Source organism: Cumulibacter soli (assembly GCF_004382795.1).
Taxonomy (GTDB): Bacteria; Actinomycetota; Actinomycetes; order Mycobacteriales; family Antricoccaceae; genus Cumulibacter; species Cumulibacter soli.
In genome coordinates, this window is record NZ_SMSG01000008.1 from 57,672 (window position 1) to 115,342 (window position 57,671).

Here is a 57,671-nt window from a genome sequence, read left to right on the forward strand (position 1 = left end):
GCCCGTTGTTGCCCCGGTATGGCGATCGCTCCCTTGCCGAAGTGATGCCCGCGGTGCTCAGTGCGCTCGGAGTCCCGGTTCGGGAAGGGAAATCGGCAATCGTCGTACCGCCGTCGCGCGCGATCGCCGTCCTGCTCGTTGATGGTCTCGGAGCGCAGTTATTGCGGGAGAACGCCGCCGACGCGCCGTTCCTGAGTTCGCTGCGCGATATCGGCCCGCTCACGGTTGGATTCCCATCGAGTACGTCGATCGGGCTCACCACGCTTGGCACTGGTCGCACACCCGGCACGCACGGAGTCGTCGGGATCGCGATGCGCGCCGATGACGGCACGATGCTGGACACGCTCACGTGGAGTCGGCATGGCGAGAAGGGCCATGTGGATCTGCGGGAGCAACTCGTTCCCGAAGCCGTACAGTGCGAACAAACGATGTGGCAATACGCTAGTGAGCACGGCATTGAGACGTACGCGGTGGCGCCGCGAACGTTCGCAGGGTCGGGCTTGACCCGCGCCGCATTGCGTGGCACCACCTATCGCGGCACCCTGGCCATCGGTGACGTCGTCGCCGACGTGCACGCCGCGCTTCACGGCACGGGCCGTCGTCTGTGCTACGCGTACCACGCCGATCTCGACCTGATGGGTCACGTGCATGGCCCGGGATCGGCCCCATGGCGCGCGCAGTTGCGGATGGTTGATCTGCTCGCCGAACAGATCGCGACATCGTTGCCGACCGATGCGCAGCTGCTCATTACCGGCGACCACGGAATGGTCACTATCGACGATCGCCTCGATGCGGATGTCCTCCCTGAATTGCGCGCTGGGGTGAGCGCTCTCGGCGGAGATCCTCGCTCACGGCACGTGTACGCCGAGCCCGGTGCCGCTGTGGATGTTCTCGCCGCGTGGCGCGCCACTCTGGGTGAACGTGCGTGGGTGCTCTCGCGCCAGGAGGCGTTGGCTGAAGGTTGGTTCGGTCCATCTACACCGGCGGTGCGGGGCCGCATCGGTGATGTCGTCGTGGCGATGCGCGGAACGTCGGCGGTTGTGCGTTCGCGCGCCGAACCGCTACTGGCGAAACTCGACGGACAGCATGGCTCCTTGACCGAGGCCGAGCAGTTGGTCCCTTTGTTGCATGCGTTGCCCGAATGAGGGCGCTGCTACGTAAGGCCGGCGACGCGGTGCTGCGTTTTGAGCAGTCCAGTTTCGGGGGACTGTCGACCGGCGGGATCATCGCCGCGCTCCTAGGCCTGTTCGCGTCGCTCTCGCCGTCGATCCTGCCGAGGCCCTGGGTTATGCAGGGCATCATCAGCGGATTGGTGCTGACGTTGTTCTATCCGCTCGGCGTCCTCGTCGAATGGATCGTGCGACGTATCGCCGGCGCCATCGACTTTCAGTACTCGATTTCGCCCGGAGCCAAGCGAGTGCTGTCCATCGGCTGGTTTCTGCTCACGGCCGCGGTGTACCTGAGCGCCCAAGCGATTAGCCTCGGTTGGCAACGCGAGAGTGCCGCGCTGGTCGGCGCTCCGGAGCCGGGCGCTGATTACGTGCTCGGCAGTTTGCTGATGACGTCGCTCGTGTTCCTGGTGATCATGACGATTTATCGCGGGATTCACTGGGCCGTGCTGCGCGCTGACACGCTCGGGCGCCGACTGCTCCCTGCGGCGGTATCCCGGAGTTTGGCAACGCTTGTCGTTCTGGTGCTCGCCGTTGTGCTGGTCGACCGGTTGGTGCTGGTGAACATCATCCAGGTAGCCGAACAGCGCGACGGATCACCTCCGGAGGGCGTCAGCGCCCCCACCTCTTCGTTGCGTAGCGGTGGGCCGGGCTCCAACGAGTCGTGGGCGTCGCTGGGCACCGAAGGCGCGCAATTCGTTTCCCGCGGGCCGACGGCAGCCGAGATCTCGGAGGTTACTGGCGAACCTGCGATCGAGCCGATCCGCGCGTACGCCGGACTGGGGGATTACGACTCGGATCAATCAGTTGATGCCGACCTGCTCTCCGCGGTCGCGGACGACGTCGTTGGTGAGCTCGAGCGGACGGGGGCGTTCGATCGCGCCGCGATTCTGGTCTACACGACCACGGGAACGGGGTGGGTCAACGAATGGCATGCGGCCGCCTTCGAGTATTTGGAAGGAGGGGATACGGCGATCGCCGCGATGCAGTATTCGCGCTTCCCGTCGGCATTAGCGTTGCTGACAGATACACAGACGCCGCAGTTAGCTGGGCAGTTGTTGTATTCGGCCGTCGCCGACAAGTTGGATGACCTCCCCGAGGATTCGCGTCCGAAGTTGTATCTCGGTGGGGAGTCGTTGGGCGCCTTTGGTGGTCAATCAACATTCTCCACGCCGCAGGCTCAGCTCGCCGGAGTGGACGGCGCAGTGTGGTCAGGTACGCCGGGGTTCACGCCGCTGCATTCCGCGCTCACCGCCGAACGGATGCCTGGGTCGACAGAGGTCAACCCAGTCATCGATAACGGCCGACACTTTCGGTTCGCGGCCCGGCAAGCTGAACTCGTTGCCGACCAGTACGGACGCCCGTTGGGGCCGTGGCTGGAGCCGCGTGTGCTGTACCTGCAGCATCCATCAGATCCGGTGGTGTGGTGGAGCATGGATCTCCTGTTCAATTCTCCGGACTGGATCGATGAGCCTCCGGGCGCCGATGTCACGGGCCAAGTCTCGTTCACTCCGATAGCGACCTTGCTGCAGATCAGCGCCGATATGGCGGTCGCTACGAACGTCGATTCAGGTCATGGGCACGTTTATCACGAGGAACTGGTTCCGGCGTGGGCCGCGGTCCTGGGTCAGGATCCGACTGAGGATTATTCGAAGGTGGAGATGGCGGTGTGTGCGGAGATACGACCGCTGGATCCTGCGTTGTGTGATCCAGCGCAGATAGGCGACTAGCGCCCCTGCAACGATGGCGGTTTCAGGAGCCTAGAACGGTGGGTGGGTCGCGATGCGGGTCGCGATCGCGGCGAGCCCATTGAGCGCCCAGTGCATACCCATCGGCGCCAGCAGCGATCCGGTACGTCGGCGCAACCAGATGAACCCGAGGCCGGCAACCGAGGTGGCGGCGACGACACCGAGGATGCTGACGACCTGCGCCAGCGGACCGGTCCCGAGCAGGGTGGCGAGCCCGGTGTTGCCAGAGGTCATCGCGCCCGTGGTGAGCACGTGCCACGCACCGAACGCGAGCGCCCCGACGATGTAGGCGCCGCGCTCACCAAGGTGCTCGGTCAGGGCGCCGTCGAGGACTCCGCGGAAGGCGAGTTCCTCGGGGATCACCGTGGTGAGCGGGATCAGGATGAGAGCCGCCATCGCGACGTCCGAGGCATCGGCGTACCTGTTGTCATGGAAGAACTGGGCAGTTTGCGGGATCAGCAGCGCGATCGCTAGGACCGCTGCGGTGATTCCGGCGCACCACAGTGCTACCCGCAAACCGTGCCGTGCGTGGTCGCGATGTACGCCGAGCGCTCGACTACGTAGCCCGCTGGCCCAGGCGGCGGCAGCCAGCAGTGCCGCGCCGAGCGGAATCACGATCTTCGCGTCCAGGTCGAACAGGTGCGCCGTGATGTTGAGTGCGGCCAACGCCACAAGCACCATGCCCGTACGGGCAGCGGCCCGCGATCGCGCCCATTTCGGTAGCCGTTGCTTGAGCGCCCAGCCGCCTGTAGCGACTCGATGCGCGAGGCGGCTGGCGCGGCGCGACAACGGGTGTGTGTCGGTAGGCGTGGTGGTCAGCGATGACTCAGTCAACAAGGCTCCAGCGGGCGTGGATAGGCAGCATGAACGGCTGAACGGAACTGTAATCCGTGCCGTGTGAGGCCCGTATCTGACTTCGGACATCGGGAGTATGGCGCGCGACACGGGTGCTGCTCCCGTTCGGCGCCGTGCCGCACTACGCAGCTGTGTGGTCGGCGAGTGTGGGGTCGGCGTTGCTGTACGCGGCGTTGGTGTAGTCGTCGAGCAGTCTGGTGGTGCGCGTGAAGGCTGCGCGTTCGTGAGGGTTGGGTATGTGGGCTGCGAGCAGGGCGATGAGTTCGTCGGCGGGGTCTAGTCCTTCGGCCTCGTCGTTGTTTGTTGCCGGGGGTGTGGTGCTGAGCGCGGCGCGCGATTGCGTGGTCGCGTGTTCGATCTGATGGTGATCGGGTATTGCGATCCGCGTGTTGAGGACGGGGCGTTGGTGGGGATCGATCCATGGTGGTGGGATCCACCAGGGTAGGCCGTTGATGATGTGTGCGCGCCATCCGGATTCTTCGAAGTGTCGGTGATGGTGTCGGCACATGAGGGTGAGGTTGTTGAGGTCTGTGGTGCCGCCGTTCCACCAGGGTTTTATGTGGTGTCGTTCGCAGCGGTCGGGGGTGGCTTGGCAGGTCGGGAATGAGCAGCCGTGGTCTCGGGCGATGAGTGCGTGAGTCTGATTCTCGGTCGCGATGCGACGGGTGCGCCCGAACGCTACGATGCCACCGGTGTCGGTGATCCACGTGGGGATCAGCATTGCTTCGTGCGCGAGGTGTGTGAGGTCGTTGATGGTGATCCGGTCGCCGCCGGAGATGGTGCCGATCGCTGCCCAGTCGTGTGTGTCGTGGCTGGGGTCGTTGTTCGCGTGGAGGGCGGTGAGTAGGTCGTTGAGGTTGACGGTCAGGTGCACGGTGGCGGGAGTGCCTCCGGTGGCCGGTACACCGCCGGCGGTGGCCAGTAGGTATTGCAGGGCTTCGTTGAGTCCGTCGTGGGTGCGTTGTTCATAGCTGCGGGTGTCGCGGGTGCGGTCTTCGGCGGGGTGTGGTGCGCTATAGGGGCCGATGGCTGCCTCGAAGCGGGCTTTTAACTCTCGGGTGAGAAAGCCGTGAATGCGGTACGTGCCGTCGGCGCGTTCGGTGCTGATGTTGATTGCGCGTCGCGCGTGCGCGAGGTGACCTCGGGGGAGGCGCCCGTCGGGGGCGAGGACGTCGTCGATTTTTTGTGCGACGCGGTGTAGGTCGTTGGTGCCCATGCCGTGGGCGTGGTGCACGAGTGTCTGTTCTGCTGTGGTGCGGTCGGCAGGTTCGAGGTCGGCGTTGGTGCGTAGGCGGCGCATGGCGGTGCTGATGATGTCGACTTGGTCGCGAGAGAGTTCTCCGGCGCGTACTGCTGCCGCGAGCGTGGGCAGGTTGGGTGAGCCTTCGCCGGCGCTGAAGGAGTTGGTGGGAAGTATGTGGTCGGCGCGGCGGGCGCGTGCGCGCGCTTCTGCGGGCCGGATCCGCAGCAGTTGTGCGAAGGCGTGCGCGGTGCTGGATGTGCACGTGTACTTGCCGAGTTCTTCGAGTAGCCCGGCTTCGTACAGGTGGCTTTCGATGATGATGCATCGGGCCTGCTGAGACTCGAGCTCCCGAGCGAGCGCGATCAGTCCCTCGGGGCCAAGGGCGCCGAAGTCGCCGCGGTCGCCGACCGCGATCAACGCATCAACAGCCGCCGCCATCTGGTCGAGTGCCGAACCGATTTCCGAAGCGAGCGATTCAGCCGCACCAGCCAGGGGTGAAGACCGATCGTGGCTGGCGCTGATGGCCAGCACGTCCGCGGAGACGTACCGCGCGTGATGCGACTCCAACACGACCAACCTCCCTCAGCGAATCCACGGTTCAAAGTACTGATCTCATCGTACACATGTTCGAATCATGATGCATTAGTTGTAACTCCCGTCCTGGAGTACACCTCCGGTGATCGCCGTCGAGCGGTTCGAAACTATGTGGACAGCAGAGGTTCGAGTCGCGCGAGATAACTCTTGATGAGCGCCAGCGCGTCACGCTCAGATAGCTGTCGCGCCATCAATAGCGACGCGACCCCATGCGCTAGTCCCATCACCTCAAGTGCGAGTCGGCGCGCGATGGTTGCGGTGAGATCGGGCCGCAGGATGTCGGCAAGTTCATCTGCGAGCCCGCTCAGGTGGGACTGATATGCCTGGCCGGCGACCCCTGGATCCGAGATCGACAGTGCCTCTAGGGAAACTCCTAGGCGATGGAAGTCCTCGCTGACTGTATCGGTCGGCAACGCCTCGTCGAAAAACAGCTTGATCACGTCAAGTGGCGCCTTGCTGCCCTCGTGTTGGACGCGAGCCCGCCACCGTTGGACGCTCTTCTCGGCCAGGCGCTCGAGAGTCGCGCTGAGAAGTTCGTCTTTCGTGTTGCCGTAGTACTGGACGAGTCTGAGTGACACGTCTGCTTCCGCGGCCACGGCTCTCATGGTGACGGCGTTGATCCCGCCGCGGGCTAGAAGCCGCTCTACGGCTTCCATGATCTGCGCTCTGCGTTCCTGTTCCGACATACGACCCCCCTCGCCGTAACGATGATACATTCGTATCAACTGATACGTGCGTATCAAGGAGGGGTATGCCATCTCCGTCGCAACGACTCGCTTTGTGTGCGTCGTGTCTGGCCCAGCTGATCGTCGTGCTGGATGTGTCCGTGGTAAACGTGGCCTTGCCCTCGATCCAAGTAGACCTCGGGCTAGGGCGGGTCTCTGCGTCGTGGGTGGCGATGGCCTACAGCCTCGGATTTGCCGGATTGCTCCTCGTGGGAGCGCGCCTGGCGGACGTTGTGGGGGTCGCCAGGTTGCTCGCCTGGAGCGTCTTCGCCTTCGCCTTGGCGAGCCTGGTCGGGGGCCTGGCGACGGAGGGGTGGGTACTCATCTCGGCCCGTGCTGCGCAGGGCATCGCGGCCGCTGCGGTGTCTCCGGCGACGTTTACCCTGTTGACGATTACCTACTCCCAGGGGACCGAGCGTACGCGGGCCATCGCAATCTGGACCGCAGTGAGCCTGGCTGGTGGCGGGCTGGGCAACATCGCCAGCGGGATTCTCACCGAGTTCATTTCGTGGCGTGCCACGCTACTGATCAACCTGCCCATCGGTGCCGGCGTCATCATCTCCGCGTTTGTGCTTCATCGGCGAGCAGTCGATCGACGTGCCTCGGGTCGCATCGACTTGATCGGCGCAATATTGACGTCCGCTGCGTTCGCGTGTGCCACTTATGCGCTGTCCGTGGCCGGTGAACCCACCCTGAGTGCGGCTGCGATTGCGGCAGGATCGGTGGCGGTCGTGCTGTTCGTCCTGTTGGTCATGCAGCAGCGCCGAACGCTCGAAAAACTTGTACCGGATGATCTCGTCGGCGATCGGGTCATCGTCCTGGGAAACATCGCGACGGCGTTGACTGGCGCATGCTTCCAGATCGCTCTGTGGTACTTCCTGACCTATCGGTTTCAGACCCGATTCGACTTCTCGCCGACGCAAGCCGGTGTCGCCTTCGTCCCACTGACAGTGATCATGCTGGTTGTGAACTTGTGGGTCACGCCGCGCCTGATGAAGCGGCGCGCACCCCGATCGCTAGTTGCGGCAGGTGCGGCGATTGCGGTCCCGGGCTTGATCTGGCTCGCAGCCTTCGACGAGGGAGCCTTGGCCATCACCGTCCTGGTGCCTACCGTCGTTGTCGGCATCGGCGGTGGCTTGGTGAACACACCATTGGCCACGCTCGTCACCGCAGGGGTCCGACCCGAGCACGCTGGTGCGGCGTCCGGCCTGATGAATACCGCAAAGCAGTTCGGCGGTGCGATCGGTGTCGCTGTGGCAAGCGCGGGCACGGTCATCACGGGTGCCGACAGAATCGCGTTCCTCGTCATGGCGGTGGCTGTCCTCGCCGTTCTTGCCATGGCGGCCGCGATCAAAGTGGACCGCGACGGATTTCCGCGTGAAACGACGCCGCCGGCTAAGACTTAACCACCCCACGGTCCTTGCGTCGCGATTGGGCAAGCGATGCTGTGACAGTTATATGCAGATCGCATACAGTTGCGATCGTGGATAACGCATTGGAAGAGGCCATCAACGAGTGGCACGAGGCCGTGAACTCCGGTGATCTGCAATGGTCGGCGACGTCAGTTTCAGACCCGGTTGTCGTACTCGGACCGAAAGGTGCAGGGCCGATTTCGGCGAGTCAGTTCGCTGAGTGGGTTCAGCGATCAGGTATTCAACTGATACCCCGGTCGTGGCATCCGATCAGTGACCGACTGATGGTCGTTGAACAAGACGCCGCTTGGCCGCAGAACCAAGCGCCGACGCGCGTCGCGACGGTGTTTCGGGTGACAGGTGCGAAGGTCACGGCCGCCCTACGGTTGCCGGATCTGCGCTCAGCGCTGGAGTTGGCGTACGTCTGCCGCGAGATGGCCGCGACAGAATGAACGCTCCGGGTCCCGGTGAGGTCTTGTTCGGCTTCGTTCGGTACTGGTCGCGGCGCGCCAGGTCGGGCGATCGGTCTGTCGCCGAACAGGGACGGTTGGTCCTCGCGACCGAGTCGGTGGCGGGGCTGCTCAGCCGTGGCGAGCGTGCGAGCGTGAACGCCGTCGCCGATGAGATCGGCGTTGACCAGAGCGTGGCCTCTCGTTTGATGAGAAACGCAGCCGATGCGGGCTACGTGACGATGACCAAGGCGCCGTCAGATGGGCGCGGACGCGAGGCGACGGTCACACCAAAGGGGCGCACCGTCATCCGTCAGGCGCACGAATGGCAGGAACGAGTGTTCGACGAACTGACGGTTGGTTGGAGTCAGCAGCGACGTGACGATTTCCAGGCCGCATTAGCCGAGCTGATCGAGCGGTCGCGCGCGATCGATACGCGAGTCACACACATGACGCGATGAGGGGGTGTGCGCCGGAGTCGGCGTACACCCCCTCATGGGCGGAACAGGGCGTTACTTGGCGCCTTGACCGTCGTCGATCTTCACGATGGTCCCAGTGACAGCCTCCGAAGCAGGGGAGACCAGGAACAGCAAGGTGCTGTCCATCTGCGGCGGCTGGGCGATCCGCTTGCGCGGTGTCGCGGCCGCCAGGTCGCCCTGGCGCTCGAGCATGCCGTCCATCATCTCGCTGGCGAACATGCCGGGTGCGATGCCGTTCACGTTGATGTTGAACTTCGCCCACTCGGCCGACAGTGCTTCGGTCATCCGAACGATGCCGGCCTTGGTGATCGAATACAGCGCCGCGCCGTTGCCGTTGTAGCGGAACGCGCCCATCGAGGAGATGTTCACGATGCGTCCGCCGCGCTTCTCCGCGATCAGCCGGCGAGCGAACTCGGCGGCCAGAATGAACGGCGCGCGCAGGTTCGTGTCAAAGACGGCGTCGATGAGTTCGACCGGCATCTTCGTGACGTACTGCGCGTCCGGAATACCTGCGTTGTTGACCAGAATGGTCGGCGTGCCGACGGCGTCGACCGCGGCCTGATACGCGGCGAAAATCGAGTCGGTGTTGGTGGCATCCATCTCGATTGCGACAGCGTTGCCGCCGGCGCCCTTAATGTCAGCGACCAATTCGTCGAGGCGATCCTTGCGGCGCGCTGTCGCGACGACGGTCGCGCCGGCGGCAGCCAGCGTCTGGGCGAACCGACGGCCTAGTCCGGAACTCGCACCGGTGACGAAGGCGACGTCGCCGGTGAGGTCCGCGCTGTTGTTGGGCAGCGGGAAGTTGCTCATACCAATACTCCAATGAAAGTGTTGATCGCCGGTTGCCGGACTACTTCGGGGGCATCCGGATCGCGCCGTCGAGTCGGACGACCTGACCATTGAAGTAGACGTTGCGGTTGAGCTCGAGAACGAAGGATGCGAACTCCTTCGGGTTGCCCAAACGCTTCGGGAACGGCACCGACTTCTCCAGGTTGGCGAAGACCTCGGGTGCGCGATCGCCGACGGCGAGCATCGGCGGGGTGGCGAAGATGCCCGGCAGGATCGTGTTGGCGCGGATGCCGAAGTTCATCAGGTCGCGAGCCAGCGGCAACGCCAGACCAGCGACGCCCGCCTTGTTCGAGCCGTAAGCGATCTGGCCGATCTGAGCATCCTGAGCAGCGACCGAACCGGTCAGCGTGATGCAGCCGCGCTCGCCGTCCTCAAGCGGCTCCAGCGACGCCATGCCGAGCGCGGCAAGCGAGGCCAGTCGGTATGACGCGACCAAGATCCCGTTGGCCGAGTAGGCGTAGTCCTCGGTGGAGAAGCGGGTGAGCTCGCCGGTCTCGCGGTTCTTGGAGAGGGTCTTGCCGCCGCGGGAGGTCTGTGCGCAGTGCACCAGAATGCGCTCCTGGCCGTTCGCTGCGCGCGCTTCCTCAAAGCCATCGATGACGCTCTGCTCATCGGTGACGTTCACCTTGTGGAAGGTTGCGCCGATCTCGGCTGCGACGGCTTTGCCGCCTTCCTCGTTCATGTCGAAAATCGCGACCTTGACGCCCTGTTCCGCGAGTGCGGTGGCGCTGGCCCGTGCGAGACCGGACGCGCCGCCGGTGACGACCGCCGAAACGCTGCTGTCGAGCTTCATGAATCCTCCGTTGTTCCTTAGTTCGCAGTGCTATGAATCCAGTACCTGCAGGTTAGACTGAGTGCTCGCTCAATGTCATCCCGGATCGGATCTACGGATGGGCGACACCCGAAGCCGTTGGACCTCTCGGTACAGAAACGCGATAAAGTCGCCGTATGCTTGAATCGCTCGGTCTCGCCGATGACGTTACGGACCAGCCCGCAGCATTGCCTACGACGGCCCGCGGGCGTCGGCGTCGCGAGGCGATTGTCGATGCAGCGACCGAAGTGATGCACGCGAACGGAATCTTTCAGTCCAGTCTCGACGAAGTGCTTGACCGCGGCGGAGCTGGGAAGTCCCAGCTGTACCACTACTTCGGGGGCAAGCAGGAGCTCATTCGTGCGGTCATCGAGCGCCAGCTCGAGAACGTGCTGGCCACCGAGCCGACGTTCGATTCGGTACGGACGTGGCGCGGCCTCGAGCAGTGGCGTGACGCGTTCCTCGCGCGGCACGCCACAGAATCTGGGCCGCTGGGATGTCGACTGGGCAAGTTCGCCGGCGAGTTGGACAACGATGAGGCATTACGCCCGGTATTGGTGGCGGCGTTCGAGGAATGGCGCTCGCATATGACCGCCGCGTTCGCTCGGATACAGGCGCGCGGAGAACTGCGCGTGGACGTCGATCCCGAGACGATGTCGAAGTCACTGATGGCGGCGATCCAGGGCGGACTTTTGCTGGGTCGGCTGCGGCGTGACGTCGATGCGTTGACTCACTCGATCGAGATGGCTTTTGGGTATCTCGGTACGTTCCGGGTCTAGGCGCTGCATGGAGTCGGTCACAACCGGCGGTCAGACTGGTTCAAATCTGTACCGCTTGGTACGCTTTGATGGTTAATCACGGCAACACGGTTGCCCCGTTGCAGAAGGGTGTTGAGTCATGACGAAGTCTTCGTACGCTCCGCCCATGCCCAAGCAGCCCGCGTTGACCGTGCGTCGCACGATCGACTTCATGCGCACCTGCACCTGCACCTGTTGCCGCTAGTATCCAGGCCCTGTTGAGGGGCTGGATGCGACGATGGAGTCCTGACCTCCGCGATTGATTCGTGCGGATCTGAGACTCATTCCGTCGCCACCGCAGTTAAACCCGCCGCCGCGCAACCGCGGCTCGCGATCTGTTACTTCTGCGCGCTGTCCCACTTTCCTGGTCAGCCTAAAGTTCTCAAGGAATACCTAGCGAATGAATCGCTTCAAACTCAAAGTGCTCGCGCTTGTCACTGCCGTCGTGGCATTGGTGAGCGCCTGTGGTGTCGCTGGTGCGACAAGCTCGACGCCGGGACACCTGAACTGGGGGTGGGTTCTGCCCACGTCCTGGGATCCGGTCTCGTCCACCGCGGGTACCGACGTACACGCGCTGTCGATGGTGTACTCGGGTCTGACCAAGCTCGACCCAGCGGGTAAAGCCGTTCCTGACGCTGCCGAATCGTGGGAATACAACGATGACGGCACAGCCGTAACGTTCACTTTGCGGCCGGATCAAACCTTCCAGGACGGAACTGTTCTCGACGCCGCTGCGGTCAAGGCGAGCTTGGAACGGGGCCGGGACGCTGAGTACTCAACCAAACGAGCCCAGCTAGAAGTGATCGAGAGCATCGACGTGCTGTCGCCGACGGAGGTTCAGCTGAACCTGAGCCGACCGGACTATCAGATCCCGGACCTACTGTCCGGCCTGACCGGTTTCCTGGTGAGCCCGACCGCTTTCGAGGCCGACGCGGAGGCGTTAGCAACGCAGCCGGTGGGTAGCGGGCCGTTCGAAGTGACGTCGTACACCCCGGGCTCAGAGGCCGAACTGAAGAAGTTCGATGGCTACTGGAACGCCGATCACATCTTTATCGACTCGATCACGCACAAGGAGCCGGCGGACGCTGCCGTCATCGTCGCGGGTTTGCAGTCAGGGCAGTACGACGTCGTAGAAATCCCGCCCTCGCAGGTCGAGGCCGCCGAGGCTGCCGGGTTCGACGTCGAGGTGAACCCCGCGCTGACCGTGCGCACCCTCGATGTCAACAACACGGTCGCGCCGTTCGACGACCCGAAAGTGATGGAAGCGATCAACTATGCGCTCGATCGGCAGGCGCTGATCGACACCTCTGCATTCGGGTACGGCGAGCCGACCGTGCAACCATTCCCCGAAGGTCACATCGGCTACAACCCAGATATTGCTGATCTGTACCCGCATGACATAAAGAAGGCCAAGGAGTTACTGGCCGAAGCCGGTTACCCTGACGGTATTGAGATTCCGCTGACGACGTACGACACCAGCGGTCTAGCCGAGCAGATTCAGGCCCAGTTGCTCGAAGCCGGTATCAAGGTCGATATCAAGACCATCACCCGCGCCCAGGCGTCGCAGACCATTTACATCAAGCGGGATGCACCGCTCGCGCTGGATTACTTCGCCGGTCGTGAATCGCCAGCCCAAGCGCTCGAGGTGCTCTTCGGCCCGGACGGGTTGATGAACCTTGGACGTAACGCTCCGGAAGAAGTCTCCGCCGGGATCAACGCCGTCTCGACCACGCCGACGGACGATCCGTCTTACGAGCAGGTACTGCACGACGCAGTCGATACCGCGGTGACTTCGATGCCGAACGTGTTCCTCTTCGCCTGGCCGCGCATCTTTGCGATCAGCCCCGGAGTGAAGGACTTCACGCCGTACATCGGCCCGCATCGTTGGGAAGACGTCAAGGTGGTCGGATCATGACCACGGCAACGGTTCAAAACACGACGTCGGCCGCACGGCGGCCGGTCAGCAGAACCTTGATCGCGGCAGCCAAAGGGCTCGGCACGGTGGTCACGGTGTTGCTGCTAGCCAGTTTCGCCACATTCGCGATGGGGGCGATTGCAGGTAGCAGCCCGGGCGCGGTCGCGCTCGGCAGCGATGCCACCCCCGAGGCGATAGCGGCGTTCGACGCCAGTGTCGGATTCGATCGACCGCTGTTGGTGCGGTACTTCGACTGGCTCGGCTCGGCCCTGACCGGCGACCTCGGCACCTCCTGGTTCACCGGGATCCCGGTCACCGACTCGCTCGCCGACCGACTCCCCGTCAGCCTGGCGCTGGCTGGGTTCGCGCTACTGATCGCGATCGTGGTTGGTGGCCTCGCCGGCGTGATCGCCGGCACCCGCCCGCGTTCGGCCGTCGACCGCGGCATCACCTTGGTCTCGGGCGCGCTGTCCACGCTGCCGCCGTTCGTCGCCGGAATCGCGCTTATCGTGATCTTCTCGGTCGGCCTGGGCTGGATGCCGTCGGGTGGCTACATGTCGATCGACGCCGGATTCGGCACCTGGTTAAGTTTCCTTGTGCTCCCCGCGATCGCGCTGAGCCTGGACGCTGCTTGTGAGATCACCCGCCAGTTGCGCACCGGCATCGTCGCGGCGATGGAGGAGAACTACGTGACCGGCGCGGTCGTGCGTGGTCTCACCCCGCGACGGATCATGTTCGGTCACGTGCTGCGTAACGCCGCCGGCCCTGCACTGGCGGTGATCGGCCTGCACATTCCCCGGTTGATCGGCGGCGCCGTCGTCACCGAGGCAGTGTTTGTGCTGCCCGGCATCGGTGATTTGGCCCGAGACGGTGCGATGCAGGGTGATGTTCCGGTCGTGCAGGGCGTGCTGCTGGTGGCTCTGGCGCTCGTGCTGATCTGCAACGCTGCCGTCAACGTACTGCTCGAGCGGTTGCGCCCAAGTTCCTCGAGGGGGGACTCATGAGCTCGTTTACACGTTCGGTGCGCGGTAACCGCGCGGCGCAGGCCGCGCTGGTCGTCCTGACTTTCATCGCATTCCTGGTCGCGTTCGGTGGCCTGATTGCGCCGTACGATCCGCTGCAGCAAAGCACTGCCGTGTTGCAGGGACCCAGCGGCGCACACTGGTTGGGCACCGATCACCTCGGCCGCGACACCCTGTCGCGGCTGCTGGAAGGAAGCCGAATCTCGGTGCTGGGTGCGCTCGAGGCCACGGCAGTCGGTGTTGTCCTCGGTGCCCTTCCAGGGTTGCTATCGGTGTACGTCGGACGGACCGCCGAGTGGATTCTGCTGCGAGTGATGGATGCGGTGCTGTCGCTGCCATTCATCATCGTCGCGATCGCGGTCTCCGGGCTCGCTGGCGGGGGAATGCAGCCGGCGATGATCACCGTCGGTGTGTTGTTCACCCCCACGTTCTTCCGGATCGCGCGCTCGGCGACTCTCGGCCTTCGTCGCGCCGGGTACGTCGAGGCGGCCGAACTGTTCGGTTCGTCGACGACCCGGATGGTTCTTACCCACATCTGGGGCAAAGTCACCACCCCGATCGCGGTCGCCGCGGCGAGCACGACCGGCGCCGGACTGCTGATCGTGTCGTCGTTGCAGTTCCTAGGAATCGGCGTGACTCCGCCCGCGCCTACCTGGGGCGGAATGCTTGCCACCGACCTGACCTACTTGCACCACGCGCCGTTCGCGCCACTATGGCCGGCAGCGCTGATCATGCTCACCGTGGGCGCCCTGAACATCCTCGCGGACGCCATTCGCGAAGACAGCCCCACGACCCGTTCATCGCGCAAGAAGAAGGAGCGTGCCCGTGTCGACGCTAACTGAAACCCACGCCAACAGTGACAACGCCGCAGAGGCCGGCCGTGACCCGTTGCTGCGGATCGACAACCTCACCATCGGCACCGCCGACAAAGAACTGGTACACGGCGTCTCCTTCGAGGTCGGCAAGGGCGAGATCGTCGGCGTCGTAGGCGAATCCGGCAGCGGTAAGACGCTGACCTGCCGTGCGGTTCTAGGTCTGTTGCCAGGGGCCACGCGCGTCACCGGCGGCACCATCACGCTCGGCGATCAGGACGTGGCGCGATTCAGCGACAAACAATGGTTGGACGTGCGCGGACGACGGGTCGGTGCGGTGTTCCAGGATCCGGCCTCTTACCTGAACCCCTCGCTGACGATCGGTCGCCAGATCGCCGAAGTTCTCAAGCACACCAGCGATGTGGACCGCCATGAGATCCACGCGCGCTCTGTGGAACTACTCCATTCGGTTGGCCTGCGCGATACAGACCGAATCCTGAAGCAGCACCCGTTCGAACTTTCTGGCGGGATGTTGCAGCGGGCGCTTCTGGCAGTCGCGATCGCCGGAGAGCCGGAGTTGCTGATCGCTGATGAAGCGACTACGGCACTCGACGTGACGGTCCAGGCGGAGGTCCTCGACCTGCTGGAGAAGTTGCGGGTGGAGAAGGGGATGGCGATCCTGCTGGTATCGCACGACCTGGCACTGGTCGCAGAGCGCACGGATCGCGTGGCGGTGTTCTGCGACGGCCTGAAGGTCGAAGAGGGACCGACCGCACACGTAATCGCAAACCCGCAGCACGAGTACACGGCCGAGTTGCTCGCCGGAGCCCGGACAGTCGTCGGCCGCACCGACGGAGAGGTGTCCGCCTCGGGGGACGTCGTACTCGACGTTTCGCATCTGGACGTATCGCTCGGTCGCGGAAGCAAGCGGCGACAAATCCTCAACGGCGTGGACTTGCAAGTGCGTACCGGCCAGATTGTCGGACTCATCGGCGAAACCGGTTCGGGTAAGACCACGCTCGCGCGCAGCGTGCTGGGTCTGGCGAAGTCCAGTCGCGGTGAGCTCTCGATCGGTGGCTCGAATGTCACTTCGATCAAGGGTCGGTCACGACGGGCGTGGCGTCGCACCGGAACGGTGCAGTACGTGTTCCAGGATCCATTGCGCGCGCTTGATCCCGATATGACCGCGCGGCAGAGCATTGCCGAACCGCTGGTGATCGCCAAGGAATCGGGTATCGCCGACCGGGTGACCGAGGTTCTGCGCGCAGTCCGGCTGGATCCAGATCTCGCCGATCGCAAGCCTGCCGAGCTTTCCGGAGGTCAGCGGCAGCGCGTGTGCATCGCCAGGGCGTTGATCACCAACCCGTCGCTGCTGATTTGCGATGAGCCGGCGAGCGCGCTGGATGCTACGAACCGCAACCACATCCTGACGTTGCTGGACGATCTGCGCCGCACGCGCGAGATCGGCATCCTACTTATCTCGCACGACCTCGGCACGCTAGAAGGCCTCGCCGACGAAGTCGCGGTGCTGTACCACGGCAGCGTGGTCGAGTCCGGGCCGACGAGCGAGGTCTTCGCTGCACCATCGCACCTCTACACTCAACTACTCCTGGCGAGCACTCCCCATCTCGACGGTGCGCCCGTCGATTCTGATCGTCGATCCGCACTTCGCCGCGAAGTCGACTCGAAGCACCTGGAAGGAATCGCAAAATGAGCAACATCGAAGTACTCGGAATGGTTGGCACCCGCGAAGAGTCGGAGGCGATGGCTGCCGATACTGAAGACGGTATCGATGTCGATTACCTCCGCCGTTTCGCAAAAGCGCACGATGAGGCCGGTTTCGACCGCGTGCTGATCGGCTACAGTTCCACCTCGCCAGACGGCATGGCTGTGGCCGCCGATGTGCTGAACCAGACGAAGAAGCTCGGCGTGCTCATCGCCCACCGCCCCGGTTTCGTTACCCCCACGCTTCAGGCCCGCAAGGTTGGAACGCTTGATCAGCTCTCCGGCGGCGGCCGAGTGGCGATCCACCACATCTCCGGTGGTAGCGACTTCGATCAGCGCCGCGACGGCGACTACATCGACAAGGAAGCGCGTTACCGGCGTACTGCGGAGTTCATTCAGGTGCTCCGCCAGACTCTGGACTCGACCGAGCCGTTCGATTACGAGGGCGAGTTCTACAAGTTCGACCAGGCCTACAGCACCGTGCGTCCGGCATCGCCGGCGGGCATTCCGATCTACTTCGGCGGCCAGTCGCCGATTGCGGTCGAGGTCGGCGCCAAACACACCGATGTGTTCATGCTCTTCGGCGAGCCGCTGGAGCAAACGGCCGAGCGGATCGCAGTGATCCGGGCCGAAGCGGAGAAGTACGGCCGCACGGTCGAGTTCAGCCTTTCGACTCGCCCGATCGTCGCCGATACCGAGGATGGCGCATGGAAGCGTGCACAGGAGTTGTACGACGCCGCCGCGGCGCGTGTGCCTGATGCGCCCACCAAGGCACTCTGGGCGCCGGGGGCGTCGAACGCAGCGGTGTCGGCGCAACGCCTACAAGAATTGGCCCACGCGCAGGACGTGTACGACGAGCGGCTATGGATGGGCATGACCAAACTCGCTGGCCCAGGGGGCAACTCCACCGCGCCGGTAGGCACCGTCGAACAGGTCAGCGAAGCGCTGCTGAAGTACTACGACCTCGGCGTCACGAAGTTCCTGATTCGCGGTTTCGACCCACTCAACGACGTCATCGAGTGGGGTGAGGGCCTCGTCCCAGCGCTTCGCGCCGGTGCGCAGAACCGCCTGGCGGTGGGCGTGTGAGCGACGCCGTCAAGGTCGTCGGGATCGTCGCTAGTCCGAGTGAAGGCGGGCGGACGACGGCGGCGGTGGCGGGAATTCTCGCCGGCGCAACGAAAGCAGGCGCCGAAACCCGAATCATCGAACTGGCCAGCGCCGAGCGCTCGGTAGCGATCGAGGCGATCGACAGCGCCGACGCTGTGGTCTTCGGCAGCCCCGTATACCGGGCTACGTACAGCGCGCAACTGAAGGACGTGCTGGAGAATACGCAGCGTGGGCTGCACGGCGAGACCACGGCGCCACTGCGCGGCAAGGCGGCCGCCATCGCGTTCACTGGCGCCAGCGCGCATCACTTCCTGTCGACGGATTCGGCGCGAGCGATCTTGGCATCATTCTTCGCCACGCAAGTCCTGTCACCCGCGTTATACCTCGAGCACAAGGATTTCCAGGACCGAGAGACGCTGGGCGAGATCGCGACCGGGTGGGCCGATCAGCATGGGGCTGCGCTGGTCGATCTCGCTCGCGCCGTACGGGCATCCGCCGCGCTATCGACGCTAGATCCGCTGGTCTAGCGCGCACGCTCGTCATCGCGTGGCTGGTCTGTGATCGGTCCCTCGTGTTTGACTGCTATGTAACCAATCCATAGGCAGACATACACGGGGGACAGATGAAGATCGGGCTAATGGTTCCGCAGTTTGCACGCACAGCGTCAGCATCGGCGCTGCGGGACGTCGGTCAGGCGGCGGAGGAACTGGGCTACTCGACCCTGTGGACCGGCGATCATGTCGTCCTGCCCGAAGTGCAGAACTCCTTCTACCCCTTTTCGGATGACGGCATCTATCCAGTGCCGAAAGAGGGGCAGTTCTACGACCCGTTCGCCACGCTCGCATTCCTCGCCGGTGTCACCTCACGGATCGCCTTGGGAACGGGCGTGTGTGTGGTGCCGTACCGTGACCGCCTGGTGCTCGCGAAGTCGATTGCCACCGTCGATCAGGTATCGGAGGGTCGGCTGATCTTCGGTGCTGGTGCAGGCTGGCTCTCCGAAGAGTTCGACGCCCTCGGCGTGGACTTCAGTCAACGAGGCAAGATCACCAACGAGACGCTGGAGTTGCTGGAGCAGGCGTTCGGTGGTGACACCAAATTGGATTACAGCGGGCAGTACGTCGCCGCGACCGATGTGCACATCAGCCCGCAGCTACATCAGAAGCGCACGCTGCCGGTATGGATCGGCGGAGCATCGAAGGCGGCATTGAACCGGACCGCGCGGTTTGCAACGACCTGGTTCCCACACGTGAACGGCTCGACAGAACAGTTCCTGAACGCGGGCTCCGAGCGGATTCGGGCCCGTAAGGCCGAACTCGGCCTCGAGGGGTCCGTGGACACTGCGTTGTTCGTCCCGATTGAGGTCACTGACCATCCCACCGACGACGGTCCGGCGCACGAGCAGTGGATCGTACGGGGGACCGTGGATCAGATCCGGGAGGTCATCGAGGGATTCAGCGCACGCGGCGTGAGTGAGGCGCTCTTCGTGCACGGCGGCAGCGTGCGACGGCGGATTGAGACCATGCAGCGGCTCGTGTCCGGCGGCGTCCTGGAGGCCTAATCGCCGTTATCCGCCGGCGATGGTGTGTTCGGTCGTCGGCGGTGTGGGCCTGCGCGGCATCCGCATCAGCACCTCTTGGCTCAGCGAGGCCAGGAGGCGTCCGTCTGCGTCCATGATTCGTCCCTGCGCCATACCGCGACTACGCGAGTTCGTCGTCGGGTACACGTCGACATAGGTCCATTCGGTCAGCCGGGGCGGGCGATGGAACCACAGCGTGTGATCCAGGCTCATCGCGGCGAACCCCATACCGTTTGCATTCGACGCGCGTGCCGACCGGATCACGGTCAGATCGCTGATCGCCAGCAGCGCGGCGTGCTGCATGTAGCGCGCATCGTCGAGCTCGTCGGTGAGCCGGATCCAGTAGGGATGCAGCCTGTTCTCACCATCCCACGGGGTGATCGATCGGATCTCGAAAGCATTCGCGACCGAGAGCCGGTTGCCGGCCGGTAACGGATGCGCGTCGTCCGGCCGTAGCGCGGGTGCCGCGAACTCTTGTTGCCAGTCCTCGCCGTCTTCGCCGGTATGCGCGGACACCATCGCGCGCAGCAGTTCCCGCCCGTCCTGGTGCATGATCACCTGCCGGCTGCTGAAGGAGCCGCCGTCGCGAACCCGCTCGACCTCGACGCTGATGTCACGCCCCATGTCACCGGCACGCAGGAAGGTGGCCTGGATCGAGTTGGCATCACGATCGTCGCCGATCGTGCGCATCGCGGCGACGAATGCCTGCCCCAGCAGGAATCCGCCGAATAGGCGATCACCGCCTGCCGCGGTCGGCGCCCGGAACGAATCCGTGGTGACTTCTTTGAGGTCCAGTACTTCGCGCAGGGTTAACGGCATGCGTCTGCGTCTCCCGAGGTCGATGATGACGATCGCACTCACAGTACCGAGGTGCCTCTCACCAGCTGTCAGAGCGACCGTTCAGTCAGTTTCTGGGGGTCACGCCGTGGGGTTCCGCGCCGGGTACCGCTACGGTGAAGGGCAGTTTGCGACGAGGGGTAGGAGACACCACGAATGACTGCGCTTGACGATCTGAAGGTCCTCGACCTATCGACCGGAGTCGCTCCGGCCCTGATGACGATGATGCTCGCGGACTTCGGTGCCGACGTGCTCCGGGTGGAACACGCCGACGGCACTCGTGCTGCCAAGCGCGAGGATCCTGGCTACGCGATGTGGGATCGAAACAAACGATTGTCACTGCTGAACCCGGACGTGGCGGCGGATCGACAGCAGTTGGCCGCACTCATCGCGGCCAGCGACATCGTGGTGACTCAACGTACCGCCGAGGAAGTCGTCTCCGCCGAGGAGCTCTCGCAGCTCTTGGAGGACAACCCGAACCCTACGCGGATCGTGGTGGTGCAGCCGGCGTACGCCGACTTCTGTCCGTGGGCGTCGGGGCGCGAGTCGAACGAGTTGGCTGCGGCTGCCATCGGCATGTCCCTACGACAGTCCTCAGCAACGACCGGACCGATCGACCCGGTGTACCGGCATGTCATCTATGTCCAGGGAATCTGGGGCGCTACCAGCGCGCTGGCCGCCGTACACCACCGCACCTTGACCGGGCAGGGGCAGACGGTGACCGTTGGCGGCGCACACGCCGGTGCGATCGCCGGATGCGCCACGTCGGTCGTGGATCCCGACAACATCGTCGTTGCGCCGGCGGCAGGTAATGGCGGGCCGAACGCGACGTACAGCCCATACCAGTGTTCGGACGGCGAATGGCTGTTCGTCGGAGCGCTGACACCGAAGTTCCAATTGCCCATGTTCGAGATGCTTGGCCTCGATATCCCGACCGATCCGCGGATCAATGGCGACATGGACGCGATGTTGCTACTGGAGAATCGCGATTGGGTCCGTGCGGAGATCGCAGCGGTGTACGCAACGAAGCCACGCGATCATTGGTTGGCCGAACTACATCGCCGCGGCGTGCCGGCCGGGCCGGTACAGGAGCGCGAATGTTGGCTTGACCACGACCAGGTCCAGGCGATCGGCATGCGCGCGGAGATCGATGACCCGCATCGTGGCCGCGTCGTCATGCCCGCGGTGCCGATCAATCTCGCTGACACCCCCGGTAGCGTTCGCACGCCGGCGCCCTCGCGAGCGGATGCAGTGGACGCCGTCGAGTGGGTCGCCTCGGATGTCATCACCGCGACCGCCAGCGCCACCGCTGGGGCCGACGGCCCGCTGACGGGGCTGCGTGTGCTTGATCTCGGCACTGTGCTCGCCGGTCCGTTGACCGGCAGCCTGCTCGCTGAGCTCGGCGCCGAGGTGGTGAAGGTAGAGCCGTTGGAGGGAGATTCCTTCCGCGTCAAGGGGTTCATGTACAACCGCGGTATGCGCTCGCTCGCGATCAACCTACGCGATGAGGCCGCGCGCGAGGCCTTCTACGATCTGGTGCGACACAGCGACGTGGTTGTCGATAACTTCCGACCGGGCGTTCTGACGCGACTGGGTATCGACTACGACACGCTCAGCGCGATCAACGACCAGATCATCACGTTGTCGTTCACCGGATACGGCCACGCCGGACCGCTGCAGGCCGAGCCCGGCTTCGATCCGGTATTGCAGGCGATGAGCGGCATGATGCGTGCCCAGGGTGGGGACGGCGATCCGGTGTTCCTGACGATGGCAGTCAACGACATTTGCTCAGCGGTGATCGGCACGTTCGCCACCACCGTCGCGCTGCATCACCGCGCGCGTGCGGGACGCGGTCAGCAGATCACCGGCTCGCTCGCGGCGACCTCGGTGTTCATGCAATCCGGCGAGATCACTCGCTTCGAGGGCCGCCGACGTCCGCGGCGAGGCGGCGCGGAATACCAGGGCCCATCCGAACTTGATCGGCTGTATGCCACGGCCGGCGATGGTTGGATCCGGCTTCAGGCGACCGAAGAACAGCGAGGCGCGCTTGCTGAACTCGGGTTGACTGGCGACCTGGAGGCTGCCTTCGCGACGCGAGAGCGCGACGAGGTAGTGAAATCGTTGACGGCGGCCGGAATCGACGTGGTCGGCGCCTACCACCCGAACGAGCTGATCGAGCACAAGAACCTTCGCGACAGCGAATTGATCCAGCAGCAATCGAGGCCTAATGGGCGGCCGTTCTTCGCGACGGGCCGGTTGGTGCGCTTCAGCGAGACCGAGCGCTCGGACGTGATGGGTCCGCCCGGACTCGGCCAGCACAGCGTTGAGATCCTGCGCAGCGTGGGGATCGAAACACCGCGGATCGATGCGTTGTTGAGCAGCGGTTCTGTGGTGACTGGTGAACCGATGCCACTGGATAAGTTCGTCAGTTACCGATAACGGCTGGGCGCCTGTTTCGCTGTGTGGACAGGCGTTGTCCCGGCCACATCGACCGCTTAGGTTGATGCAGAGGCCTTCTAAGGAGTGTTCGATGACAGAGACGACGCGCATTGTCGGTGTGACTGAGTTCGGTGGCGCCGAAAAACTGCACGTGATCGAGGTACCGATTGACCATGCCGGCCCTGGCGAGGTACGGGTCGCCGTACACGCTGCTGCCGTGAATCCGACCGATACGTACATCCCGTTGGGTGCTCGGGTCCGCCCTGGGCAGGAACCGAACTTCCCGTACGTGCCGGGGATGGACGTCGCTGGTGTGATCGACGAGATCGGTGAGGGCACCGACACCGATCTGAAGATCGGTGATCGGGTGATGGGCATCGTCGTCCCGAACGAGGCGCACGGCGGCTATCGGGCCAGCATTGTGCTCCCGGCCGAGTCGGTCACCCACGCACCCGCGGGTACCTCACATGTCGAAGCTGCGTCGCTGCCGATGAACGGGCTCACCGCGCGACTTGCCCTGGATCTACTGGGGTTGCAGCCGGGACAGGTGCTGGCTGTGACCGGCGCGGCAGGCGCTTTCGGCGGGTACGTCGTACAGCTGGCGAAGGCTGATGGGCTGACGGTGATCGCGGACTCGTCCGAGTCCGATGAAGAACTGGTCCGCGGGTTCGGTGCCGACATCATCGTGCGACGTGGCGAGAATGTCGCGGACCGCTTCCGGGAACATTTCGCCGACGGTGTGGACGCCCTGGCCGACGGATCCGTTCAGGGCGAGCAGGTACTCTCCGCGGTCAAGGACGATGGCAAGGTGGCTACAGTCCGGTTCTGGAAGGGGAACGGCGAGCGTCAGTTGCAGTTCTTCCCGGTTGGTGTCGCGAACTACTGGAAGAACCGCGAAGCGTTGGACGCGCTGCGTCAGCAGGCCGAGGAGGGCGTGCTGTCGTTGCGTATCGCGAAGACGTTCCCGGCCGAAGACGCGGCCGCCGCACAGCAGATGCTGATCGGCGGCGGTGTGCGAGGCCGCATCGTCCTGGAGTTCTAGACGCCGATACCCGCCCGGTCGTGGTTACTGGTGGCATCTCTGCAGCGTGCCGTTCGCACAGGCGCGAGCCGCTGCTCAGTCCATCGGGCTAGCGGCGCTCGGCGGCGACCAGCTCGCGCACGGCGGGGGCAACCTCGCCGGCAAATCGTTCGGTGATAGCGCGGTCATCGCCGCCGATGATGAAGGCACTGATGCCGTGTGTGATCGCGAGGGCGGCGAGTTCCTCGGCCCACTGACGCGAGGGCGACTGCGACGCGCCCATGTAATTCATCAGCCGGCGGATGTCCGTGGGGGATCGGCCGGCCTGGATCGCGGCGGCGTCTATGCGGGCATTGAGTACTGGCAGGTCCGCGGCGCCGCCCGATAGGTACTCCATCGACGGCAGCCACCCATCCGCGTGAGCTCCGGTCAGCGCCAGCATCTTTGGTTTGTACGCGCCAACCCAGATCGGGACCTCATGGGCTGGTGCCGGCCCACGTTTTGCGCCGACAACCTGGTAGTGCTCGCCGTCATGCTGCACACCGCCGCGCTTGTCGGTGTCCCACAGTTCACGGATCACGGTGATGGCCTCGCGTAGCGCGTCGACTCCCTGCCCCGGGGTAAGCCGGCGGCCGCCCATCGCGGCGATGCCCTCCCAAAATGCGCCCGCACCCAGGCCAAGGTTCACTCGTCCGCCGCTGAGTATGTCGAGGCTGGCGACGGCTCGGGCCAATACGGCCGGAGGCCGCAACGGCAGACTGAGCACATTTCCGGCGATGCGAATGCGCTCCGTGCGGGCAGCGACATACGACATCAAGGTCCAGGTATCCAGGAACGATGACTGATACGGATGGTCCTGGAAGGTCACCAGATCCAAGCCCGCAGTGTCCGCAGCCATCGCCAGATCGAGGGCTTGACGGGGATTATCGGCCGTCGGGGTGACAAACGTGCCGAAAAGTAACTCGTGACCGTAGTCCGTCATGCCGAACCTCCGAGGAATCAGGCGCTGCCCAGAGACTACTTCTGATGCGGGGTCTTGTACTCCTTCGCGTCATCGGAGACGAACAGGTCCGCCTCGATGCTCAGCCCGCCGGCTACGTCCGGATCTGGCGTCAGGATGAAGGCTTCGCGGGTCGATGGCTCACCGTCCTTGGAAAAGTCCAACGTCCCGGTAAGTCCCTCGGTATCAAGTGAAGTGACCTTCTTCTTTGCCGCGAGCACACCCTTGCGGGTCATATCCCCGGAGTCACACGCCTCGTTCAGTACTGCTTCCCAGACCATCCCGGTGCTGTAGCCCATGGGGACGCCGACGCTCGGCTCGTCATCGGTTGAATCGGTGTAGTCCTCGGCGATTTGCTTCGACAGTTCAAGATCCGCCGAGAAAGGGGCAGTGGAGGAGACCATGTAGAAGTTGCTCAGGGCATCGACCATCGCCGGATCGTCCAGCAGTTGCGGCTGGAATGCCTGGTTGTTGCCGATCATCGGTACGGACAATCCCTGCTCGGCGTTTTGCAGCGCGATGGAGCCGGTCGCGGCCGGGGTGGTGGTGATCGCGATCAGGTCGACACCTTCGCTCTTCAATTTGGTGACGGTCGCCGTCATGTCTGTATCGGTGGTCGAAATCGGCATCGACACGACATCGAGATCGTGTTGTTCGGCGTACCAGTCGACCGCCATCTTGCCGTTCTGTCCGTACTCGGCGTCCTGCCAAATGTGGCCGATCTTGTCGCCATCGGCCAGCATGCCTTGCTCCTGCATGAAAGACAGGCCGTTGATCATCTCAACGTCGTAGGTCTGTCCGACCAGCATGATCTGTTCGCGATCCAGATTCCCCGCAGCCCACCCGGCCGGGGTGCTGAGCACATCATCGGCGGTCATCTTCTCCTTGAGCGCCGACAGGATGTGCGAGCCGCCGAGTTGCAGTACGCCCAAGTCATCCTGAGCAACCGAGGCGTACTGGGGAACCGCGACATCAACTTTGTACACCGTGTCCTGCATATCCAGCACGATGTCGCGGCCGCAGATACCGCCAGCGGAGTTCACGGTGTCAGCCCACAACTGGTTTCCGGCCGCGATCGCCAAACCGCCTGCCTTGTACGGCCCGGACAGATCGGTCATCACCGCGAGCCGAATCTCCGAATCGCTGACTCCTACATCTGTCTTCAGGCCACCTTCGCTCATCGAGTCACCGCCATCGGACGATTTCGTTGAGCACGCCGCGCAGAGAATGAGCGCGAGGGCGCCAGCGGCCAGTGACTTGTTCACAGCTGCAGACATGAAAGAGCCCCTTCGGTCGGATTCGACCTACTATTGCGTATGTCACTACCCGTGTCCAGGAGTCCTCAACGACGCAACCCGCGGATCGCAAACTCGGAGAGCTCGTGAACGGTGCGCGAATCGCGCAATGCCCGCCTGCTGGGATCGGCCGCCTGCCGGTGCCATACACACGCCCAGTTCAGCGTTCCGAGCAAGGCTTTGGCGGTAAGTACCGGATCGGTGCCGGCAACGCTGCCATCTTGCTGGCCGGTGCGAATGAGCTCCACGAACAACTGCTCGTAATCCCGCCGTAGTGCGTTGATCTTCTCGGTGACATCGATCCAATGCGGATGAGAACGCGCGGATTGAGAGTAGACGTTGATGCTTTGCAGAAGAACCCTTTGGTAGTCGAGATCGGCGACCATTGCGGCTATGTGAGCGCGGGCCATCCGAGCGAGCCGATCGAACGGCGTCAGGGCTTCGTCCGCCACGATCGGCTGCACGTGGGCGATCATTCGTTCGATACCACGTTGCTGTACAGCGAGTAATAACGCGGCCTTCGTACGCCAGTAGTGGTAGATACGCCCCTTGGTCGCGCCTAGTTCCGCAGCCACATCGTCGATGCTGGATCGATCGAAACCGCGCTCGGCGAACACCTTTGCGGCGGCGTCCAGGATTTCGGTGACGCGCTCATTGGAATCGTCCCCGTCCCGATCCGGCAAAGTCATGTCGACATACTAAGGCGTATGTCATGGTTCCCCTCGGCGTCATCTCGTACTCTGCAGGGAACCTACGAGTGGATGGGGACAGCACAGTGCAGGAGTTGATCTACGGGCGCACGTATTACCCGACCGCCGCGTGGCGTCACGACGCCATCGCAATTCGAGATGGCGAGTTCTCCTCGACGTTCGCCGAGCACACGGACCGCATCGAACGCCTTGGTCGCTCAATCCAATCGGTGCTGGGATCGCCGTCGGAACGGTACGCCGTACTTTCCTTGAACACTCACGAGTTCCTCGAGGCCTGGCAGTCTGCGATGCTCGGCGCAGCCGTGATCACCCCGCTGAATTACCGACTTGCCGCCGCCGAACTCGCGGGCATTCTCGCCGATAGCGGTGCCCGACTGGTCTTCGTCGACGCCGACCTGCGTGAACTCTGGAGCGAGGTGGCACAGACAGGCGGTTTCGGTTCGCCTACCGTGGTGGGAATTCGCTGGCACGGCGACGGCGTCACCGATTTCGAACAGTTCCTATCCGCATCTCAGCCGGGTCCGCTGGATGAGCCGGATGAAACCGATCTGATGGCGCTGATGTACACCGGCGGTACGACGGGACGCCCCAAGGGCGTGATGATTTCGCATAAGGCCGCCGTGTTGAATATGTTTCACCAGTTGTCGATCCACCGTCCCGGCGCGCACACCGTCTACCTGCATCAGAGCCCGATCTTCCATGGCGCGGCAATGTGGGGGTTGATGGGTCCCACTGCCGGCGGAGGTCAGCAATGCGTGTTGCCGAAGTTCACGCCCGAACTGGTGCTGGAGACGGTCGAGAAGTTCCGCGTCACCGAATCGCAGATGGGCCCGACGATGGTCGGGATGTTGCTGGATGCCTGCGGCGAGGATGTCACGAAGCTCGCGTCCTTGCAGCAGCTCGTGTACGGCAGCGCACCCATGCCGCAGGGCACCGTCGATCGCCTGGTTCGCGATCTGCCGAACGTCAAACTGCTGCACGGCTACGGTATGACCGAATCCACCTCAGTCGTGAGCTTCCTGCGCTGGGAGGAACTGCTCGCCGATCGTTCGCTGATCGCCTCGGTCGGCCGCGTTGCGCCTGGAGTGACGGCGACGATCCAGGACGCCAACGGCGTGATCCTGCCGCCCGGTGAGCACGGCGAAATCTGCGTACGCGGGGGAAATCTGACCGACGGTTACTGGCAGATGCCAAAGGAGACCGCCGAGGTATTTCGAGATGGCTGGTACCGCACCGGCGATATGGGTCGGATGGACGAGCGCGGCTACATGTGGGTCGTGGACCGGATTAAGGACATGATCATCACCGGTGGCGAGAACGTGTACTCCGCGGAGGTGGAAAATGCCATCTCCACGCATCCCGCCGTTCGGCAGGTAGCCGTGATCGGTGTGCCGAGCGAGCGTTGGGGTGAGCAGGTGCACGCTGTCATCGTCACGCACAACGACCGTGAACTTGCCGAGGCCGACATCGAGCAACACGTTCGAGCACAGATAGCTGGATACAAGGTCCCGAAGTCGTGGACCTTGCAGACCGAAGACCTGCCAACCTCCGGTGCGATGAAGATCCTGAAGAAGGATCTACGCGAGCGCTTCATCGCCGGTACGTCAGCGAACTAGGAGCCAGACGATGAGCAGTACGCCACGCGGTGTGGAGACATTCGGGCTCACCGAGCGCGAGCGAGATTTGTTCTTGCAGACGAGGGAATTGGCGCGCGAGGTACTCGCGCCGCTCGATCGACACGACGGACGTGTGAACCGCGAACAGGTCGCCGCGTTGGGTGAAACCGGGCTACTGGAGCAGTTGTATCCGACCGGGGTGGGCGAGCAGTTCCAGCCTGCGTCCGCGATGACCATTTGCCTGATCCGAGAAGCGCTGTCCTACGAGACCGTCGAGGCAGAATCAGGTTTCGCGATGCAAGGTATCGGCGGTTATCCACTGGTCAGCGCCAGCGAAGACCACCGGGATGCCTGGATCGAGAAGTTGCGCTCCGGCGTGGCGATCGCTGGGCTAGCCCTCACCGAACCGGGCGCGGGGTCGGATGCGGCGAATCTCAGCCTGAGTGCGACTCAACGAGGGAGTGGGTGGCGGCTGAATGGCACCAAACGGTGGATCACCAACGCACCCGATGCCGACTTCTATGTGACTTTCGCTCGCACTACGCAAGGAGCGCGAGCGCGCGGTATCTCGGCATTCCTGGTTCCCGGCGACGCCGCCGGTCTGAGCGCTGAGCCGATCGAGATGGTCTCGCCGCACCCGCTCGGTCAGCTGGACTTCGCCGATGTCGCGGTAGAGGCCGAGCAACTCGTCGGCGTGCTGGATGACGGGTTCCGACCGGCGATGGCCAATCTCGACCGGTTTCGGCCCAGCGTGGGCGCAGCAGCCTGCGGTATGGCGCAAGCCGCTATGGACGAGACGACCAGGCATACCAAAGAACGGGTCGCGTTCGGCGCGCCGCTGTTTTCGCAACAAGCACTCGCGCACGGCCTTGCTGACGCCCAATCCGAACTTGCTGCGTCGCGAGCGTTGGTGCGGCTCGCGGCGCATGCGCTCGACGCGGGAGACCCCGAGATAACGACGTACTCGGCCATGGCGAAACTGCGGGCGACCGAGACAGCGCAACGGGTGATCGATACCGCGATCCAGTACCACGGAGCGAGTGGGCTGCAACGTGGCCACCTGTTGGAGCGGCTCTATCGCGACGTCCGAGCATCGCGGATCTACGAGGGTGCGAATGAGGTACAGCGCACCATCATTGCCCGTGCCTTATAGGTAATAGGCTGTGGCATAACGTTCACCACACATCCAGCTAAGGCGGCGTCATGGATCCGGTCACCCTTGGATTCCTCATTGTGGGTGCCGTGGGTCTCGGGGTTCTGCTGCTGTCATTAGTCGTTGGGGATCTAATTCATCTCGGCGATGTCGACGCAGACGGCCCGTTCTCGCTACCCGCGATCGCCGCGTACGTCGGCGGTGTGGGCTTCTTCGGCGCGATCGCGGCCAGCATTTTCGGAAGTGTGACCCCGGCGCTGATCGCCGGGTTATTGCTCGCGCTTCCGCTTGCCTTCGGTGCCGTGCGACTGACGCGCAGCCTGTCGAATATGCGCACCGATCGCACGCTGACTGAGGACGACCTGGCGGGCGCGCTCGGCGTCGTCATCACGCCGATTCCGGCCGCCGGGTACGGTGAGGTCCGCATCAACCTGAACGGGACCGACCTGAAGTATTCGGCGCGTGCCGATCAACCGATCGCCAGTGGCACGCCCATTTTCGTTATCAATGCGCTCTCCGCGACGTCGGTCGAGGTCGTCTCCACAGGCGAATCGCAGTTCCCATAATCAAATCTCGGTACCCGACAGCAGAGGGAAATCATGTCGCCGATCGTCATATCCATCATCGGATTCGTCGTACTCATCATCCTGCTTGTGCTGCTGATTCTCTCTCGGATCAAGGTGGCCGGACCAAACCAGGCATTTCTGGTTACCGGGCGCCGCGGACGGTCGGTGACGGGAAATGACGGGTCGATCTCCACGGACCTCTCCGGCCAGAAGGTCGTGATGGGCGCATCTGTTTTCGTACTGCCGGTCGTGCAGAAGTTGCACAGTATCGACCTGTCCAGCCGTCGGATCCCGGTCGGCATTCGTGGCGCGGTCAGCCTGCAAGGAGTCAAGTGCGATCTCGAAGGCGTCGCGATCGTGAAGGTGGGCGGTAGCGAGTCTTCGATCCGCGCGGCCGCGCAGCGCTTCCTGAATCAGCAAGAAGGCATCGACGTCTTCACATCCGAGGTGCTCGCCGGCGCGCTGCGCTCGATCGTCGGCCGGCTGACAATCGAGGAGATCATCCGTGACCGCGCGGCCTTCGCCTCGGCGGTTGCAGAGGAGGCTGAATCGTCGCTGACAGGGCAAGGTTTGGTGCTCGATACCTTCCAACTGCAAGACATCCAGGCAGAGGGCACGTACCTGCAGGATCTGGGTCGGCCCGAAGCTGCACGAGTGATCAAAGAGGCTGCGATCGCCGAAGCTCGGGCGCGGCAGGCCGCCGAGCAAGAGCAGCTACTCGCCGATGAGGCGATCGCGGTAGCCAACCGGCAGCTGGAACTGAAGCGTGCCGAGGTCAATGCACAGATCGACGCAGCGCAGGCAGATGCGGCCGCAGCCGGACCGTTGGCGAAGGCGGAACAGGACCGGCGCATCCTTTCCGAACGCGAGAAGGTCGCGGTCGCGAACGCGGCTCTGACCGAACGGCAACTCGACACTGACGTTCGCAAACCAGCTGACGCCGCGCGGTACCGCGTCGAACAGGAAGCCGAGGCGGCCAAGAACGCCGCGATCCTCAAGGCGGACGCCGACCGGCAGGCGACGATCGCGAACGCGCAGGCGCAGGCCGAACTGGCACGCCTGACCGGTGAAGGTGAGCAGGCACGACGTACGGCATTGGCTGAAGCTGAGGCGATCGAGGGCGCCAAGAAGGGTGAGGCCGAGAAATTGCGCCGTCAGGCGATCGCCGACGCGATTGAACGTGAGGGTGCTGCCGAAGCATCTGCGATCCTCGCTCGCGGACAGGCCGAGGCTGAGGCGATGGACAAGCGTTCCGAGGCGTTCGCGACCTATGGCGAGGCTGCGATGCTGGACCTATTGGTGAAGGTGCTGCCCGAGGTGGTCGGCTCGGCGGCGGCCCCGCTGTCGAATGTCGATCAGATGACGGTGATCTCGGCCGACGGGCCGGCTGCGCTGTCGAAATCTGTGGCTGGAAACGTGGCGCAAGGACTGCAGCTGTCGAAGGACCTCACGGGCGTCGACGTCTCGGATCTACTTGCACGGTTGTCGAATAGGCTCGGTACCGCGGAGAACTGATAGTTTCGCCACAGTCGATAAATGTGGAGGAACGAATGCAGGTCAACGGCCGAATCGCTGTAGTCACCGGGGCAGGATCAGGAATGGGTCGGGAGTTGGTTCGGCAACTCGCGGCACAAGGATGCCATGTCGCGGCCTGCGATATCGCTGAGCGAGGCCTCACGGAGACTCGAGAATTGTGCGCTGAGTACGACGTGCGGGTAACCACTCACCTGGTAGATGTCGCCGACGAGTCACAGTTGCAGAACTTTGCCGCTGAAGTCCGCGAGCAGCACGACACCGACCACATCCACCTACTGTTCAACAACGCCGGTATCGGTGGCGGTGGCAGCATTATCACCGACTCGCGGGAATCCTGGGAACGTACCTTCAGCATCGACTGGGGCGGTGTTTATCTCGGCGTTCGAACCTTCCTCCCGATGCTCATTGCCGCCGACGAAGCGCGGATCGTGAACACCTCCAGCGTGAACGGCTTCTGGGCCAGCCTGGGCCCGACCACACCACATACGGCGTACGGCGCGGCGAAGTTCGCTGTGAAGGGATTCACCGAGGCGCTGATTACTGATCTGCGCGTCAATGCGCCGCACGTGAGCGCGGCGGTAGTCATGCCCGGACACATCGGAACCGCGATCGTGTCGAACTCGCGCAAGGTCGCAACCGGTGTGGACAGTGATCAGCTCAGCCCCAGCGAGATCGCCGATGTCCGTGGGCGCATGTCCGTACTCGGCGAGGACATCGAATCACTGAGCGACGATGAGATCCAGGCGTTGGTTGCCGATCGAGCTCGGCATTTCGAGGAGAAGGCACCGACCACTGCGGCCGAAGCGGCGGGGATCATCCTGGACGGCGTGCGTCGGGATAAGTGGCGGATTCTCGTCGGCGAGGACGCCGTCGGCCTGGACGAGCACGTGCGTCGTGATCCGGAGAACGCCTACACGCCGGAGTTCCACGCCATGCTGCAAGAGGACATTCGCTGGGGTCTCGGCGGGCAATGATGGCCTCCTCGAACACGGGATGGGTGTGGCACGAGCGGTACGGTTGGTATGACACGGGTCGATTCGCTGGCCTGGTGCCGCCCGGCGGATGGGGCGAACCCGATGTACATATGGAAAATGGGGAGACCAAGCGACGGCTCGCCTCTCTGGTATCGGCCTCCGGCCTCATTCATGAATTGACCCCGATCCGGCCTCGCCAGGCCACTGACGAGGAGATACTCACCGCGCATACCGCGGACTACCTCGCGTACTTAGAGGAGCAGAACGCTCATCCTCGTGGCGGGATCGCCGACCGCGGCATCGGACGGACGGTATTCAGCCACGGCGATTTGGACATCGCACGTCTCGCCGCTGGGGGTGTGATCGAGGCGGGACTCGCGGTCGCTCGCCGCGAGGTCGACAACGCTTACGCGCTCACTCGCCCGCCCGGACACCACGCACTGCCCGACACCGGGCTGGGGTTCTGCGTGTTTGGGAACATCGCGATCGCAATCCATGCGATCCGCGCGGCGACCAGCCTGACACGGTTCGCTGTCGTCGACTGGGATGTGCACCACGGCAATGGGACCCAGGCGATGTTCTGGGACGATCCGGACGTGCTGAGCATCTCGGTCCACCAGGATCAGTTGTTCCCGGACGCGCAGGGACTCGTCGATGAACGAGGCGGACCCGCGGCCGAAGGCATGAACCTGAATATCCCGTTGCCGCCAGGGTCCGCGCGTGGCGCCTATCAGCAAGCATTCGAGCAGATTGTGTTGCCCGCGCTCGATGCCTACGCGCCCGAGATGGTGATCGTCGCGTGCGGATTCGATTCGGGTACGTACGACCCGCACGGACGGATGATGCTCGGTAGCGATGACTTCCGCTGGATGACGGCGCAACTCAAACAGTTTGCGGTAGATCGCAGCGACGGCCGGCTTCTGGTCGTACACGAAGGCGGATACTCGGCGTGGTACGTGCCGTTCTGCGGTCTGGCCGTCGTAGAGGAACTCAGCGGTGTACGCACCGACATCGTCGACACCTTCATGCCGCGACTGGCCGCCAACCCCACCACTCGATTGCAACCACACCAGCAAGAACATATCGACCGCGCCGCTGAGGGCCTGCGGCTACTGAAATAAGAGGGATTCATGGCAGAACAGGACATCGTCGGTCTCACCAGTTCCGAGGCCGCGTTTCGTGAGGAGGTTCGCGACTTCCTCGAGCAAAACCTCACCGAGGAACTCCGCCGCGCCGGAAAGCTCACCACGTCGGTCTACCCCGATCATGAAGCGAGTATGCAGTGGCAGGAGATCCTCCGCCAGAAAGGCTGGGCCGCGCCGGCATGGCCGGTCGAATTCGGTGGGTGCGACTGGACCCCGCGCCAGCACTACATCTTCAGCAGCGAATGCACCCGCGCGGGAGCGCCCGGCCTGTCGCCCATGGGCATCCGGATGGTCGCGTGGGCGATCATGCGATACGGCAGCCAACAACAGCAGGATTACTTTCTGCCGCGGATACTGACCGGTGAGGTCTTCTTTTGCCAGGGGTACTCCGAGCCAGGATCCGGTTCGGACCTCGCCTCGCTCGCGATGCGCGCCGAGGACGACGGCGATGACCTGATCTGCACCGGCAGCAAGATCTGGACGACGCACGCCAACGAGGCCAACTGGATCTTCTGCCTGGTGCGCACGACGCGCACCGATGTCAAACAGCGCGGCATTACCTTCCTGCTGATCGATATGAGAACTCCCGGCGTCCAGGTGCGCCCACTGGTGATGTCCTCGGGCGAACGCGTGCAGAACGAGGTCTTCTTCGACAACGTGCGCGTTCCGAAAGCTAACGTGCTCGGCGAGATCGATGACGGCTGGAGTGTTGCGAAGTACCTGCTGCTATTCGAGCGGGGCGGTTCGGCGGCCTCGCCCGGGCTCAAGGTGCGCGCCGAGGCACTCGCTGCCGAAGCAGCGCAGCAGAGCGGTCCGGACGGTGGACCGTTGAGTGAGGATCCGGCGTTCATGCGTCGACTGGCCGAATTGGAGATTCGGATCGACGTACTTGACGTGCTCGAACAGCGCACACTGTCGGCTGTATCGAGTGGGAAGGACCCCGGTACGGCATCGTCGATGCAGAAGATTCTCTCCAGCGAACTCAGCCAGGACCTCACCCATCTGGCGTTACAGGCCGCCGGGCCGTACGGGCGGGCATATCAACCGCACGCAACGATGCCGGGCGGACAGGTCATGAACTTCGTGCCGCCTTCGGACGGGTACGTCGGCGGCGAGCCGTGGCAGGCCGTCGCGTCTAGTCGGTACCTGAACGATCGGGCCGGATCGATCTACGCCGGCAGTAACGAGATTCAACGCAACATCATCGCCAAGGCACGGCTGGGGCTGTCATGACCATTTCCATCACTGACGAACACGCGCAATTACGCCAGTATCTGAATCGTTTCCTGGGCGAACGGTACGACCTGGCCAAGAGCCGCGACGTCATCAAGAACGGCTCCGGCTGGCAGCCGGACATTTGGCAAGCATTCGCCAGCGAACTCGGCATCCTAGGCGCCACGTTCAGCGCCGAGGCAGCAGGTGATGACGGTGGCGCAGCTGAAGCGCTGACGATCACCGAAGCGCTCGGCGGCGCGCTCGTGGTCGAGCCGTACGTCGAGACCGTGGTACTGGCAGGCACCCTCGTGCGCGAGCTCGTCGGCGCACAAGCCAACGATCACCTGCGGGCGATCGCCGAGGCACGAGCGATCTACGCGGTCGGCACGCTCGAGTCGGGCAGCGGTCACTGTTATCACGACGTACAGACCACGGCGCGTCGTGACGGTGAGGGTTGGGTGCTGAACGGGGCGAAAGCAGTCGTAACGTTCGCCCCAGTCGCCACCGATCTGCTTATCACCGCTCGCACCTCCGGCGCGCGGCGAGATGTCGACGGCATCTCACTGTTTCGTATCGCTACCGCAGACGCGCCGGCCGGGCTGAGTCAACACGTGATGCGGACCTACGATGACAGGCTTGCCGCCGACCTCGTCCTCGACGGAGTACAGCTTTCCGCCGACGCGCTCGTAGGCGCCGAGGGCGGCGCGTGGGCTGCACTGGATCTCGCGGTCGATTCCGCGACGGCCGCGGTCTGTTCCGAAGCCGTTGGTTGCATGCGCAAGCTCGTCGACGACACTGTGGAGTACGCCAAACAACGCGAACAGTTCGGCAAGCCGATCGGCAGTTTCCAGGTGCTGCAGCACCGCATGGTCGACATGTACATCCAGACCGAACAGGCATCGGCGGCCGCCGAACTTGCATTCGGCGCGCTGGAACGTCAGCCGCAGGCGCGAGCGAAAGCAGTGTCGGCAGCGAAGGTAACGGTGGCCCGCGCGGCGCGGTACGTCGGTCAGCAAGCGGTTCAGTTGCACGGCGGTATGGGCATGACCGAGGAACTCGCGGTTGGGCACTATTTCAAGCGCCTCACCGCGATTGAGAGCGAGTTCGGCACCGACGAGCACCACCTGATCCGGTACGCCGCGAACTGAACCGACGCGGACGAGTGATCGGCTTCACAAAATGGTGTGGTGATGGTTAGGTCGAGGCATCCCAAGTGCCAAGGAGTTTCGCCATGACACAACCTGCCGTCTACACCGCCGACCGAGCACGATCAATCGACGAAGTACGGGTGCGCGCAGCCCGCATAGCCAGTGGGCTGCGCGCGCTAGGGCTCGGGCCAAACGACCGCTACGCCATCGTGATGCGCAACGAAGTCTGTTTCGCTGAAGCAACCATCGCCGGTGGACTCATCGGTGCGATACCGGTGCCGGTCAATTGGCATTGGACCGGAGCCGACCTCAAACATCTGCTGAGCAATAGCGCGGTCAAGGTCGCTTTCGTGCATACAGATCTGCTCCCGGCAGTAATCGAGAACAAACCGGAGCACGTTGTGGTGATCGAGGTGCAGACACCGCCCGAAATCAGTGCCGCGTACCGGATCGGAGACGTTGCGGCGACCGGTGACTTCGCGACGATCGAGGATTTGGTCGCCCAGAACGAGCCAGTGAGCGACCCGAATACCGTGCCGCCGAACAGCATCATCTATACGTCGGGGACGACCGGTCTCGCGAAGGGGGTTATCCGCGAACCCATGGACCCGGCGTGGATGCCGGAGGTGTTCGAAGGGGTTACCGAACTGCTGAAATTCGCTCCCGGCGAATCAACGATCGTGCCGGCGCCGATGTATCACGCCTCGCCGAACACTCACTTCATCTGGGCGATCGCGATGGGGGTGACCACCCACCTCATGCCGCGATTCGATCCCATCGAGTTCATGCGGATGGTGGACCAGTACAAGATTCAGACCACTCAGATGGTTCCGGTGATGTTCCGGCGCCTCCTGGCGGTCCCCAAGGCCGAGCGCGACAAATACGACCTGTCCTCCCTCAAGGCCGTCGTACACGCCGCGGCGCCATGCCCGCCGGACCTCAAAGAGGCAATGATCGACTGGCTCGGTCCGATCATTTACGAGTACTACGGTGGTTCGGAGGGCGGCGCGTGGACCTACGTCACCAGCGAGGAATCTCTCGCGCGTCCGGGTACTGTCGGCAAACCCGTCGGCGAATGTCAGATCAAAATTCTCGGACCGGACGACCAGGAACTGCCCGCTGGCGAGGAGGGCATGGTCTACGGAAAATCCGGTAGTACGTGGCCGGATTTCACCTATATCGGTAATGATGAAAAACGTCGTGACATCGCACGCGGGGATTTCTTCACCGTTGGCGATATCGGTTACGTGGACGAAGAGGGCTACCTCTTCCTGTCCGATCGAGCCAACGACATGGTGATCTCCGGAGGGGTGAACATCTACCCGGCCGAAATTGAAGCCTCCCTACACAACCTCGATGGCATCGAGGATGTGGCCGTGTTCGGCATCCCGGACAAGGAAATGGGGGAGGCGCTCGCCGCCCACGTCCAACTTGTCGAAGGCGCCTCGATGACCGAGGACGACGTACGCCGGCATGTGCGCGAAACGCTCGCCGGCTACAAGGTGCCGAAAGTGGTGGTGTTCGAGCAGAAGCTACCTCGCGAAGACACCGGCAAACTCTTCAAGCGCCGCCTCAAGGCGCAGTACTGGGAGGGCAAGACCCGCATCAACGGCTGAGCGCCGACACGGCGACAGGCGGTGTTACCTATTGCGGACCGTTTGCGCGATGCGTTTGATGTCGTCGTTCTCGGCGCGAAGTCGTGCGAGTTCGTCAGCATCGAGCCGCTCAGCGTTGTTGTAATCGAGGCGCCACTCGCGTGGCCCCGGCCACCGCAACGGATTGGTCACCGTTGTTCGTGCGGCCGGGGCCGACTCGAGCACCTGTAAGGCCAGTTCGAACGTGGCGTCCTGCGAAGGCGTGTCGTGCGGGATCCCAGCGGCGTTGCCCAACGGGACGTCACTGAACACGAAGCGCGGTACGCCGCAGTACTCCACAATGTCCTTTGCCGCGCCCATCAGCACGGTGGAGATACCGCTGGCCTCCAGGGCACGCGCGGTCAGCGAACAGCTCTGGTGACACACAGGGCAGTTCGCGATCAACACCACCGCATCGATGTCAGCGTCGTGGCAGCGCGCGACGACTTCCGGCGCGTCGACGGCCAGCGTATGTCGCTGGCTGCGGTTCGTCGGAAGCCCATAGAAGCGCGTTGCGAGTTCCCCGATGCGTCCAGCTGCCGCTGTCCGGCGTGCCGCGTGAATCGGAAACCAAGCCTGCATATCGGTGGCCGACGTGTGTGCGCGATCAATGGCAACGTGCGAGATTCGCAGGTCGGGATCGGTCTCGGTGCTGCCTTCGTACACCTCATAGAACTTCGCCGCCGCGTTGTACGGCGCTCCAGGACCCTGATCGCCCTTGTCGGGCTGATACTGCGCCGCAGTGGTCACGAGCGCGACTCGGCTGCGGTGAAGCGGCGTGGTGAGCGGCGCGAACGGGCTATCGGTAAAGTGCGCCCACCGGTACGGATTTCCGTACCCGAGCGCGAGGTACCAGTCGCGGGTGCGTTGAATGTAATCGACAGGCCGGTCCCACTCCGGCGCGAACTCGACCTGCTCAGCGTCGTTCATCAGATACCTCCCGGGATCGTTCGCCGAGCGTAGCCGAACCGCTTGAAGCCGCGGTGTGCTAGAGAAACTGGAAGGACCGCGCGAGAATCAGCCGTCAGATCAGCAAGGAGATTCGCCGTGAAAATAGGCGTGACGTTCGGCTCGAGTACCAACTTTCCCGCGATGCTCGACGAGATCGCCGGGTACGACGCGGCGGGGGTGGACGCGATCTGGTTGGGGGAGTCGTATGGATTCGACGCGATTGGCCCACTCGGAGCGTTGTCGCAGATCACCAGCCGCGCGTTGCTGGGCCCCGGGATCGTATCGGCGTACTCGCGCACACCAACCCTGTTGGCGCAGAGCGCGCTCACCCTCGACGCGCTGAGTGGCGGACGGGCGATACTAGGGCTGGGGGCATCGGGCCCTGCTGTCATCGAGGGCTGGCATGGCGTGCCATACGAGCGCCCGGTGGCCAGGATGGCCGCCATCATCGACATCTGCCGCCGCGTGTGGGCACGCGAGGTCGCGACCGGCTCACCGCCATATCCACTGCCGGTGAATTCTCGCCGCGCACTCAAGGTGATGGCCACGGGACCGCGGACGAAAATCCCCATCTATATTGCCGCTCTGGGTGCAGCATCGGTGCGGATGACGGCGCGCAAGGCTGACGGCTGGACGAGCGTCATGTTTTGGCCGGAGCGAGCCGACGGCGTCTGGGGGAGCGCGCTTCGTGAAGGGCTCTCGCGACGAGGCGACGACCTCGCTGCGTTGCAGATCGTCGCGCCGGCGCACGTCGCCATCGACACCGAGCACGCGGATCGGCATTGGGACGCATTGCGCGCGCACACCGCGCACTACGTCGGTGGGATGGGCCCTCGTGGGCAGAATTTCTATCATGACGTCCTGTCCCGTTACGGGCTGGGAACAGCGGCTGATCGCGTCGCCGACCTCTACCTGAACAAACAGCGCGAGCAGGCAGCAGCCGCGGTGCCGCAGGAGTATCTCGAGGGCGTCGCGCTGATCGGCAGTCGAGAGCACGTACGCCAGCGGCTACAGGCGTACGCCGACGCCGGTGTTTCGATGCTCAACGTGACGCTTGCCGGATCGACGAGCGAGGAGCGCATCGCGCAGTTGAGGTTGGTACGCGAACTTGCCGACGGCCTGTAACCGGTATTGACGCCGCAATCAATAACCTGCTGACATAGGGCTGATGCCAGGATTACGCCTGATGTCACATGCACGTCCTGACTCAATGGCGAGGAGCCGCGCAGATGCTTGATCGCGACCCATCGACAATCTCCGTCGTTCAGGCTCTGCTCGAGCCGAAGTCGATCGCTATCGTCGGTGCATCTGCCCGGGAGGGGTCGGTCTCGGCGCGCCCGCTGGAGTTGCTACTTCGGCACGGGTACGCCGGAAACATCTATCCGGTCAACCCTCGGTACGAGCAGATCGGCGCTACGCCGTGCTTTAGCGATCTGAGCGCAATTGGGGAGCAGGTTGACTTGGTCCTCTCGATGGTTCCCGCGGCAGCGACCATCGACGTCGTTCGGGCCGCAGGGAACGTGGGCGCCAAGGTAGTGGTGGTGTTCGCGTCAGGATTCGCCGAGATCGGCGCGGAGGGCGCCGCCTTGCAGGAACAACTCGTGGCGGAGGCAAAGCGCGCGAACGTGCGGGTTCTCGGCCCCAATTGTCAGGGAGCAATCAATCCGTCCGCTGCGGTGTTCGCGACCTTTACCGCCGCTGCGCAGCGAGACTTGGCCTCAGGCAGCGGTGTGGCATTTGTCGGTCAAAGCGGTGCGGTCGGTGGATCCGTGCTTGATATGGCCGCTGAGCTCGGGTTGTCGCTCGACGCATGGGTAGCCACGGGCAATCAGGCCGATCTCGATCTGGTTGAAGTAGCGACCGCGCTCATCGCGGACGAGAAGATCCGCACCGTGCTGATGTACGCCGAGGGGATTTCGGACGTTTCAGGATTCGAGCGATTGTGCGCCGCCGCGCATGCCGCTGACAAGAGCCTGGTCTTGCTGCGATCGGGCCGTTCCGTTGTAGGTAAGCGCGCTGCGGCCGCACATACCGGAGCCGTTCTCGGCGCAGACGACACGGTCCTGCGCGCGGCGCGCCAGCACGGCGTCATGCTCGTTGATGACGTCGATGAACTGTTGGCCGCACCCATGATGCTGACCGGTCGCATGATCGGCGGCCGGAACCTGGCCATCATCACCACGTCCGGTGGCGGGGGGATTTTGCTAGCGGATCACTGCGATGCCCACGGGCTGCGCGTTCGGGAGTTGAGTGAGCGCACCCAGCGATCGCTGGAGCAGTTCGTGCCCGCTTTCGGGTCCGTCAGCAATCCGGTCGATGTCACTGCGCAGATTCTGAATACTCCGACTGCGTTCGAGGATTTCGCGCAGGTCTGCGCGATCTCTGCGGCAGATCCCGACGTCGATGGCGTTGCTATCGTGCTGACGATGGTCACCGGAAAGCGCGGCGCTGATCTGGCGCGCGCGATCGTCGATGCGATGACGAATGCCGATACGAAGCCGGTCTGGGTCGCCTGGCTGGCAAGTCGAAGCCAAACAGCTGAGGGTCGAGACGTCCTACGTGCCGGCGGAGTGCCGACCTTCGACTCCGTGGGAGCTCTCGCCCGGGCGGTCGCGCAACTGGCGCCCTAGCCGCCGTCGTTGAGGCGCTTGTGGACCGTACTGCGTACGCCGGTACTGCCGCGGTTCACGCCGACCAGCCCGCGGGTCTTGGGGTCGATCCCGAGGTGTCCGAATGAGTCGCCGCCGGGGCCGGCAGCGACGAGACCGCCGTCCACCACGATCGACTCGCCGTTAATGAAGGACGAGTCGTTGCTCGATAGGAAAGCGATCGCGCCGGCAATATCAGCGACATGACCCCATCGTCCCGTGATCTGTGCGGTCGGCAGGATGCGATCCAGTCGTTCGGGATCGGCTCCGGACTCCATCAGCGGTGTGCGGATTACGCCCGGCGAGACGGCGTTGACGCGAATCCCGCGAGGGCCAAGTTCAACGGCGGCAGAACGCGTGATACCGATGACCGCATGCTTCGCAGCCGAGTAGGCCATCGCTCCCGAACTGCCGTTGTACGCCGCGATCGACGCTATATTGACGATCCGGGAGCCCTCGGGCATATGTGGAACGGCGTGCTTGATACCGAGGAATACGCCTCGAACCAGCACTTCGAAGGTGAAATCCCAGTCCTCAACGGCGGTTTCGGTGACCACGCCGAAGGCGCCACCGAGCCCGGCGTTGTTCACCAATACGTCCAGCCGGCCGAAGGAATCGATCGCGGTCTGCACCATCTGCGATATATCCGATTCCAGGCGTACGTCCACGTGTGCGACGACCGTACTCCCGGGATGCTCACGTTCAATCTCGGCGGCGGCCTCATGTGCGTGCGGCAGGTTCAGGTCGGCCAGCACTACTTTGAATCCGTCGGCGACCAGCCGTTGCGCGGCAGCACGGCCGATCCCGCTGCCTGCGCCGGTGATGATCGCTACTTCGTCGGTACTCATCCCCGGCGCACCTATTCCTTCGGCTCACGCAACGTGCGACGCATAATCTTGCCCGTCGCCGTACGCGGCAGATCATCCAGGAAGACGATTTCGCGTGGGACTTCATGCGCAGCGAGCCGGGCACGCACGTAGGCGCGCAATTCCTGGCCGAGTTCATCAGAGGTCTGTACGCCCGGTCGAGGTACGACGAACGCGCGAATGGCCTCCCCGCGACGCTCGTCCGGGACGCCGATGACCGCGGCGAGCGCGACCGAATCATGCGCACAGAGGCAGTCCTCGATCTCCGTCGGACCGATCCGGTACCCCGACGAGTTGATGACATCGTCGTCGCGGGATTCGAACCAGATGTAGCCGTCGTCGTCCATCCGGCCGAGATCACCGGAGATCAGCCAGTCGCCGTGAAACTTCTTCGCGGTGCCTTCGGGGTTGCGCCAATACTCCTTCATCACCAGCGGGTTGTGCCGCCACACGACGATCCGACCCGTCTGATTGCGGACCGGATTGAAGTCTTCATCGACCACCATCACGCGGCTACCTGGTGCCGGGCGACCGGCAGCGCCAGGTTTGGTCTCGAAGACCTGCGAGGAGTGCAGCGCAAATCCGTTCATTTCGGTCTGGCCGTAGGCGTCGTTGATCTGTCCACCGAAAAACTCGGAGGCCCACCCGCGCAGTTCGGCGCCGAGCGCCTCACCGCCGGACATCATGGCACGAATGCTGAACCCGCCGCCGTCAATCCCCGAGGCGCGGAACCCGCGAAGCGCTGTCGCGGGGAGCAGGGTGAGGCTGACCTTGTGCTCGCGCATAATTCTGGCCGCCCGCTGCGGATCGAATCCTTCCTTGCGGTCGACCACCAGCGGCACCTCATACAGCAGCGCCGCCATCATGATGCACATGATCCCGGCGATCCAGGCCCAGTCCGCGACCGACCAGAACACGTCGTCTGACTCGGGATGGAAGTCGTAACACATCTCCATCGGCGGCATCTGCCCGAACAACTGACGATGCGCGTGTAGCGCGCCCTTCGGGTTCCCCGTCGTGCCGGAGGTGTAGACCAACAGCGCCGATTCTTCGGACTCGGTGTTGATTGTCTCTAGCTGCGGTGAAGCTGCTGCCAACGCCGACTCAAAGGACGCTGGATCATCTGCAGGGGCGCCGATGACGAGCAAGGGGAGGTCGCGATCGCCGATGCCTTCGACGACTTTCTCGCGGTGCTCCTGGAACGTAATGACTGCCTTCGCGCCCGAATTGCCGAATCGGTAGTCCAGGGCGCTCGGGCCGAACAACTGCGAGATCGGCAGTACGACGGCGCCGATTCGCCAGATGCCGACGAATGCGGCTGCGGTATCGAAAGCCTGCGGATTGATGATGACCACGACGTCGCCGCGGCCTACCCCGCGATCACGTAGCGCGTTGCCGATGCGGTTGCTGCGCTCCAGCAACTCCGCCCACGTGAAGTCACGTGTGGAGAAGTCCGGGTAGACCTCGGTGATGGCCCGCCGCGTCGGATCTCGATCCTCGATGACGGCTGCGCCCATGTTGAAATGCTGCGGAATCTGAAAGGTCGCATAGTCGATCTGCTTCCAGAGGTCGTCGTAGTTGTCGACCCGCGTGAGCATCTTCTGCCAAGCCATGGAGGTCCCCCATCGTCGCTACGTTTCTGCCGATCCTAGACGCGCGTCGGTTCGGTGTCCGGCACCGCAAAATACGGCGTGCCCGGCGTGCCGGCGTGCCCGGATGCGGTGCGCTCGTTAGCGCTCTGGCGGGGCAGGGTAGGCGAGATACTTTGGGTTCCACACCAACAGGCGGCTCTCCACTCCGGTGCGCACCGCGGTGATCAGTGCATCGGTGAGTTCGGCTCCGTCGCGGATCGCGATAGCAAGTTCGTCTTCGCTGGCGTATCCGGCAGCCGCGAGCGCATCGGCAAGTCGCTGTTGCAGGATTGGACCAGAGTTCAACTCGCGTGCCACGACGCTGACCGCACTGCGGATGAGGCGGTCTGAATAGACCTTGCTCCGGCCAGTGGTAGAGATGATCCGCTGCAAGATCTCGTCGATGGTTGGCCATTCGAACATGCCGCCGTCGCGGGTTTCGGTGGGCAGATCCCGCTCACCGGGCACCGCGAGGCCGAGTCCGACGAGAACATCGAACTCGTTCTCGGCGACGCGGCGTCCGATCAGCGCCAATTCGAGGGAGTCCTCTTCGCCGACGAGCGTGCGCGCGGCCTGCCGGCGGCACATGGTGCCCCATCGGATCGATCCGAACACGGACCACCACTGCACTTCGCGGTCTTCTGGGCGCCATCCGGCGACCGACTCGTAGCCGTCCAGTAGCGAGGAAATCGACCCGAATCCGCCGACGACCTCGGGATAGCCGAACCGCCACGCCTTGGTGCTGACCCAGCCCATGTCCTCCAGTGGATCGCCGATGTGTGGGAGTTCCCAGTCCAGGACGGCCGCCAAGCGGCCATGATTGAACATCAGGTTGCCGTGTCGGAAGTCCCCGTGCACGAACACTCGTTCGCGTCGTGGGGTCGGGTTTTCGCGCAGCCAGCGCCACCCGATTTCCATAGCCGGGAGCAGTCCGCCCGCGCGGTAGTCCTCCTCGAACTGTGCGACATCGTCGTGGTATTTGATGCTGGGTGAGCAGTCAAACGGGATCTTCTGGATCTGGGCAATGGCCCGACCGAGGTCTTCGGCAAGCAGGTCGCGGTTGCGCTGTACCTCAGGATCGCGCAGGTTGCGCGGTGCGAGGGTCTCGCCGTACTCGCGGGACATGATGACGAACGGCGCGCCGAGTCCGGCGTCTCCGTCCCCGCTGTCGATGATCGCCGGAACCGGCACGCCGGCCTCGCCGGCGGCGCGAATAACGGCAGCCTCCTGAGCCATATTTTCCGGACGCTGGTTCTCGATCGGATCACGCCGTAGGACGAGATCCCGGTCCTCGCCGTTGATTGTCGCGACGAAAGTCCAGATCGACTTGCTGGCACCAGCAGTCACCGGCTCAACGTCACGCACGCTCACCTCAGCCTCCAATACGCGAGCCAGCCGCTGCTGGATGGCCTGGGCGAGGTCGTTACTGTCACGCATCCGTGGGATCTCCTATATAGCCGACACAAGATAATGAAAGCTCTTCGTACTTCTGAACCAGCTCGTCGATTCCGATGTCCCCATCGGGTCGATACCAGGTAGCGACAGCGGTGCACGCGGTGACGACATAACGCGATGCCGTCACGGGGTCGCTGGTGGTGAATACGCCCTGTTTCGTGCCGTCGCGCACGACGCGGTCAAACATCCGCTGCTGGGTGTCGCGCTTGGAAATGATGAGCGCGCGGGCATCGCGACTCAAACTGCGTAACTCGGAGTTGCCGATGTAACTCTCTATGCGCGCGACCGCGTGGGTGCGCACATGGGTCCCGACGAGGGCCTTGAGCCGGCTCACCGGATCTGGCGCCGCGGTGTACAGCGCATCTTCGGAGGCAGAAACCAGGTTGTCCAGACCGCGATCGAGGATCACCACGAGCAGGTCATGTTTGGAATCGAAATGGTTGTAAAGCGAACCTGGGCTCACTCCGGCGGCTTCAGCGATGTCTCTGACCGAGGTTCCGTGATAGCCGCGCTTACCGAAGACGCGCACCGCGGCGTCGAGGATGGTCCCAAACGTTGCGTCGTCATCCGGGGACACCAAATCGGTGTGGGCCGATGGCCCGTGCGGTGCGTTTCGGTCGCTGAACATGCGATCAATCATGCCATGACTGGCCCGGAGGAACCGAGTGCAGCCTGGCGTTTTTTGGCGTTCGTTATGGGGTTTCGTCGACGGGTGCAGCGAAGAAAGCGTCGATCGCGGGCTTGTTGATCTGCGCAGGTGGTTGAACGTATGTTCATATCGCGGAGCGCGCTAGCGGTTCTGCCATCGATTCTGTCATGCTCAACGGACATTGGGCGCGGGTCAACGACAGTCCGGACCCGACCTGCGCCACGGAAAGGAAGTCATATGTCGATCGTTATTTTCGTCGAGTACACCCCGAAGGAAGGCAAGAAGGACGAGCTGCTGGAGGCGCTCACCAGCAACGCCCACCTCGCCCACGCCGAGGAAGGTTGCGAGCGGTACGCATTCCACAGCAGCAAGGAAAAGGTGTACCTGATCGAGTCCTGGGCCTCCAAGGAGGCGCTCGGAAAGCACGCCGAGGGCGATGCGATCAAGGCCTCACGCGAGGCGACCAAGGGCCTGCTCGAGGGTGACGCGAAGTTGACGATCATGCGTCCGGCGCCGTCCGGTGACGCCGCTAAGGGGCAGGTCTCGCTGTAGTAATTAGGCATATAAGAAACGTCGGGTCTCATCAGACCCGACGTTCCTTATATGCGCAGTGCTTAGGTGTGGCGAATCGTCATACCGCCGTCGACCGGAATAATCGCACCGGTGACGAAGCTCGATGCCGGCAGACACAGGTTCAGCGTCATCTGCGCGACTTCCTCGGCGCGGCCGTAGCGACGCAGCGGAACGCGAGCCTTCGCGTACTTGGCCTTGAGCTCGTCGTCGTACTTCGCGGTCATCCCGGTCTGAATCGGTCCCGGGCAGATGCAGTTGACATTGACGCCGTGGTAGCCCAACTCGACGGCCAGCGACTTCGTCAGGCCGACCACACCGGACTTCGACGCAGCGTAGGACAGCAATCCGCGCTGCGCGACGATGGCTTCGGTCGAGGCGATGTTGACCACGCGCGGCGCGTCCGACTTCAGTAGATGCGGGAGCGCTTCGCGGACCAGGCGGGCCTGCGCGGTGACGTTCACGGCCATCGTCGCTGCCCAGGCTTCCTCGAATTCGTCGTCCTCCTGGACAGTCGTGTTCGGGCGCGATACGCCAGCGTTGTTAACCACGATGTCGAGGCGATCCGCCCAGCCGATGGTCTGCGACACCAGGTGCTTGATGTCCTCGGGCTTGGACACGTCGGTGACGACGCCAAGAGCGCGGTCGGCGCCGTACGCTTCGGCGATCTGATCGACTACTTCAGACACGCGGTCCTCACCGAGATCAGCGACCACCACCCGCGCGCCCTGCGATGCGAACAGCAGCGCCGTAGCCCGGCCCATACCGCTCGCGGCTCCGGTAACGATTGCCGCGCGGCCCTCGATGGAGCGACTCAGCGTCGGCAACGGCTGCGCTGCGGGATTCTCGGCGTTGGACATAGTGCCTCCTCAGTGTTGGTTTTCCCGAGGGTATTGGGTGGTCGCTACATAGCCAAGGGCGCATGGCGCCTTCACCGACCCTCGCGGTAACTTCAGCACGCTATCCAACGCGTCGTGAGTACCCACTCGGCGCCCAGTTTCGAGGAGTCCGATGAACAACCAGAAGCCCGATCTGACTGGGAAAGTAGCGATCGTGACCGGCGGAAGTCGCGGGCTCGGCCAACAGATGTGCCTGGCATTCGCCGAGGCCGGGGCGGACGTCGTCGTGGCCAGCCGCAAGTTTGAGGCGTGTGAAGCGGTGGCCGCCCAGGTTCGCGAGCGCGGTCGCCGCGCGCTGCCGGTCGCGGCCCACCTTGGCCGGTGGGAAGACGCAAATATGCTCGCCGAGAAGGCTTATGACGAGTTCGGTAAGGTCGACGTGTTGGTGAACAATGCGGGCAAATCGCCGCTGTACCCGAGCCTCGGAGAGATCGATGAGGGGTACATGGACGCCGTACTCGGGCTGAACTTCAAGGTCCCGTTTCGGCTCGCGGTGCTTGTCGGCGAGCGGATGAAGGCCGATCGTGGTGGCAGCATCATCAACATCTCGAGCGTTAACTCGTATAAGCCCGATACCTTCTCCTTGCCCTATTCGGCGGCGAAGGCGGCGCTGAACGTGATGACGCAGGGGTTGGCTGAGGCGTTGGGCCCAAACGTGCGCGTGAACGCGATCGCACCGGGCGGTTTCGAGACCGATATCGCGACGAACTGGCCGGCGGGTGTGCGTGAACGCCTGGAGAGCATCACCAGCCTGAACCGGACGGCGCAACCGAGCGAGATCGTTGGCCCGGCGCTCTTCTTGGCCAGCGACATGTCCAGTTACGTGACCGGCACCTTGTTACGGGCCGACGGCGGCGTCATCGGCTAGATCGCGACTGCGGCGCTATTGCTCTGCGCAGTTCGAAACTGGCGTGAGCAATAGCGCCGCAAGGTCTTGCTAAGTGCGCGGCTTATTCGTACGGCGCCTTGTATTCCTTCGCGTCATCGGAGACGTACAAGTCGCTCACCGCTTGCGTCCCGCCCGGGATGTCTGCGGCCAGTTGCGCGATGTAGACCTCGCGGGTGGTGGGCGCGTTCGGGTTGCTGAAGTCCAGGGTGCCGGACAGGCCGCCGGTATCGAGGTCGTCGACAGTTTTGCGCGCCTCCATCACGCCTTCACGCGTCATATCTCCCGAGTCGCACGCAGCTTCCAAAATTGCGCCCCAGGCCAGCGCGGCGAGGTACCCGACGAAGGCCGTGCTGGATGGCGGGTCCTCGATGTCCATCTCATCCCATGCATCGCGGACCTTCTGCGCCTCGGGCGTATCGGTCATCCACGGCGCCGCCGACGCGGTGAGGTAGTAGTTGTCGGTCAGCGCGTCGACGACTTCCTCGCTGGTAACCAGGGTGGGCGCGTAAGTCGGCCCCCAACCCAGCAGCGGCATATCCATGCCCTGAGCCTTCATCTGTACGCCGATGGAGGAGACCTGCGCAGGCGAGACCATCGCAGCCATGAGCTTGACGCCGTCTGACTTCATCTTCGTCACGGTTGAGGTCATATCGGCGTCGGTGGCCCCGACCTCGGACTCGATGATCGTGATGTCGTGTTGTTCGGCGAAGTACTTGGTGCCCGCGATGCCGTTCTGGCCCGCTTCGTTATTCAGGTAGATGGCACCGATCGTGTCGCCCTCCGACAGCATGCCCTGCTCCATCATCCAGGAGAGGCCGTTGATCATCTCAACGTCGTACGTCGTGGTGGTCGCGAGGATCTGATCGTTGTCCAGGTTGTTCGAGGCCATCGACGGCACGCCGGCCAGCATCTTGTCCTGCGACAACTTTGTCTTGACCGCGGCGAGGGTGGGCGACCCCAGCAGTTGCACCAGGCCGAGGTCATTCGAACGCATCTCTTCGTAAAGCGGTACGGCGTTCTCGGCCTTGTAGCCGTGATCCTTGATGTCGAATTCGATCTGGCGGCCGCAGATGCCACCATTGTCATTGACCTCGTCGGCCCAGATCTGGTGACCGTAGAGCGCGGAGAGGCCACCGGACTTGTATGGACCGCTCGCGTCGTACAGCACACCGAGCGTGATGGTGTCGTCCGTGACGCCGATGTCGGTTTTCAGGCCGCCTTCGCCATCGTCCCCGCTACCGCCCGACTCGGACTTGGTCGAGCAACTCGTGAGCGCGAGGATGACAGCGGCGCCAAGACCAACGAGCGCCGTGGTGGATTTACGCATGTGGCTTCCTTCTGGATGGTCCTACCTGGGATGCCATGCGCTCGTGACTCACGTCATGTGTGAACCAGCGCACATGGATGCCCGATTCTGTATCCACCCAACGTTCGTGTCAATCGGTTAGCGGAGATTCACCGGCGAATCGAGACCTGATCGTTTGACAACGAGCGTTCAGTCGACAAATGTTGAGACCTGACACGTAAGTCAGGTTCGCTTTTCTACGGGAGGGTCGTTGATCGACCGGGAGACCATTCGTCCGCGCCTGCAACGATGGATTACAGAGGTACATGACCCAGCGGCCGAACTAGGGGAGGTCTGGGCACTGCCGGGGCACGCCGGACTGAGCTTCGGGTTCGAAGTACGTCGCGCCGATGATGTCGAGAAGTTGGTGATTCGGCTTGCCCCACCCGGTGTCCGGCGTAAGGGCAACACCGACGTGCTGCGCCAAGTTCCGCTGCTGAAGTCGTTGGACCGTGCTGGCATCCCAGTAGCGGCGGTGCTCTGGAATTCACCGGACGAGTCGTGGTTCGACACGGACGCTTACATCCAGCGGTTCCTCACCGGCGGGCCGTTGGATATGGCAAACGCCCAGGGTGAGAAACTGCCGGAGGCTGACGTTCGCCCCTACCTGGCGAACGCGGCACGCGTGCTCGCCAGCATCCATTCGGTGGATTGGCGTGCGGACCTGGCCGAATGGGAGCCCGTCAAGCTGCCTGAGCAGGACATCGAGTTCTGGCGCACGCTGCAGCCGAAGATGGCCGAGCCGCACATGCCGCCCGCGGCCGATGCGCTGGCCGACGCGTTGCTGGCCAGCAAGCCGAAGGACTACCCGATCGGCGTCTTCCACGGCGATTTCCACACCAATAATGTGCTCTTCGAGGATGATGCCTCGATCAGCGGTGTGGTCGACTGGGAGATCTCCGGTATCGGCTCGCAAACGCTGGATATCGCGTGGTTGTCGATGATGACCGACCTTGCGTGCTGGGCGCCGAACAAGCAGGCGATCATGCGTGTCGTGGTTGATCCGGCGTGGCTGCTGGCTCAATACCAGGAGGCGCTTGGGCGAGAGGTCCGCGATGCAGCCTGGCATAAGGCATACGCGTGCTACCGGTTCGGTGTGATCACCGGGTTCAACCTTTATCTGCATCGCAGTGGCAAGCGCGACGACCCGCACTGGGAGGACGCCGGCGAGTCGACTATTCCGTTGTTCGACCGTGGGCAGCACCTGCTCGCGCACCCCGAGGACTTCTAACCGCCGTACGTCGGCACAAGAAAGGCAACAATATGTGGGATTTCGAAACCGACCCGGAGTATCAGGCGAAGTTGGACTGGGCCGACAACTTTGTCCGCGAAGAGATCGAGCACTTCGATCATGTCTTCCTCACGCCGTACGACAAGTCCGACGAGAAGATGATGGCGGCGATTCGCCCGCTGCAGCAGAAGGTCAAGGAGCAGGGACTGTGGGCCTGCCACCTCGAGCCGGAGTACGGCGGGCAGGGGTACGGGCAGGTGAAGCTCGCCCTGCTGAACGAGATTCTCGGTCGATCGAGCTTCGCGCCCTCGGTGTTCGGCTGCCAGGCTCCCGACTCCGGAAATGCCGAAATCTTGGCGAAGTACGGCAACGAGGCACAGAAGGCGCAGTTCCTGCAGCCGTTGCTGGACGGCGAAATCTCTTCCTGCTACTCGATGACCGAGCCGCTCGCCGGCGCCGATCCGACCCTGTTCACCACCACCGCTGTCCGCGACGGTGATGGCTGGGTGATCAACGGTGAGAAGTGGTTCTCCTCCAGTGCGCGCTATGCCTCGTTCTTCTTGGTGATGGTGAAGACCAACACCGAGATTGAGGCGCACCGCGGTATGTCGATGTTCATCGTGCCCGCCGACGCGCCGGGGATCGAGATCATTCGTAACGTCGCGATGGGTGGCGAACCCGACGAACACGGCGATCACGCCTACATCCGATACAACAACGTCCGGGTGCCGTTCGAGAACCTGCTCGGTGACGAGGGTGCCGGCTTCGAGGTCGCGCAGACTCGGCTCGGTGGCGGTCGTATCCACCACGGCATGCGCACCATCGCCGGGGTTCGAAAGGCGTTCGATCTGATGACCGAGCGTGCTGTGTCGCGCACGATGCGCACCGGACGCTTGGCTGATATGCAGGCAACCCAGGAGAAGATCGCCGACTCCTGGATCCAGATCGAACAGTTCCGCCTGCTGCTGTTGCGTACGGCTTGGCTGATCGACAAGCACCAGGACTACCGCAAGGTGCGCAAGGACATCGCCGCCGTCAAGGTCGTCATGCCGACCGTTTTCCACGATGTCGTGCAGCGAGCGATGCAACTACACGGCGCCCTGGGCATCTCCAACGAAATGCCGTTCAGCAGGATGATGGTCACCGCGCAGGTCATGGCGATCGCCGACGGGCCGACCGAGGTGCACAAGTGGACCGTCGCCAAGCAGTTGCTTCGGGACGTCGAGCCAGGGGAGCCGCGCTTCGGTTCCGGTCACTTGCCGACGCTGCGTGAGGCCGCCCGCAAGAAACTTGGCGTATCGATCGAACTCGAGGCGGGCGCTCTCTAGCGCACGAATCACTCACCGACGCAAGGCCCGCCGCTGATGCGGCGGGCCTTGCGTTCGTCCTAGACTCCACGCATGATCAGCCGCCAACTCTCCGCGTTCAACACGGCAACCGCGTCCGCGAACAAGATCCACGACGACGAGACCGCGCGAAAGTTCGGCTTCACCGGCGGGCTCGTCCCCGGCGTTGAGGTGCATGGTTACCTTTCCTGGGGCCCTGTCAGTGTCTGGGGCGAACGATGGCTTGCCGGTGGCGTGATGTCCTCGCGGTACAACACCCCGACGTACGACGGCGCCCTAGTCACCGTCGGCTTCGATGAGCAGAGCGGACAGGGGAGTGTCGCCACGGGCGACCACATTGATGCGGTCGCGACCTGCACCATGCCGGCGACGCAGCCGGCCGCACCGCCCGGATCGGATTACCAGCACCGGCCGCTACCGGACGAACGCCCGGTAGCAAATGAACATTCGCTGCGCACCGGCGTACACCTCGGCAGCGTGGACGTGGGCTTCCCGGATGAGAAGGCGCGGACGTATTTGGCCGACGTCCGCGAGACGCTGCCGATCTACACCGACCTCGGTGTGGCGCACCCCGGGTGGGTGCTGGGTCTGGCCAACGCATTGCTGACGCAGAACGTCGTGCTGGGTCCCTGGATTCACGTGGGCAGTACCGTGCACAACTTCGCGATGATCCACCAAGGGCAATTCATCAGTACCCGCGGAAAGGTCGCCGCCCAGTACGAGAAGAGCGGTCATCGATTCGTCGAGTTGGACGTCGCTGTGCTCGCTGATGACACTATCGCCGCGCAGATCCACCACGTGGCGATCTATGAACCACGTCAGGTCCGCGAGGCTCACTAGGTGAGGTCGGACCAACTCGGGATCCGTTACCCCACAAGAAATTCGCGCGACACGTAACCAACGTGACCAATGGCCTGGACCACAGCCCATGCGCGCCATAGGGTACTGACATGGCTGGTTCGATTCTTGGTACTGAGGTACGTCGCCTGGAGGATCCTGAAATCCTGCTGGGCAAGGGCATCTACGTCGGAGACATAAAACCCGAAGGCGTCGCGTACGCCGCATTCGCGCGATCGACGCTCGCGCACGGGAACATCCTGTCGATCGACACGAGCGAAGCGGAAGGCATGCCTGGCGTGCTGAAGGTGTACACCGCGGAGAATCTGGGGGTCGAGCCGTTCGAGCCGACCATGCAGGTTGCTCCAGTTGCGGCACGCCCACCGCTGGCGACCGGCAAGGTTCGCTTCGCCGGGGAGGCGGTCGCAGCAGTGATCGCGCAGACCCCGGGGCAAGCGCTTGACGCCGCGGAGACGATTTTCGCGGATATCGATCCGCTGCCGTCGGTGACCGATATGGAGAAGACGACCGCGGCCGACGCCCCGGTGATTCTCGAGGCGCTCGGCAAGAACGTGCTGACCGGCACCCGCGATCCCAGCGAGGTCCTCGACGATGCCGACATCGTCGTGAAAGCTCGACTGTCCAACCAGCGCGTCGCCGCGACCCCGATGGAGGGGCAAGGCATTCTCGTCGTGCCGCCGCGCGACGGTGAGCCGCTGACTATTCACGCGAGCTCGCAGGGTGCGCACTGGGTGAAGGGACAGGTGCAGCGCGCGTTCGGGTTCTCCGATGAGGAGATCCGGGTGCTCACCCCGCAGGTGGGCGGCGCATTCGGCGCGAAGTTCAGCATGCCGCACGAAGGCGCGATCGCCATCAAGGGTGCGATGGACCTCGACCGCCCGGTGCAATGGATCGAGACTCGCTCGGAGAACTTCTCCGGCATGCCGCACGGCCGCGCGCAGGTGCAGTGGGTCGAGATGGGCTTCAAGAAGGACGGCACCGTGACCGGGTTGCGCTGTCACGTCATCGGTGACGGTGGCGCGTACGCTGGCTTCGGTGGCGGCCTGTACGGCTCGACCAAGATGATGGCGCAGGGCGTGTACGAGATTCCGAAGATCGCGTTCTCGTCGGCGTTCGTGCTGACGAACACCACGCAGACCGGCGCCTTCCGTGGCGCGGGACGGCCCGAGGCCACCGCACTGCTCGAGCGGCTGATGGATATGGGTGCGGCCGAGTTGGGTATCGACCCGGTCGAGATCCGCCGTAAGAACCTCATTCCTGCTTTCGATACGCCGATGACGACCATCGTTGGTGCGCCGTACGACAGCGGCGACTACGCCAAGCCGATCGATGCGGCGCTAGAGGCCGGCGGATACCAACAGTTGCGTGCCGAGCAGGCCGCTCGCCGTGAACGCGGCGACCGGGTTCAGCTGGGCATCGGCGTGAGCGCGTACGTCGAGGTCACTGCCGGGCTCGGTCCGTCCGAGTGGAGCAGTGTCGTGATCGAGGATGACGGCAGCGCGACGATGCGGGTGGGAACCGGTGCGAGTGGCCAGGGCCACCGCACGGCGTTCGCGATGCTGCTGTCTGATCACCTGGGCATTCCGATGGAAGACATCCGTCTCGTGCACAACGACACGGCGGAGGTGCCCAGTGGATTCGGCACCGGCGGTTCGCGCTCGCTCCAGGTCGGTGGAAACGCCCTGCGTAACTCTGCCGATCACGTGCTGACCCGTGCGAAGCAGCTGGCTGCCGAGAAGTTCGAGGCCAACGTTGATGACATCGTCGTCGCTGATGCCGGCGGCCTGGGTGTTGCAGGCGTGCCCGGCCAGTCGATCAGTTGGACTGAGTTGGCTGGGTTGGCCAAGGAGAACGGCGGCGAGCCGCTGCAGTACGCCGGAATCTGGGACGGACCGGGCCCGTCCTTCCCGTTCGGGGCGCATCTGTCGGTGGTCGAGGTCGACCTGGACACCGGCTACGTCACTCCGCGTAAGCACATCGCGGTGGACGACTGCGGCCGGATCCTGAACCCGATGCTGGTGCGTGGCCAGCAGCACGGTGGTATCGCCCAGGGCTTGGCTCAATCGCTGTTCGAAGAGGTGCTGTACGACGAGGACGGCAACCTGGTCACTGCGGCCTTGGCTGACTACGGCATGCCATCGGCAGCCGACCTGTGCGACTTCGAGGCGTTGAACACCGAAACGGATGCCCCGGGCAACCCGATCGGGGCCAAGGGCATCGGTGAGTCAGGCACGATTGGTTCGACTCCGGCCGTGCACTCGGCCGTGATCGACGCTGTCTCGCACCTTGGCATCCGGCATATCGACATGCCGTGCACACCGGAGAAGGTGTGGCGCGCCGTACGCGATGCGGAAAACGGCGTGATCCACGATCCGTGGACTGACATCCCGGCGTTCTTCGCGGATCTGCCTGAGCAGGTCGCAACGGCGCCTGGCGGCGACGCCGGAGTCCAGGCCTAATCAGTAACAGCGTGTGCGCCCCGCTTCCGTCACGACGGAAGCGGGGCGCAGCCGTGTGGTGCCCGCCGCTCGCCCGGCCCGCTCTTCACGGGTATTCATGACAGGTGTCATGGGCAATACGTGACGTTCGAGGACGCGACGGAGTATTTGCTCCCGGCACGATCAACGCTATGACCTCAACGCAACAACCGTTAGCGATCGACCTCGTCGACGTGACAAAGTCATTCCAGATCGGCACCCAGCCCGTGCACGCCGTACGCGGTGTCAACCTGCAGATTCGCCCCGGCGAAATCGTGGCATTCCTCGGCCCGAACGGCGCCGGGAAAACCACCACGCTCGATATGGTGCTCGGACTGACTACGCCCACATCGGGGACTGCGCGTGTCCTGGGACTTGCGCCACGCGCCGCGATCGACGCCGGTCGAGTTTCTGCCGTACTGCAAACCGGCGGCCTACTGTCGGACATCACCGTGCGCGAGAGCGTGCAGATGATCGCCTCCACCTACCGCGATCACACGGGCGTCGAACAGGTGATCCAGCGCGCCGGACTGCGCGACATCGCGAGTCGTCGCGTGTCGAAATGCTCCGGAGGCGAGCAGCAGCGACTGCGTTTCGCGTTGGCGCTACTGCCGGACCCGGACTTGTTGATCCTGGACGAACCGACCGCGGGGATGGACGTGAACGCGCGGCACGACTTCTGGGACACGATGCGCCAGGACGCCGATGCGGGTCGAACCGTCGTCTTCGCGACGCACTACCTGGAGGAAGCCGATGACTTCGCTGACCGCATTGTGCTGATCGCCTCCGGGCGCATCGTCGCCGATGGATCGACCGATGAGATCCGCGCTCGCGCCGGCGGACGTACCGTCTCGGCGACATTCAACGAGACAGACATCGCGCTGATCCATCAGCAGTTGACCGCGAGCGCAGACGTATCGGACGTTGCTTGGCGCGGCCCACGGGCGATTATCCAGACCGCTGACAGCGACGAACTAGCGCGCAAAATCCTTGGGCCGATGGGCGGACGAGATCTGGAGATCGTCACCGCCAACCTCGACAACGCCTTCAAGGCACTGACCGCGGACGTCACCAGTGAGCAGGTATCAGCATGAACACGACCTTCGTCGGAATCGAGCTCAAACGCATCCTCCGTAACGGTGCCGGGCTGTTCTTCATCGCTGGGCTCCCGGCGGTGATGTACGTCGTCTTCGGCGCAGCCCAGTCCTACAAGGACGAAACTGTCGGCAGCGGCAACGTCGCCATGTACATCATGATCTCGATGGCGGCGTACGGCGCAGTCACCGCGACCACCAATATCGGCGGGACAGCGGCGGTGGAACGCATGCTCGGCTGGGGCCGGCAACTCGGACTCACGCCGCTACGCGACAGTGGCTACATCGCCATGAAGGCAATCACCGCCATTGCGATCGCGATCATTCCGGTCGCATTGATCTATGTCATTGGTGGGTTAACCGGGGCGAAAGGCGACGCCTCGAGTTGGGTCGTCAGCGCGATTTTGGTGATCGTCGCATCCGCGATATTCGCGCTGTTCGGATTGGCGATCGGCGCCGGATTCCGTTCCGAGACTGCGGTGAGCGCCGCCGGGGGAACTATCGTCGTCCTCGCGTTCCTGGGTAACGTGTTCATTCCGCTCAGCGGAGTCATGCTGGATATCGGCCGGTTCACGCCGCTGTACGGCGTGGTCGCGCTCGCCCGCTACCCGCTGACGGAAGGACGGCTGACCACGGACGAGGCCGACTCGCTGGGGCTCATCTTGGCTAATGTGGGCGTATGGACGGTGATCTTCGCGATCGCAGCGGTGCTGCTGGTGCGCAAGGGCCGCCAACGCCAGTGACAGAGTCCGCGCAGGGGAGTAGGCCGCGGCACGCTGAGGACCGCGAGCACGAACGTAGGCAACTCGGCTGGCTGCTGGGCTCCGTATGGGTGCTGTTCCTCGTCTACCCGCTGTTGTCATCGCTGACGGCCGACGTCAGTTGGGGGTTGCGGATCCTGGCCGCCGTCCTGACCGTGGGCTTTGGTGCGTTCTACGTACGCACGATGTGGTGGATGGAAGGCGACGCACTGCCGCCTACGGGACGTGCAGCGCTTCGCCTGCTCGCACTGGTGCTCGTCGTGCTCGCAACCTCGGCGATCATCGGAATCGAGGCGCTCGGATTCAGCCCGTTCATTGTTTCCTACGCCGTATTCGCGTTCTCTCGCGCGCTGAGCGTCGCCGTATTCGCGCTCGTGCTGGCCGCGACGATCATCATTCCGGTCGCGGCCCGCGAGTTCGATCA

The 57,671-nt window shown here is 63.7% G+C and carries 51 protein-coding genes (2 of these 51 cut by a window edge); 35 read left to right on the forward strand and 16 right to left on the reverse strand.

Going from position 1 to position 57,671, the window contains the following annotated elements; all coding sequences use genetic code 11:
* Positions 1-1,145, forward strand: the 3' portion of a protein-coding gene (locus tag E1H16_RS16555; RefSeq protein WP_134325028.1) for an alkaline phosphatase family protein. 4 nt of this gene lie to the left of the window's left edge; the window shows 1,145 of its 1,149 coding nt (coding positions 5-1,149); its start codon lies off the left edge, out of view; its stop codon occupies positions 1,143-1,145.
* On the forward strand, positions 1,142-2,899 hold the full coding sequence (locus E1H16_RS16560; protein ID WP_134325029.1) for an alpha/beta hydrolase: 1,758 nt from the start codon (positions 1,142-1,144) through the stop codon (positions 2,897-2,899). Before E1H16_RS16555 ends, E1H16_RS16560 begins: the two co-directional genes overlap by 4 nt.
* A 30-nt stretch (positions 2,900-2,929) precedes the next feature.
* Here E1H16_RS16560 and E1H16_RS16565 read toward each other — a convergent pair whose 3' ends face one another.
* From E1H16_RS16565 to E1H16_RS16575, 3 genes are all read right to left on the reverse strand, one after another.
* The gene (locus E1H16_RS16565; protein WP_166741815.1) at positions 2,930-3,751 is read right to left on the reverse strand and encodes a CPBP family intramembrane glutamic endopeptidase; all 822 of its coding nucleotides are present in this window, start codon (positions 3,749-3,751) and stop codon (positions 2,930-2,932) included.
* A gap of 142 nt (positions 3,752-3,893) precedes the next feature.
* Positions 3,894-5,585: an HNH endonuclease signature motif containing protein gene (locus tag E1H16_RS16570; RefSeq protein ID WP_134325031.1), complete on the reverse strand. Its 1,692-nt coding sequence runs from the start codon at positions 5,583-5,585 to the stop codon at positions 3,894-3,896.
* A 131-nt stretch (positions 5,586-5,716) separates the two neighbouring features.
* Positions 5,717-6,295 (reverse strand): TetR/AcrR family transcriptional regulator, encoded by a 579-nt coding sequence (locus tag E1H16_RS16575; protein WP_134325032.1) that lies wholly within the window; start codon positions 6,293-6,295, stop codon positions 5,717-5,719.
* Positions 6,296-6,360: 65 nt separating this feature from the next.
* On the opposite strand from E1H16_RS16575, the gene E1H16_RS16580 reads away from it, so the two are divergent.
* The 3 genes from E1H16_RS16580 (at position 6,361) to E1H16_RS16590 (ending at position 8,656) form a co-directional block, all read left to right on the forward strand.
* Positions 6,361-7,740 carry an MFS transporter gene (locus E1H16_RS16580; RefSeq protein ID WP_134325033.1) on the forward strand — a complete coding sequence of 460 codons (1,380 nt, stop codon included), beginning with the start codon at positions 6,361-6,363 and terminating at the stop codon, positions 7,738-7,740.
* 77 nt (positions 7,741-7,817) lie between these two features.
* On the forward strand, positions 7,818-8,198 hold the full coding sequence (locus E1H16_RS16585) for a hypothetical protein (RefSeq protein WP_134325034.1): 381 nt from the start codon (positions 7,818-7,820) through the stop codon (positions 8,196-8,198).
* Positions 8,195-8,656 carry a MarR family winged helix-turn-helix transcriptional regulator gene (locus E1H16_RS16590; protein ID WP_134325035.1) on the forward strand — a complete coding sequence of 154 codons (462 nt, stop codon included), beginning with the start codon at positions 8,195-8,197 and terminating at the stop codon, positions 8,654-8,656. Before E1H16_RS16585 ends, E1H16_RS16590 begins: the two co-directional genes overlap by 4 nt.
* Before the next feature lie 51 nt (positions 8,657-8,707).
* Here E1H16_RS16590 and E1H16_RS16595 read toward each other — a convergent pair whose 3' ends face one another.
* Both E1H16_RS16595 and E1H16_RS16600 read right to left on the reverse strand, forming a co-directional pair.
* Positions 8,708-9,484 carry an SDR family NAD(P)-dependent oxidoreductase gene (locus tag E1H16_RS16595; protein ID WP_134325036.1) on the reverse strand — a complete coding sequence of 259 codons (777 nt, stop codon included), beginning with the start codon at positions 9,482-9,484 and terminating at the stop codon, positions 8,708-8,710.
* 40 nt (positions 9,485-9,524) lie between these two features.
* Complete coding sequence (locus tag E1H16_RS16600; RefSeq protein WP_134325037.1) at positions 9,525-10,316, reverse strand: SDR family oxidoreductase; 792 nt, start codon at positions 10,314-10,316, stop codon at positions 9,525-9,527.
* 155 nt (positions 10,317-10,471) lie between these two features.
* Here E1H16_RS16600 and E1H16_RS16605 point away from each other — a divergent pair, with 155 nt between their 5' ends.
* The 8 genes from E1H16_RS16605 to E1H16_RS16640 all read left to right on the forward strand — a co-directional run bounded on the left by E1H16_RS16605 (position 10,472) and on the right by E1H16_RS16640 (position 19,270).
* On the forward strand, positions 10,472-11,113 hold the full coding sequence (locus E1H16_RS16605) for a TetR/AcrR family transcriptional regulator (protein ID WP_134325038.1): 642 nt from the start codon (positions 10,472-10,474) through the stop codon (positions 11,111-11,113).
* Positions 11,114-11,531: 418 nt separating this feature from the next.
* A complete protein-coding gene (locus tag E1H16_RS16610; protein WP_134325039.1) occupies positions 11,532-13,046 on the forward strand; it encodes an ABC transporter substrate-binding protein in 1,515 nt (504 codons plus the stop codon).
* Positions 13,043-14,050, forward strand: a complete 1,008-nt coding sequence (locus tag E1H16_RS16615; protein ID WP_134325040.1) for an ABC transporter permease — start codon at positions 13,043-13,045, stop codon at positions 14,048-14,050. The genes E1H16_RS16610 and E1H16_RS16615 overlap by 4 nt, the downstream gene beginning before the upstream one ends.
* Positions 14,047-14,910, forward strand: coding sequence for an ABC transporter permease (locus E1H16_RS16620; protein ID WP_134325041.1), 864 nt, complete (start codon positions 14,047-14,049; stop codon positions 14,908-14,910). Before E1H16_RS16615 ends, E1H16_RS16620 begins: the two co-directional genes overlap by 4 nt.
* Positions 14,894-16,594: a nickel ABC transporter ATP-binding protein NikE gene (gene nikE, locus E1H16_RS16625; RefSeq protein ID WP_166741816.1), complete on the forward strand. Its 1,701-nt coding sequence runs from the start codon at positions 14,894-14,896 to the stop codon at positions 16,592-16,594. Before E1H16_RS16620 ends, nikE begins: the two co-directional genes overlap by 17 nt.
* The gene (locus E1H16_RS16630; protein ID WP_208379115.1) at positions 16,591-17,691 is read left to right on the forward strand and encodes an LLM class flavin-dependent oxidoreductase; all 1,101 of its coding nucleotides are present in this window, start codon (positions 16,591-16,593) and stop codon (positions 17,689-17,691) included. The genes nikE and E1H16_RS16630 overlap by 4 nt, the downstream gene beginning before the upstream one ends.
* Positions 17,688-18,239, forward strand: coding sequence for an NAD(P)H-dependent oxidoreductase (locus E1H16_RS16635; RefSeq protein WP_134325043.1), 552 nt, complete (start codon positions 17,688-17,690; stop codon positions 18,237-18,239). The genes E1H16_RS16630 and E1H16_RS16635 overlap by 4 nt, the downstream gene beginning before the upstream one ends.
* A 95-nt stretch (positions 18,240-18,334) precedes the next feature.
* Positions 18,335-19,270, forward strand: coding sequence for a TIGR03619 family F420-dependent LLM class oxidoreductase (locus tag E1H16_RS16640; protein ID WP_134325044.1), 936 nt, complete (start codon positions 18,335-18,337; stop codon positions 19,268-19,270).
* A 6-nt stretch (positions 19,271-19,276) separates the two neighbouring features.
* Here E1H16_RS16640 and E1H16_RS16645 read toward each other — a convergent pair whose 3' ends face one another.
* Positions 19,277-20,107, reverse strand: coding sequence for an acyl-CoA thioesterase (locus E1H16_RS16645; protein ID WP_134325045.1), 831 nt, complete (start codon positions 20,105-20,107; stop codon positions 19,277-19,279).
* Positions 20,108-20,281: 174 nt separating this feature from the next.
* On the opposite strand from E1H16_RS16645, the gene E1H16_RS16650 reads away from it, so the two are divergent.
* Complete coding sequence (locus E1H16_RS16650; RefSeq protein ID WP_134325046.1) at positions 20,282-22,564, forward strand: CaiB/BaiF CoA-transferase family protein; 2,283 nt, start codon at positions 20,282-20,284, stop codon at positions 22,562-22,564.
* Positions 22,565-22,655: 91 nt separating this feature from the next.
* Positions 22,656-23,606, forward strand: a complete 951-nt coding sequence (locus E1H16_RS16655; protein ID WP_134325047.1) for an NADP-dependent oxidoreductase — start codon at positions 22,656-22,658, stop codon at positions 23,604-23,606.
* An 88-nt stretch (positions 23,607-23,694) separates the two neighbouring features.
* Here the strand turns inward: E1H16_RS16655 and E1H16_RS16660 are convergent, their stop codons facing one another.
* From E1H16_RS16660 to E1H16_RS16670, 3 genes are all read right to left on the reverse strand, one after another.
* Entirely contained in the window at positions 23,695-24,567 is an 873-nt protein-coding gene (locus E1H16_RS16660; RefSeq protein ID WP_134325048.1) for an LLM class flavin-dependent oxidoreductase, read from the reverse strand.
* Between the two features lie 35 nt (positions 24,568-24,602).
* Positions 24,603-25,862 carry an ABC transporter substrate-binding protein gene (locus E1H16_RS16665; RefSeq protein ID WP_134325049.1) on the reverse strand — a complete coding sequence of 420 codons (1,260 nt, stop codon included), beginning with the start codon at positions 25,860-25,862 and terminating at the stop codon, positions 24,603-24,605.
* 65 nt (positions 25,863-25,927) lie between these two features.
* Positions 25,928-26,569: a TetR/AcrR family transcriptional regulator gene (locus E1H16_RS16670; protein WP_134325050.1), complete on the reverse strand. Its 642-nt coding sequence runs from the start codon at positions 26,567-26,569 to the stop codon at positions 25,928-25,930.
* A gap of 23 nt (positions 26,570-26,592) precedes the next feature.
* Here E1H16_RS16670 and E1H16_RS16675 point away from each other — a divergent pair, with 23 nt between their 5' ends.
* The 9 genes from E1H16_RS16675 (at position 26,593) to E1H16_RS16715 (ending at position 37,559) form a co-directional block, all read left to right on the forward strand.
* Positions 26,593-28,206 carry a class I adenylate-forming enzyme family protein gene (locus E1H16_RS16675; RefSeq protein WP_134325051.1) on the forward strand — a complete coding sequence of 538 codons (1,614 nt, stop codon included), beginning with the start codon at positions 26,593-26,595 and terminating at the stop codon, positions 28,204-28,206.
* A 10-nt stretch (positions 28,207-28,216) separates the two neighbouring features.
* The gene (locus tag E1H16_RS16680; protein ID WP_134325052.1) at positions 28,217-29,359 is read left to right on the forward strand and encodes an acyl-CoA dehydrogenase family protein; all 1,143 of its coding nucleotides are present in this window, start codon (positions 28,217-28,219) and stop codon (positions 29,357-29,359) included.
* A gap of 50 nt (positions 29,360-29,409) precedes the next feature.
* Complete coding sequence (locus E1H16_RS16685) at positions 29,410-29,925, forward strand: hypothetical protein (protein ID WP_134325053.1); 516 nt, start codon at positions 29,410-29,412, stop codon at positions 29,923-29,925.
* A gap of 33 nt (positions 29,926-29,958) precedes the next feature.
* Positions 29,959-31,440 (forward strand): flotillin family protein, encoded by a 1,482-nt coding sequence (locus E1H16_RS16690; RefSeq protein ID WP_134325054.1) that lies wholly within the window; start codon positions 29,959-29,961, stop codon positions 31,438-31,440.
* Between the two features lie 35 nt (positions 31,441-31,475).
* A complete protein-coding gene (locus E1H16_RS16695) occupies positions 31,476-32,435 on the forward strand; it encodes an SDR family NAD(P)-dependent oxidoreductase (protein ID WP_134325055.1) in 960 nt (319 codons plus the stop codon).
* Complete coding sequence (locus E1H16_RS16700) at positions 32,435-33,556, forward strand: class II histone deacetylase (RefSeq protein ID WP_208379116.1); 1,122 nt, start codon at positions 32,435-32,437, stop codon at positions 33,554-33,556. The genes E1H16_RS16695 and E1H16_RS16700 overlap by 1 nt, the downstream gene beginning before the upstream one ends.
* Before the next feature lie 9 nt (positions 33,557-33,565).
* On the forward strand, positions 33,566-34,813 hold the full coding sequence (locus tag E1H16_RS16705) for an acyl-CoA dehydrogenase family protein (protein WP_134325057.1): 1,248 nt from the start codon (positions 33,566-33,568) through the stop codon (positions 34,811-34,813).
* Positions 34,810-35,943, forward strand: a complete 1,134-nt coding sequence (locus E1H16_RS16710; protein WP_134325058.1) for an acyl-CoA dehydrogenase family protein — start codon at positions 34,810-34,812, stop codon at positions 35,941-35,943. The genes E1H16_RS16705 and E1H16_RS16710 overlap by 4 nt, the downstream gene beginning before the upstream one ends.
* An 83-nt stretch (positions 35,944-36,026) precedes the next feature.
* Positions 36,027-37,559, forward strand: a complete 1,533-nt coding sequence (locus E1H16_RS16715) for an AMP-binding protein (RefSeq protein WP_134325059.1) — start codon at positions 36,027-36,029, stop codon at positions 37,557-37,559.
* Positions 37,560-37,583: 24 nt separating this feature from the next.
* Here the strand turns inward: E1H16_RS16715 and E1H16_RS16720 are convergent, their stop codons facing one another.
* Positions 37,584-38,507 (reverse strand): glycine reductase, encoded by a 924-nt coding sequence (locus E1H16_RS16720; protein ID WP_134325060.1) that lies wholly within the window; start codon positions 38,505-38,507, stop codon positions 37,584-37,586.
* Between the two features lie 117 nt (positions 38,508-38,624).
* On the opposite strand from E1H16_RS16720, the gene E1H16_RS16725 reads away from it, so the two are divergent.
* Entirely contained in the window at positions 38,625-39,653 is a 1,029-nt protein-coding gene (locus E1H16_RS16725; protein WP_208379117.1) for an LLM class F420-dependent oxidoreductase, read from the forward strand.
* Between the two features lie 104 nt (positions 39,654-39,757).
* A complete protein-coding gene (locus tag E1H16_RS16730; RefSeq protein WP_166741817.1) occupies positions 39,758-41,158 on the forward strand; it encodes an acetate--CoA ligase family protein in 1,401 nt (466 codons plus the stop codon).
* Here E1H16_RS16730 and E1H16_RS16735 read toward each other — a convergent pair.
* From E1H16_RS16735 to E1H16_RS16750, 4 genes are all read right to left on the reverse strand, one after another.
* Complete coding sequence (locus E1H16_RS16735; RefSeq protein WP_134325062.1) at positions 41,155-42,024, reverse strand: SDR family NAD(P)-dependent oxidoreductase; 870 nt, start codon at positions 42,022-42,024, stop codon at positions 41,155-41,157. The two genes, E1H16_RS16730 and E1H16_RS16735, sit on opposite strands and share 4 nt — an antisense overlap.
* Positions 42,025-42,035: 11 nt before the next feature.
* Positions 42,036-43,655 (reverse strand): AMP-binding protein, encoded by a 1,620-nt coding sequence (locus E1H16_RS16740; RefSeq protein ID WP_134325063.1) that lies wholly within the window; start codon positions 43,653-43,655, stop codon positions 42,036-42,038.
* A 117-nt stretch (positions 43,656-43,772) separates the two neighbouring features.
* A complete protein-coding gene (locus E1H16_RS16745) occupies positions 43,773-45,110 on the reverse strand; it encodes a phosphotransferase (protein WP_134325064.1) in 1,338 nt (445 codons plus the stop codon).
* Positions 45,103-45,756, reverse strand: coding sequence for a TetR/AcrR family transcriptional regulator (locus E1H16_RS16750; RefSeq protein ID WP_134325065.1), 654 nt, complete (start codon positions 45,754-45,756; stop codon positions 45,103-45,105). Before E1H16_RS16750 ends, E1H16_RS16745 begins: the two co-directional genes overlap by 8 nt.
* Positions 45,757-46,014: 258 nt before the next feature.
* On the opposite strand from E1H16_RS16750, the gene E1H16_RS16755 reads away from it, so the two are divergent.
* Positions 46,015-46,329 (forward strand): putative quinol monooxygenase, encoded by a 315-nt coding sequence (locus tag E1H16_RS16755; RefSeq protein WP_166741818.1) that lies wholly within the window; start codon positions 46,015-46,017, stop codon positions 46,327-46,329.
* Between the two features lie 62 nt (positions 46,330-46,391).
* Here the strand turns inward: E1H16_RS16755 and E1H16_RS16760 are convergent, their stop codons facing one another.
* The gene (locus E1H16_RS16760) at positions 46,392-47,207 is read right to left on the reverse strand and encodes an SDR family NAD(P)-dependent oxidoreductase (protein WP_134325067.1); all 816 of its coding nucleotides are present in this window, start codon (positions 47,205-47,207) and stop codon (positions 46,392-46,394) included.
* A 151-nt stretch (positions 47,208-47,358) separates the two neighbouring features.
* On the opposite strand from E1H16_RS16760, the gene E1H16_RS16765 reads away from it, so the two are divergent.
* A complete protein-coding gene (locus E1H16_RS16765; RefSeq protein WP_134325068.1) occupies positions 47,359-48,114 on the forward strand; it encodes an SDR family NAD(P)-dependent oxidoreductase in 756 nt (251 codons plus the stop codon).
* A gap of 82 nt (positions 48,115-48,196) precedes the next feature.
* On the opposite strand, the gene E1H16_RS16770 is transcribed toward E1H16_RS16765, so the two are convergent.
* On the reverse strand, positions 48,197-49,462 hold the full coding sequence (locus tag E1H16_RS16770; protein ID WP_134325069.1) for an ABC transporter substrate-binding protein: 1,266 nt from the start codon (positions 49,460-49,462) through the stop codon (positions 48,197-48,199).
* 229 nt (positions 49,463-49,691) lie between these two features.
* Here E1H16_RS16770 and E1H16_RS16775 point away from each other — a divergent pair, with 229 nt between their 5' ends.
* From E1H16_RS16775 to E1H16_RS16805, 7 genes are all read left to right on the forward strand, one after another.
* Positions 49,692-50,711: a phosphotransferase family protein gene (locus E1H16_RS16775; RefSeq protein ID WP_134325070.1), complete on the forward strand. Its 1,020-nt coding sequence runs from the start codon at positions 49,692-49,694 to the stop codon at positions 50,709-50,711.
* A gap of 32 nt (positions 50,712-50,743) precedes the next feature.
* A complete protein-coding gene (locus tag E1H16_RS16780) occupies positions 50,744-52,039 on the forward strand; it encodes an acyl-CoA dehydrogenase family protein (RefSeq protein ID WP_134325071.1) in 1,296 nt (431 codons plus the stop codon).
* Between the two features lie 72 nt (positions 52,040-52,111).
* Positions 52,112-52,897 carry a hypothetical protein gene (locus E1H16_RS16785; RefSeq protein WP_134325072.1) on the forward strand — a complete coding sequence of 262 codons (786 nt, stop codon included), beginning with the start codon at positions 52,112-52,114 and terminating at the stop codon, positions 52,895-52,897.
* A 110-nt stretch (positions 52,898-53,007) separates the two neighbouring features.
* Complete coding sequence (locus E1H16_RS16790) at positions 53,008-55,374, forward strand: xanthine dehydrogenase family protein molybdopterin-binding subunit (protein ID WP_134325073.1); 2,367 nt, start codon at positions 53,008-53,010, stop codon at positions 55,372-55,374.
* A gap of 170 nt (positions 55,375-55,544) precedes the next feature.
* A complete protein-coding gene (locus E1H16_RS16795; protein WP_134325074.1) occupies positions 55,545-56,486 on the forward strand; it encodes an ABC transporter ATP-binding protein in 942 nt (313 codons plus the stop codon).
* On the forward strand, positions 56,483-57,229 hold the full coding sequence (locus E1H16_RS16800; protein ID WP_134325075.1) for an ABC transporter permease: 747 nt from the start codon (positions 56,483-56,485) through the stop codon (positions 57,227-57,229). The genes E1H16_RS16795 and E1H16_RS16800 overlap by 4 nt, the downstream gene beginning before the upstream one ends.
* Positions 57,226-57,671 carry the 5' end (the start) of a sensor histidine kinase gene (locus tag E1H16_RS16805; protein ID WP_208379118.1) on the forward strand. 664 nt of this gene lie beyond the right edge of the window, so only the first 446 of its 1,110 coding nucleotides appear in the window; its start codon is at positions 57,226-57,228; its stop codon lies off the right edge, out of view. Before E1H16_RS16800 ends, E1H16_RS16805 begins: the two co-directional genes overlap by 4 nt.

Coding starts and splice junctions, on each gene's coding strand:
- E1H16_RS16735 (WP_134325062.1), bottom strand. CDS start 42,024: ATGAGTACCGACGAAGTAGCGATCATCACCGGCGCAGGCAGCGGGATC.
- E1H16_RS16780 (WP_134325071.1), top strand. CDS start 50,744: ATGTGGGATTTCGAAACCGACCCGGAGTATCAGGCGAAGTTGGACTGG.
- E1H16_RS16730 (WP_166741817.1), top strand. CDS start 39,758: ATGCTTGATCGCGACCCATCGACAATCTCCGTCGTTCAGGCTCTGCTC.
- E1H16_RS16745 (WP_134325064.1), bottom strand. CDS start 45,110: ATGCGTGACAGTAACGACCTCGCCCAGGCCATCCAGCAGCGGCTGGCT.
- E1H16_RS16620 (WP_134325041.1), top strand. CDS start 14,047: ATGAGCTCGTTTACACGTTCGGTGCGCGGTAACCGCGCGGCGCAGGCC.
- E1H16_RS16755 (WP_166741818.1), top strand. CDS start 46,015: ATGTCGATCGTTATTTTCGTCGAGTACACCCCGAAGGAAGGCAAGAAG.
- E1H16_RS16795 (WP_134325074.1), top strand. CDS start 55,545: ATGACCTCAACGCAACAACCGTTAGCGATCGACCTCGTCGACGTGACA.
- E1H16_RS16560 (WP_134325029.1), top strand. CDS start 1,142: ATGAGGGCGCTGCTACGTAAGGCCGGCGACGCGGTGCTGCGTTTTGAG.
- E1H16_RS16720 (WP_134325060.1), bottom strand. CDS start 38,507: ATGAACGACGCTGAGCAGGTCGAGTTCGCGCCGGAGTGGGACCGGCCT.
- E1H16_RS16670 (WP_134325050.1), bottom strand. CDS start 26,569: ATGACTTTGCCGGATCGGGACGGGGACGATTCCAATGAGCGCGTCACC.
- E1H16_RS16675 (WP_134325051.1), top strand. CDS start 26,593: ATGGTTCCCCTCGGCGTCATCTCGTACTCTGCAGGGAACCTACGAGTG.
- E1H16_RS16575 (WP_134325032.1), bottom strand. CDS start 6,295: ATGTCGGAACAGGAACGCAGAGCGCAGATCATGGAAGCCGTAGAGCGG.
- E1H16_RS16690 (WP_134325054.1), top strand. CDS start 29,959: ATGTCGCCGATCGTCATATCCATCATCGGATTCGTCGTACTCATCATC.
- E1H16_RS16605 (WP_134325038.1), top strand. CDS start 10,472: ATGCTTGAATCGCTCGGTCTCGCCGATGACGTTACGGACCAGCCCGCA.
- E1H16_RS16600 (WP_134325037.1), bottom strand. CDS start 10,316: ATGAAGCTCGACAGCAGCGTTTCGGCGGTCGTCACCGGCGGCGCGTCC.
- E1H16_RS16645 (WP_134325045.1), bottom strand. CDS start 20,107: ATGCCGTTAACCCTGCGCGAAGTACTGGACCTCAAAGAAGTCACCACG.
- E1H16_RS16655 (WP_134325047.1), top strand. CDS start 22,656: ATGACAGAGACGACGCGCATTGTCGGTGTGACTGAGTTCGGTGGCGCC.
- E1H16_RS16595 (WP_134325036.1), bottom strand. CDS start 9,484: ATGAGCAACTTCCCGCTGCCCAACAACAGCGCGGACCTCACCGGCGAC.
- E1H16_RS16785 (WP_134325072.1), top strand. CDS start 52,112: ATGATCAGCCGCCAACTCTCCGCGTTCAACACGGCAACCGCGTCCGCG.
- E1H16_RS16685 (WP_134325053.1), top strand. CDS start 29,410: ATGGATCCGGTCACCCTTGGATTCCTCATTGTGGGTGCCGTGGGTCTC.
- E1H16_RS16610 (WP_134325039.1), top strand. CDS start 11,532: ATGAATCGCTTCAAACTCAAAGTGCTCGCGCTTGTCACTGCCGTCGTG.
- E1H16_RS16770 (WP_134325069.1), bottom strand. CDS start 49,462: ATGCGTAAATCCACCACGGCGCTCGTTGGTCTTGGCGCCGCTGTCATC.
- E1H16_RS16740 (WP_134325063.1), bottom strand. CDS start 43,655: ATGGCTTGGCAGAAGATGCTCACGCGGGTCGACAACTACGACGACCTC.
- E1H16_RS16695 (WP_134325055.1), top strand. CDS start 31,476: ATGCAGGTCAACGGCCGAATCGCTGTAGTCACCGGGGCAGGATCAGGA.
- E1H16_RS16640 (WP_134325044.1), top strand. CDS start 18,335: ATGAAGATCGGGCTAATGGTTCCGCAGTTTGCACGCACAGCGTCAGCA.
- E1H16_RS16590 (WP_134325035.1), top strand. CDS start 8,195: ATGAACGCTCCGGGTCCCGGTGAGGTCTTGTTCGGCTTCGTTCGGTAC.
- E1H16_RS16650 (WP_134325046.1), top strand. CDS start 20,282: ATGACTGCGCTTGACGATCTGAAGGTCCTCGACCTATCGACCGGAGTC.
- E1H16_RS16765 (WP_134325068.1), top strand. CDS start 47,359: ATGAACAACCAGAAGCCCGATCTGACTGGGAAAGTAGCGATCGTGACC.
- E1H16_RS16630 (WP_208379115.1), top strand. CDS start 16,591: ATGAGCAACATCGAAGTACTCGGAATGGTTGGCACCCGCGAAGAGTCG.
- E1H16_RS16710 (WP_134325058.1), top strand. CDS start 34,810: ATGACCATTTCCATCACTGACGAACACGCGCAATTACGCCAGTATCTG.
- E1H16_RS16615 (WP_134325040.1), top strand. CDS start 13,043: ATGACCACGGCAACGGTTCAAAACACGACGTCGGCCGCACGGCGGCCG.
- E1H16_RS16800 (WP_134325075.1), top strand. CDS start 56,483: ATGAACACGACCTTCGTCGGAATCGAGCTCAAACGCATCCTCCGTAAC.
- E1H16_RS16750 (WP_134325065.1), bottom strand. CDS start 45,756: ATGTTCAGCGACCGAAACGCACCGCACGGGCCATCGGCCCACACCGAT.
- E1H16_RS16705 (WP_134325057.1), top strand. CDS start 33,566: ATGGCAGAACAGGACATCGTCGGTCTCACCAGTTCCGAGGCCGCGTTT.
- E1H16_RS16790 (WP_134325073.1), top strand. CDS start 53,008: ATGGCTGGTTCGATTCTTGGTACTGAGGTACGTCGCCTGGAGGATCCT.
- E1H16_RS16660 (WP_134325048.1), bottom strand. CDS start 24,567: ATGACGGACTACGGTCACGAGTTACTTTTCGGCACGTTTGTCACCCCG.
- E1H16_RS16665 (WP_134325049.1), bottom strand. CDS start 25,862: ATGTCTGCAGCTGTGAACAAGTCACTGGCCGCTGGCGCCCTCGCGCTC.
- E1H16_RS16715 (WP_134325059.1), top strand. CDS start 36,027: ATGACACAACCTGCCGTCTACACCGCCGACCGAGCACGATCAATCGAC.
- E1H16_RS16680 (WP_134325052.1), top strand. CDS start 28,217: ATGAGCAGTACGCCACGCGGTGTGGAGACATTCGGGCTCACCGAGCGC.
- E1H16_RS16760 (WP_134325067.1), bottom strand. CDS start 47,207: ATGTCCAACGCCGAGAATCCCGCAGCGCAGCCGTTGCCGACGCTGAGT.
- E1H16_RS16700 (WP_208379116.1), top strand. CDS start 32,435: ATGGCCTCCTCGAACACGGGATGGGTGTGGCACGAGCGGTACGGTTGG.
- E1H16_RS16580 (WP_134325033.1), top strand. CDS start 6,361: ATGCCATCTCCGTCGCAACGACTCGCTTTGTGTGCGTCGTGTCTGGCC.